The organism is Rhodococcus jostii NBRC 16295 (assembly GCF_001894825.1).
In the GTDB taxonomy this organism is placed as follows: Bacteria; Actinomycetota; Actinomycetes; order Mycobacteriales; family Mycobacteriaceae; genus Rhodococcus_F; species Rhodococcus_F jostii.
The window spans coordinates 1-55,300 of sequence record NZ_BCWY01000039.1 but is presented as its reverse complement, the minus strand read 5'-3'; the positions used below and the strand labels follow the sequence as shown (position 1 = coordinate 55,300).

Here is a 55,300-nt window from a genome sequence, read left to right as displayed (position 1 = left end):
CTTCTCGATCGCGTCGACGAGCTCGTCCTTGGTCATGGTGGACCGGCCGTGAATGTCGAGTCGCTGCGCGATGTGCATCAGATGTTCCTTGCTCGCGTTGGCATCGACGCCCTCGGCCGTCTCACCGGACGGGTTCGGGCCGCCGCTCTTCGCCCGGTCGTCCGAGGGGCCCTTCTCCTCCTTGGCCTCCCAGTGGTCGCCGACTTTTTCGTAGCTGTGTTTCAGTGCGTCGAACGCGACCCGGTGCGCCCGTTCCTCGTCCCCGTACTGGTCCATGGCGGAGTCGTAGACCTTCGCAAACGTGCGCTGCGCCTTCTCGGACGACTTCTTCAGAGTCCCGGGGAGTTCGCTCTTCTTCGGCTTGCCGCCTTCGGTGGTCTTCGGCACGGAAATCCTCCTCGGGTGTAGAGGTGCCCTCTCGGACGTTTACCCGGCTCGCGGATCTTTACGCGACGGCAAGGAGTTCAGCCGGGGACGGAGGCCAGCGCCTGCTCCAGGAGCACCAGAGCGTGTTCGGTGGTGGCGGTCACGACGTCCTGCGGATCGCCGTCGAATCGGCGCATCTCGGTGTCGATCCGGCCGCGGGCGAAGAGCCCGAACCAGACGGTGCCCGGCGGTTGCCCGTCCTGAGGGTCGGGGCCGCCCGCACCGGTCACGGCGACGGCGATGTCGGCGCCGAGCAGTTCGGCGACCGCGCCGGCCATCGCGCGAGCGCTGGTCTCGCTGACGACGGGACCGTCCGGCACCTGCAGAACCCGGTGTTTCACCTCGCTGGAATAGGCGACCACGCTGCCCCGATACCAGTCGGAGGAGGCGGGCGCGGCGCCGAGGAGGCACGAAATCTGCCCGCCGGTGAGTGATTCCGCGGTCGCGAGGAAGACGTGTGCGCGGCGTGCCGCGGTCGAGATCCGTTCTGCCACTCTGTCCTGCGGACTCATGGTTCACACGGTATCGGACGTGCCACGCCCGGGAGGCGGCGTTCGGCACACCCGGCGGGGTGGAACAGGTTTCAGTTTTGTCGGTTTCCGGTTAGGGTGTCGGTGACCCAGGACACAGGAAATCCAGGCCGCCGGACCATGCGCCTCGGCGTCGCGGGAGTAGAAGGATTACAGATGACCGACGAGTTCGCAGATCTGCATCGACCCGCCTTCGCTGCAGACCTCCTCATCACTGCACTGGAACGCAACACCGACAAGCCGGCGCTCTACCTCGGCGACGTTGTCCTCACGGGCGGTGAGATGCGCGACCAGATCAGTTGCTTTGCGCAGGCACTGGCTTCGCTCGGGATCGGCAAGGGCACGAGCACCGCCATGCTGTCGAAGAACAGGCCCGAGGTGCTCATCAGCATGGGCGCCACCATGATCTCCGGGTGCCGTGCCAGCGCGCTGAACCCGATGGGTTCGCTCGACGACCACCTGTACATCGTCGGCGACGCCGAGATCCAGACCCTGATCTTCGACCCCACCGCCTTCGAGGAGCGCGCCGCCGAGCTGGTGGCGCAGTCGCCGTCGATCGAGAACGTGTTGTCGTTGGGGCCGTCCGAGGTGGGTACCGACATCCTCGCTCTCGCCGAGACGTTTACCCCGCAACGTCTGCGGGCAGCGGACGTGGCCGCCGACGACAACAGCAGCATGGTCTACACCGGCGGCACCACCGGCAAGCCGAAAGGCGTCGTCGGCTCCTACCAGTCCGGCGCGACGCTCAATCAGATCCAGATGGCCGAATGGCAGTGGCCGGACCAGCCGCGATTCCTCATTTGCACACCGCTCTCGCACGCCGGCGCGGCGTTCTTCATTCCGACGCTGCTGCGCGGCGGCGCGCTGATCGTGCTGCCCGCGTTCGAACCCGGCGCCGTCCTCGAGGCGATCGAGAAGCACAAGATCTCGGCCACCATGCTCGTCCCCACCATGATCTACCTGCTGATGGATCACCCCGACCTGCCGAAGCGGGACGTGTCCAGCCTGCAGACCCTGTTCTACGGGGCCTCGGCGATGTCGCCGGCCCGGCTGAAGGAGGGAATCGAGAAGTTCGGCCAGATTTTCTTCCAGTTCTACGGCCAGACCGAATGCGGAATGACCATCGCGGTGCTGCGGAAAGAGGAGCACGTGGCGGACGATCCCAGCCGGCTCGCGACGTGCGGGCGTCCGGTGCCCTGGCTGAACGTCGCACTGCTCGACGACGACTTGAACGAGGTCCCCCAGGGTGAGCTGGGCGAGATCTGCGTCCGAGGCCCGCTGGTCATGAAGGGGTACTGGAAGAAGCCCGCTGAGACCGCCGAGGCGTTCCGGGGCGGATGGCTGCACACGGGCGACGTCGCGCGCAAGGACAAAGACGGATTCATGACGATCGTCGACCGCAAGAAGGACATGATCGTCACCGGCGGATTCAACGTGTTCCCCCGGGAGATCGAGGACGTCATCTCGGCGCACCCGGCGGTCGCCTCGGTGGCGGTGGTCGGGGTTCCGGACGAGAAGTGGGGCGAGGCCGTCAAGGCGTGCGTGGTGTTGCGGGCCGGGCAGTCGGTGGACGCCGCAGAACTCGTCGAACGGGTGCGCGCGGCGAAAGGCTCCGTTCACGCCCCCAAGTCGATCGACTTCGTCGACACCTTGCCGCTGACCCCGCTCGGCAAACTGGACAAGAAGGCGCTGCGCTCCCGCTACTGGGAGAGTGCAGACCGAGCGGTCGGATAGCACGACCAGGGCGGAAAACAAGGGACCTGGTCTGCGGCGTGGCGCCCCCGCCTATAGTCTGCCCAAGTACTTCGCGGCGGGGCCGCGTTCAGTCGGTGACGAGGATGCGCGGTGGATTCACAGGCAATATCGCTGGTCCGGTCGAGTTTCAAGGCCATCGCGGCAGTGCCGGACGGGCCGCAGGCGCTCTCGCGGTCCTTCTATGCCCTGCTGTTCGCGCGGTATCCCGAAGCTCGCGACTTCTTCCCCGCCGCCATGGACGAGCAACGCGACCGGCTGATCGCTGCCGTCCAGTACGTGATCGAGCGACTCGAGGAGGACTCCGGGCAGATCCTCGCCTACCTCGCCCAGCTCGGCCGGGACCACCGCAAGTACGGGATCGAGGACAAGCACTACGTCGCCGTCGGCAACTCCCTGATCGCCGCGGTCGAACAGTTCCCCTCGACCGAGCCGTGGACCGACGAACTCGAGCAGGCCTGGCGCGACGTCCTCGCGGTCGTCGCCGCCACCATGATGGATGCGGCCAACGCCGAGAGTGGCCCGCCGGCGTGGGGCGCGACCGTGCTCGAACACCTCCCGGTCCGGAAGGACGTCTCGATCGTCCGCCTCCAACTCGACGAACCGATGACGTACACCGCCGGTCAGTACGTGAGCGTTCAGGTCCCGTCGCGTCCCCGGATGTGGCGGTACCTGTCGCCCGCCAACCCGGCCAACGACCAGGGCATCATCGAATTCCATGTCCGCCGCGTGTCGGGTGGCTGGGTCAGCCCCGCCATCGTCGGTCAGACCCTCGTCGGCGAGCGGTGGGTCGTCGGATCCCCGCTCGGCGACCTCGGGGTCCGTTACGACAACGGTCGCGACATCCTGATGATCGGGTCGGGCACGGGGATCGCCCCGCTGCGCGCGCAGATCCTCCAGATGTCGCACCGCGGCCAGGACCGCCGGGTCCATCTGTTCTTCGCCGGCCGGTACCCCTGCGACCTCTACGACCTGGGCACCCTGTGGGCGCTCGCGGAGCAGAATCCGTGGCTGACCGTCGTCCCGGTCACCGAGGAGGACGAGGACCCGTGGTGGTACACCGGGCCGAGCAGCGCCACACTGCCCGGCATGCACCGCAGACTGACCGGCAAGGTCGGGCAGGTCGTCGCCGACTTCGGCACGTGGGCCGAGCGCGACATCCAACTCGTGGGCTCCGAGGCGATGATCAACACCACCAAGTTCCGGCTGCACGCGGCGGGGACTCCGCCGGAGAACATCCGGCACGACCCGTCCTACTGATCGGCCAGGCTCAGTACGGGTCGAACTGAATGTTCTCCGTGGGTGTTCCGGTGTCCCGGAGACGGTCGAGGGTGGCGCGGACCATCGCTGCCGACCCGCACACCAGCACCTGGTGCTCGGTGAACGCGCCGTAGGACGTCACGACGTCGGGCAGCGTGCCCTCGATGAGGTCGTCCTCGGTGAACCCCACATCCACTCTGGTGCGCTCGTACCATTCGTCGGTCCAGTCGGGATTCACGACGTTCTCCACGACGGGAATGACGGTGAGCCACGGCAGGTTCTGCAGCAGCAGGTAGAGCATGTCGGACGCGTAGAGATCCCGCGGCGTCCGGTCGCCCGTGAACAGAAACACTCGCGGCGGATTCGGCCGACGCGACAGATCCAGCAGGATCGACCGGAACGGGGCCAGGCCGGTGCCGCCGGCGATCATGATGACGTCCGGTCCGTCCTCGTCGACGGACATGGTGCCGCGAGGTTCGAGGATCTGCCACTGATCGCCGGGCGAGGTGTCGGTGACGATGTCGCCGCTGACCCAGCCACCCGGGACCGTGCGAACGTGGAATTCGAGCTTGCCGTCCAGCGACGGGGGAAGCGCGGGGGAGAGCCTTCGGAGTAGCCGCGGGTTCTGGGGCACGCTCACGTCCACGTACTGGCCCGGCTGGAAGGGAACGTAGTCGCCGACGAGACGGACCACGGCGAGGTCGTGCCGCAAACGATGATGTTCGACGACGGTGCTGGTCCAGGTGGTCTGCGTGGCTTGCATGGCGTGATGCTCTCCCGACTGTCGAACCGGATTGCGGAGTGGGCGGCGACTGGCCGCGCGGCTAGATCAAGGGGTCGTGCCGGATCAGTTCGGGTGGGGTACCGCCGCCCTGCAAGGCATACATGGTGGTCTTGATCATCGCCGGCGAACCGGAGATCTGGATCTGCCGATCCGCCCACGACCCGAACCGGGCGACGACGCGTCCGAGTTGTCCCTGGAGTCGCTGATGCAACCCCGGCGGCGCCTCGGGGGCCGGGGCCGTGTGCCACCAGGGGTCCTCGTCCTCCTCGGACACGGGAACGACGGTCAGCCACGGATTGCTCAACGACAGGTGCCACAGGGTCTCGATGTCGTACAGGTCGCACGGGTACTTGCCCCCCACGAACATGTGGACCCGCGGATTGTTCGACCGCATCGCCATTTCCATCACCTGTGCGCGCAGCGGGGCGATGCCCGTTCCCGAACCGATCATCAGGACGTCCTGCCCGCTGTCCCGGTCGACCTCGAGACCACCCAGGGGGGAGCTGAGCAACCACCGGTCGCCGACCTGCGTCTCGTTGACGATGGCGGGGCTCACCCACCCGCCCGACACGCGGCGCACATGGAATTCGAGCTGCCCGTACGGGTTGGCGGGGATGGCCGCCGACAGATAGCGCCACATGCGGGGCCGTTGCGGGATCTGGACGCTGAGGTACTGGCCGGCGCCGTAGGGGATGGGGGAGTCGGTCTCGAGGCGGACGATCGCGAGGTCGTCGAGGCGGCGTTCGTGATCGACGACGGTGGCGCCCCACGCGGCGGGCAGGTCGTCGTTCTCGGCGGCGTCGGCCATCGTGTGCAGGAGGAGGTCGAGCAGTTCCGTCCAGGCCGCAGTCAGCGAGGGCGTCCAGATGGCCTTGGTGAAGGAACTCCGCACCGCCACGAGCAGCGCGTTGCGCGACGCGAAGTAGTGCCTGCCGTCGACGCCGTACTTGCGGTGGTCACGGCCGAGCTGGCTGAGGAAACCGAGAACGCGATCCGCGTCCTCGAGGTTGTCGATGACGAACTGCAGCGCCTGGAACAGTCGATGACCCTGCTGATCCAGCGCGGCCGGGAAGAGTGCGCGGAAGTCGGGGTGCTCGGCGAACAGGGTGGAATAGAACGTGGTGGTGAGCCGGCCGTGTCCCTGGTCGGCGGACACGATCGACGAAAAGCTGGCGCGCAGACGCGAAATCACGAGCGGATCGAGGCAATCTCGTGTCAAGCCGTCCCCTGTTTGCGTGCGTGGTGATGCGAACACCCGCATTCTAGCCGTCTCTCGCGCGGACCTCGGGTTACGGCAACGGCCGCTTCGGCGTGCACGCCCGGTAATTCGGTGGGTCGCCAGTGAGCCGTGACCACCGGCAAGGCACGATGCATCCAGTAATGAGGCAGCGTTACCGAGGGGGGCCCATGAGAGTTGGCTGTGCGCGGGATCGTGGTCGGTTTCGTCCGGGGATGTCCAGTTCGGTCCGCGTTGGCCGGACTGCCGCTGTCGTGGCGGCCGTGACGCTGACGATGATCAGCGGCGGCAGCGTCGTCTCCGCGGAGCCACGGGCGACGATCGAGTCGATCTCGGCCGACGAGGCGCCCGACGGTTCGCGGTTGGTCGAGGTCATCCCCGTGGGCGAATCGCAGCTGAACTTCACCGTCCATTCGACCGCCATGGACAAGGACGTCACCGTCCGTGTCATCCGGGCCACGTCGGAGAAGCGCCCCACCGTCTACATGCTCGGCGGCGTGGAGGGGAACTCCGAACGGTACGGCTGGGAGCAGAAGGCGGACGTCGAGAAATTCTTCTCCGACAAGAATGTCAACGTGGTCATCCCGTTCGGCGGGCAGTCCAGTTATTACGCGGACTGGCAGCGTGACGACCCGAAGCTGGGGCGGAACAAATGGCAGACGTTCCTGACGAAGGAACTGCCGCCCATCGTGGACTCGGCGCTCGAGACGAGCGGGAAGAACGCCATCGCCGGGCTGTCCATGTCGGCCACCAGCGTCCTCAACCTCGCGATCTCCAGGCCCGGGCTCTACGAGAGCGTCGGTGCGTACAGCGGGTGCGCGATGACGAGCGACCCGGTGGCTCGCCGGTTCGTCGAGATCACGGTCTCGGATTTCGGCGGCAACCCCGAGAACATGTGGGGTTCGGCAAACGATCCGCTGTGGGCCGCGAACGATCCGTACGTCAACGCCGAGAAACTTCGGGGCACCACCCTCTACATCTCCAACGGCAGCGGGCTACCGGGACCGTACGACACCCTCGACGCCCAGACCGTCGGCGGCGACCGGCGCACTCTCGCGACGCAGGTCGTCGTGGGCGGTGTCCTCGAGGCCGTCACCAACGACTGCACGACGCGGCTGGCCGAGAAACTCCACGCCCTGGACATCCCGGCGACGGTGGACCTCCGGCCGGTCGGCACTCACTCGTGGGGGTACTGGCGGGACGACCTCGCCTCGTCATGGCCGATGATGGCGGCCGCGATCGAGGCCTGACATCTCGCCCCGCGAGGCGTCGCAAGGCGACATGATGGGGGTAGCGGAAAAATTCCAAAGTTGAGCGGAACAGACTCAACCCTTCGCGCGTTAAGAATGATGACAGCGTCGCCACGCGCCCCACGGCCGCGGGCGGCGAACCGCTCTACAACGCCAAAGAGGTGACCAGTGGACTCGTTCAATCCGACCACCAAGACCCAGGCCGCGATGACCGCTGCGCTCCAGTCGGCGTCGTCGGCCGGTAATCCCGACATCAGGCCCGCGCATCTGCTCGTGGCCCTGCTCGATCAGACCGACGGCATCGCCGCCCCGCTGCTCAAGGCGGTCGGCGTCGATCCCACCGTGGTCCATCGTGAAGCGCAGGATCTCGTCGACCGGCTCCCCAAGACGACGGGCGCCACGACCACACCGCAGCTCGGCCGCGAGGCCCTCGCCGCACTCACCGCAGCACAGCACCTCGCCACCGAACTCGACGACGAGTACGTGTCGACGGAACACCTGATGGTTGGACTCGCCTCGGGTGAGTCGGACGTGGCGGGACTGCTGAAGCGGCACGGCGCCACCCCCGAGGCGCTGCGTGACGCGTTCACCACCGTCCGCGGCAGTGCCCGCGTCACCAGCCCGGATCCCGAGGGGACCTACCAGGCGCTCGAGAAGTACTCCACCGACCTCACCGCCCTGGCCCGCAACGGCAAGCTGGACCCGGTGATCGGCCGGGACACCGAGATCCGCCGCGTCGTGCAGGTCCTCAGCCGCCGGACCAAGAACAACCCGGTGCTGATCGGCGAGCCCGGCGTCGGCAAGACGGCCATTGTCGAGGGGCTCGCCCAGCGCATCGTCGCAGGCGACGTTCCGGAATCGCTGCGCGGCAAGTCGGTGATCTCCCTCGACCTCGGATCGATGGTCGCGGGCGCCAAGTACCGCGGCGAGTTCGAGGAGCGGCTCAAGGCCGTCCTGGACGACATCAAGAACTCGGCCGGTCAGGTCATCACGTTCATCGACGAGCTCCACACCATCGTCGGTGCAGGTGCCACCGGTGAGTCGGCGATGGACGCGGGCAACATGATCAAGCCGATGCTCGCCCGCGGCGAGCTGCGGCTCGTCGGCGCGACCACGCTCGACGAGTACCGCAAGTACATCGAGAAGGACGCCGCCCTCGAGCGTCGCTTCCAGCAGGTGCTGGTGGGTGAACCGTCCGTGGAGGACACCGTCGGCATCCTGCGCGGGCTCAAGGAGCGGTACGAGGTGCACCACGGTGTGCGCATCACCGACTCCGCGCTCGTCGCCGCCGCCACACTCAGCGACCGCTACATCACGTCCCGGTTCCTCCCGGACAAGGCGATCGACCTCGTGGACGAGGCCGCGTCCCGGCTGCGGATGGAGATCGACTCGCGACCCGAGGAAATCGACTCCGTCGAACGCATCGTCCGCCGCCTCGAGATCGAGGAGATGGCGCTGCAGAAGGAATCCGACGCGGCGTCGAAGGACCGGCTCGAGAAGCTGCGTCAGGAGCTGGCCGACGAACGGGAGAAGCTGAATCAGCTGACCACCCGCTGGCAGAACGAGAAGCAGGCCATCGACTCCGTCCGCGGGGTCAAGGAGCAGCTCGAAACCCTGCGCGGCGAGGAGGAACGCGCCGAACGCGACGGCGACCTCGGGCGCGCTGCGGAGCTGCGGTACGGCCGCATCCCGCAGCTCGAGAAGGAACTCGAGCAGGCGGCCCGCGAGTCCGGAGCCGCCGCCGACGGTGACGTCATGCTCAAGGAGGAAGTGGGTCCCGACGACGTCGCCGACGTGGTCGCGGCATGGACCGGCATTCCCGCCGGCCGCATGATGGAAGGCGAGACGGCCAAACTGCTGCGCATGGAGTCCGAACTGGGCAAGCGGGTCGTCGGTCAGGAAGAGGCCGTCGTCGCCGTGTCGGATGCGGTCCGCCGCGCCCGCGCCGGAGTCGCCGACCCCAACCGGCCCACCGGTTCGTTCCTGTTCCTCGGACCCACCGGCGTCGGCAAGACGGAGCTCGCGAAGTCCCTCGCCGACTTCCTGTTCGACGACGAACGCGCCATGGTCCGCATCGACATGTCCGAGTACAGCGAGAAGCACTCGGTGGCCCGGCTCGTCGGCGCCCCGCCCGGATACGTCGGGTACGAGGCGGGCGGCCAGCTCACCGAGGCCGTGCGGCGGCGTCCGTACACGGTGGTGCTGTTCGACGAGGTGGAGAAGGCGCACCCCGACGTCTTCGACATTCTGCTCGCCGTCCTCGACGAAGGCCGGCTGACGGACGGGCAGGGACGCACCGTCGACTTCCGCAACACCATCCTGATCCTCACGTCCAACCTCGGTGCGGGTGGATCACGCGAGCAGGTGATGGATGCGGTGCGGCGCGCGTTCAAGCCGGAGTTCATCAACCGGCTCGACGATGTCGTGATCTTCGAACCGCTCACCGAAGAGCAGCTCGAATCCATCGTCGACATCCAGCTCGACCAGCTGTCCCGCCGGCTCGCGGCGCGGCGACTGACGCTGGATGTGTCCGATTCGGCCCGCTTCTGGCTGGCCGTGCGCGGCTACGACCCCATGTACGGGGCCCGGCCGCTGCGCCGGCTGATCCAGCAGGCCATCGGCGACCAGCTCGCGAAGCTGCTGCTCGCCGGTGACGTCAAGGACGGTGACACCGTCCCCGTCAAGGTGTCCGAGACCGGGGACGCGCTCGTCCTCGGCTGACCACCCCAGGTGAGTGGCACGGTGTGCTCCCGCACACCGTGCCACTCACCTGTGTATTCACAGCGATGTCTTAAGTTTCGCCGTTACCCTGGACCCTCCGTAACTGCAGGACACCGGCCACACGAACCCGAGGGAGGGGCCGATCATGACGAACCCCGACGATCCGCGTACCCCGCAGGAACGCGCGTACGACGGCACGGAGTCGTGGAGACCGGACGGCACGGAGTCGTGGACGCCGGACGGAACGGAGTCCGACCCCACCCAAGCCTGGTCGCGGCAGGACCAGCCGACCGAGAACATCGGCTCGCCCGAGCAGCGCACGGAGCACATGGGTCCGGCCGGCCGGCCGACCGAGCAGTTCTACACGTCCGACCCGACCACGGCGTACGGGCAGAATCAGCCCCACCCGACGCAGGCCTACCCGGCCTACGACCCGCGGTACGACCAGCAGGCTCCGCCGCCGAACGCCACCCAGGCGTACCCGCCCTACGATGCCCAGCAGTACCAGGGCGGCTATCCGACGGGTCAGTACCCGAACGCCCAGTACCCGAACGCCCAGTACCCGGGCTCGCAGTACCAGGCGCCGGCCGCCGAGGGCGCCGGGGAGAAGAAGCCCCGCCGGATCGGCACGTGGATCGCGGCCGCGGCGGCGGCGCTGCTGCTGATCGCCGTCATCGGCTTCGGTGTCGCCCTCTTCACGACCGCGCCGAACAACTCCTCGAGCACCACGGCGGCGGGCCCGACTACGTCCCGACCACCCGCCACCACCGCGCCGCCGAAGACGACACCACCGCCGTCGACCACGTCGGAGTCGCCGCTCGACCAACTCCCCGGCGGCATCGGTGAGGCCATCGGCGCGGCGGGCGCCGCGTTCGGAACGATCAGCGCCAACGACGGCTCCACTCTCACCCTCGACGTCATCGGCGGTTCCCAGGTGACGGTCCAGACGAACGCGCAGACGAATGTGATCGCACTCGACGGCGCGACGGTCGCCGACCTGAAGCCCGGATTCACCGTCATGGTTCAGGGAACGAAGGTCGAGAACGGCACGATGACGGCCGAGACGATCATCAGCACCGAACTGCCGAAGCTCGGCGGCAACTGAGTTGACGAGTCCGGGCAAAACCGACACGGGGTGTCCCGGTACCGCCTACCCTCGTTACGCCGTCGACTCGCTAGGCTGATCATCGATGACCGGAATGTGGTTCGTACTGGCGTTGATCGCACTCGCAGGCGCGTGCGCGCTGCTCTATTTCGATCGCTCGCGTCGTGATCAGACGGGTCGGGTGCGGCAGATCTGGGCCAAGGCCCAGGGCTACACCTACGACAACGTCGAAGACCGGCTGCCGGCCCAGTTCCACCGCGCCGCACTGGCCAAGCAGGAGTACCTCAGCGCCATCGACGTCGTGAAGGGCGAACGCCGGGGTGAGTCGTTCATCCTGTTCGACCTCGAGGAGACCGCGACCATCGTCGCGGTGCGTCGCCGGGTGGGTTCGGACGTCGACATCGACCTGCGGCTCAAGTCGACCCCGCCGCCGAAGGATTCGGATCTCGAACTCCTCGGGGCCATCGGACCGCGGGTGGTGTTCGCCACCGACCTCGAGATCGCCCGCAGGGTCTGCGATCAGCGCATGGTCGCGTTCACCGAGTCGGTGCCGCCGCACGTGAACATGCTGTGGAGCGAAGGCGAATGGACCCTCGGTTCGCTGCCCATCGGCAGCAGCGGACGGGAGTGGGATTCGGCCATCGAGGCCGTCGCCCGGCTGTCCGGCATCCTGCACGTCCTGCCCCCGGTCACCGAGCCGCGTGGACTCGACCGCGGGCATCACGACCCGAGCAGGCCGCGACTGCGGGAAGGCGCCCCGGCTGACGCGCGGCCCGCGCCACCACGCAAGCCGGCCCCAGGCGCTCCGCGCCCGTGAGTGCCTGAGGAGTCCCAGGACTCGTCAACCGCGCACAGGCGGGCAGTGCCTTGCTACCGTCACCGGTATGTCGACGCCCCCCAGTTCCGCCCGACCTGTTGCCCTCGTCACCGGCCCGACTTCGGGGCTCGGTGCCGGCTTCGCGAGGAAGTTCGCTTCTCTCGGTTACGACCTCGTGCTCGTCGCCCGTGACGAGACCCGCCTCCGCGCCCTCGCCGACGAGATGAAGGCGTTGTTCGACACCGAATCCGAGATCCTGCAAGCCGATCTGGCGACGGCGTCCGGGCGCGAGGAAGTGGCGCAGCGACTCGGCAAGGGCGTCGAGGTGCTCGTCAACAACGCTGGATTCGGCACCTCGGGTGAATTCTGGACCGCGACGCCGGAGCTGTTGCAGTCCCAGCTGGACGTCAACGTCACCGCCGTGATGCAGCTGACCCGCGCGGCGTTGCCCGGCATGATCGCGGCGGCCAACGGCACCGTCGTCAACGTGGCGAGCGTTGCCGGCCTGCTGTCCGGGCGGGGATCGACCTATTCGGCGAGCAAGGCGTACGTCATCTCGTTCTCCGAGGGTTTGGCGAACGGGCTGGGCGGCACGGGGGTGCGGATCCAGGCGCTGTGCCCCGGGTTCATCCGCACCGAGTTCCACGAGCGCGCGGGCATCGAGATGAGCTCGATTCCGAAGCCCATGTGGCTGAGCGTCGATCAGGTGGTCGCGGCGTCGCTGTCCGATCTGGAGAACGGCAAGGTCGTCAGCATCCCCGGCGTGCAGTACAAGGTCCTCACGACCGTCGGTCGTCTCGTCCCGAAGAGTCTGGTCCGGCGGTTGACCAACGTGTTCGGCCGGGGGCGTGCCCGCACGTAGGACTGGGTAGGGTTTCGGGCATGAGTGATCGCGAGGATCTGGCCGCGTTGGTGCGTGAGCTGGCTGTTGTGCACGGCAAGGTGACGTTGTCTTCGGGCAAGGAAGCCGACTACTACGTGGATCTGCGCCGCGCCACATTGCATCACGAGGCCGGCCCGCTGATCGGGAAGCTGCTGCGTGAACTGGTGGCGGACTGGGATTTCGACGCCGTCGGCGGGCTGACGATGGGCGCCGACCCGGTGGCGATGGCCGTGATGCACGCTCCGGGCAGGCCGATCGATTCGTTCGTGGTGCGCAAGGCGGCGAAGGCGCACGGGATGCAGCGGCAGATCGAGGGTCCGGACGTCGTCGGCAAGCGCGTCCTGGTGGTCGAGGACACGACCACCACGGGTAACTCCCCACTCACCGCGGTGAAGGCGCTGCGGGACGTCGGGGCGATCGTCGTCGGTGTCGCGACTGTCGTCGACCGGGCGACCGGGGCCGACGAGATCATCGCGGCCGAGGGGCTCGAGTACCGCTCGCTGCTCGGTCTTCCCGACCTGAACCTCTGACCACACAGGTGAGTGGCGAAGCGTGCCGGGGCACACTTCGCCACTCACCTGGGGTTGTCAGTCGGCGTCGGCGGCCGTGACGGCCAGTGCTTCCTCGACGCTGTGCGGTTCCGGGTCGTGGTCGTCGACGTGGGCGAGGACCTTGCGTCCGGTCGCCAGCACGAGGATCGCGGCGGCGGTGCAGGCGGCGCCGACCCAGAACGGCATGTGCATGTTGCTCTCACCGAGCTTGCCCGCGACCCACGGTGCTGCGGCGCCACCGACGAAGCGGACGAAGCTGTACGCCGCGGACGCCGTCGACCGCTCGACGGGAGCGGAGATCATCACGGTCTCGGTGATGAGGGTGTTGTTGACACCGAGGAAGAGCCCGGCGAGCACGACACCGACGATCAGCACGGTCTTGCTGTCGGTGAATGCGGCCATCATGGCGAGGTCGAGGGCGAACAGCGCCAGGGCCAGCATCATCATCGGCAGGGTGCCGAAGCGTCGCTGCAGCCGCGGGGCGAGGAACACCGATGCGATCGCCAGTGCGAGTCCCCACCCGAAGAAGATGAATCCGATCGAGTACGTGCCCATGTCGAGCGGGAACGGCGTGTACGCGAGCAGTGTGAAGAAGCCGTAGTTGTAGAGCAGTGCGGTGATCGCGACGGTGAACAGGCCGCGGTGGCGCAAGGCGAGGAACGGCGCGGCGATCGACGTGCGGTGCTCCGGTTTCGGGGCGGATGGCAGCATCACGACGATGAGGATGAACGCGACGGCCATCAGGGCGGCGACGCCGAAGAACGGTGCGCGCCAGCTGATGTTGCCGAGGACTCCGCCGACCAGCGGGCCGACGGCGATGCCGATGCCCAGTGCGGCCTCGTACAGGATGATGGCCCGTGCGACGCCGCCGCTGGCCGCGCCGACGATGGCTGCGAGCGCGGTGGCGATGAAGAGGGCGTTACCCAGGCCCCAGCCGGCGCGGAAACCGACGATCTGGTCGATGGTGCCGGAGCTTCCGGCAAGCGCCGCGAACACGACGATGACGGCGAGACCGGTGAGGAGCGTCTTCTTGGCGCCGATCCGGCTCGACACCACTCCGGTGATGAGCATTGCGACGCCGGTGACCAGCATGTAGCTGGTGAACAGCAGTGACACCTGGGACGGCGTCGCGTCCAGTTGTTCGCCGATGGGCTTGAGGATGGGGTCCACGAGGCCGATTCCCATGAAGGCGATGACGCTGGCGAAGGCGACTGCCCAGACCGATTTCGGCTGGTGGAGGAGGCTTGGCGGTGCCTCGCTGGATGTGCTGTTCGTGACGGTCGTGGTGCTCACGGCCACCTCCTTCGGGGTACGTCGGGGTGTTGTGACGGTGGGTTGTCAGGAACGGGCTGACGACTGGACGATCGACCGCAGTTCCGACAGGCCCTGCGTCAGTCGTTCGAGTTGCTCGGCTTCGAGGTCCGCGAAGTGCGGGGCGAGTGCGCCCGCGATCTCGTGGCGGGCGACGGTCAGCCATTCGCGTCCCGGGTTCGTGATGGACACTCGGACCGCCCGGGCATCGTCCGGGTCGGGCCGGCGGGCTACGTAGCCGCGGTCGGCCAGCTTCTGGAGCAGGGCGGTGGCGGACGGTTGCGAGCATCGGTCGATGCGGGCGAACTCGCTGATGCGGAGCTCGCCGTGGTCGTCGAGCAGGGCGAGCGCACGTGTCCACGGCCGGGGGTGATCCTCGGATCCGAAGGAGCTCGCGAGCCTGGTGAATCGGTGAGAATTCGTGACCAGGTCGACGAGCAGGCTCTGCAGCCGTGTGTCGTCGTCCATGGAAAAGATGTTACATAGGCTAACTATCTATGTATACAGGTGCCGGCTGTTCCACTCGTCACACGAGGGGAACAGCGGCACGGAGGCCGTGACGCGGGTCAGGCCGACCGGCCCGCGCCTTCCTCCATCTGACGCCGCAGCGTGGCCTCGGTGTGGCGGATCGCCTGCGCGACGAACGGTTCGATGATCCTGCCGAGCGCCTTGCCTGCGAGTCCGCCGGGAAGGTCGTAGCGGAAGTCGACGGTCAGGCGGGTCTCGGTCGCGCCGACGGCCTCGAACTGCCACCGCGAGTGCGTGTAGAGACCGTCGACGGCCTCGAGTTCGATCAGCGCATTCTGCTCCCACCCGGTGACCTTCACGACCGAGCCGAGGGTCTTGGGTCCGATCTTCATGGCGGCGTCGTACACCGCGCCGAGCCCGCGATCCCGTTCGCCGATCGGATCGAATCGGGTGATCCCGAACAGCCAGGACGGAACGTGGTGGTAGTCGTCGACGTAATCGAACGCGACTGCGACCGGTGCGCCGGCGACGGCGGTGTGATGGATCTCGATCATCGTGTCTTTCCTGAGGTGGCGAAGGGGGTGCTGGGTCTGGTATCCGGCGGCGGGTATAGTTAACTGAGACGAGGTGTCACAGTAAAAGGAAGAATGCGCAATGGCAAGTGCGCGCGGGCGGCGCGAGAAACGACTGTCCGGTGAGGACGGAAGCGACACGACACGAGAGAGCGATCGATGATCCCGGTGACGGGTGATCTGCGCCTGCATGGCCGCTACCGGCTCGAGGGCAACGCCGGTGGCGAGGTACTCACCTGTGATCGCGGCAGGCGACCGGACGACCGCGTTCTACACGGGAGCCGATCCCGAAGCGGGCTGAACCCGGCGCTGGAAGAATGGCGTTCGTGACCGAGCGCAAACCTCCCGGGGTGAGCTTCGAGAGCTGGATCGACAAGCAGATCCGGCTGGCTCAGGAGCGCGGCGACTTCGACGATCTCCCCGGCGCCGGTAAACCGATTCCCGCCGGCGACGTCGACGACGAACTGTGGTGGGTGAAGAACTACCTCCGCCGCGAGAATCTGCCCACCGACTCGTTGCTCCCCACGCCGCTGCAGTTGCGCAAGGAGATCGAACGGTTGCCCGACACGATCCGGGGTCTGCCGTCCGAACAGGCGGTGCGGGACGTGGTCGCCCAGCTCAACCTGCAGATCGTCGCCTGGTTGCGGGCGCCCTCCGGTCCACGGATCCCGGTGAGCCCCGTCGACGCGGACGAGGTCGTCGTCACCTGGCGGGAGCAGGGCAGGCCGGTACGGAAGCCGCCGGTGACGGCGCGCCCGGAACCGGAACCGGACCGACCCCCGGCCGTCACCCGGTGGTGGCGGCGGAAGCGGTGACAATCACGCGGTCCGGAAATCGCCCGATTCCATCACCCGGGACACCAGTAGTCCGGCGAGGAGCCCCCAGAATGCGGCCCCGATGTTCAGGAACTGCACGTTCGACACGGTCACCAGGAATGTCACGAGCGCACCGAGCGTGTATCGGGAGCTGAACGCGGCGACGAACGCACCCTGGAGCGCCCTGAGCATCGCCAGCCCGCCGAGCGTCGCGACGAATGCGACCGGGGTGGCCAGCATCAGCTGAACGAACAACGGGGCGAACACGCCGACGACCATCGCGAGCACACCGCAGACGACGGCGGCCGTGTAGTGCCTCACGCGCTGCCCCGATGCCACCAGCAGGGCGTTGGTCGGCCCCGTCAGACAGGTGGAGACGGCGCCGACCGCGGCCGAGGCGAGCGACCAGATCCCGCACGCGACGGTGGCGACGTTCATGGGTGCCGCGTGACCGGCCGACTTCAACACGGCCGCACCCTGGCCGTTCTGCACGACGATCACCGTGATCGTCAGCGGGACCACCAGTTCGGCGATCGCCTGCCAGGTGAACTGCGGGGCCTGCAGCATCGGTGCCGCGATCCAGTGCGTATCCGCACCGTCGAGGTGGAATCGACCGGTCATCGCCACCGCGGCAGCGCCGACGAGCAGGGCCCCGAGGATGGGCGGCATCCACCGGCCGAACGCGGCCCGGGACCCGAGGACGACGAACGCGACGACCATCGGAACGGCAACGGCCGCATCGGTTCCCACGGCACGGACCAGGTCGGTACCGAACTTCAGGAAGACTCCGGCCACCATGGCCATGACGATCGGCATCGGCAGCATGGCCATCACCTGCCGCACCCGCCCGGTCAGGCCGAGGGCGAGGATGAGGACTCCGCTGACGACGAACGCGCCGAGCACCTCGGGCCACGACAAGTGTGTGAGCGAGCCACCGACGATGATCGTGCCGGGGATCGTCCAGAAGAACGCGAGCGGCTGACGGTACAGCCAGCTGGCGAGCGCGGTCAGGATGCCGTTGAGGAAGAAGACGCCGAAGATCCACGATGCCATCTGCTGGGGCGACAGTCCGCCCGCGGAACCGGCGGCCAGGATCACGGCGACGGGCCCCGTCGCGGAGAAGATCAACCCGATCAGCCCGTTGGCGACGTAGGTCCCGCCGAGGTCGCCGATCAGGCGGCGCGGGCCGGCGGGCGGCCACGGTGGTCGTTCGAAGCGAGGGGTGCGGGTCGGCACGTCCTCGCTGCGAGTCGGTTCCTCGGTGGTCGTCATTCGAGGCCTTCCTGCTCCGGCAATACTCGCGCGATGTACGCAAAGCGGGCAATGATCCCGCATTGCGTACAACATCAGTGTGGTCCGGATCATAACCACCGCTCGCTCGTCGCTTCCACCGCGGGCCGCCGAACCCCTGGGTGTCACTGATTCCATCCCTTGGGGGTACGGACACCCGCGCGGCATCACGACACACTCGAAGCGTCGACCCGACACCCCCGCACCGACGAATCAGGCGAAGAAGAGCCACATGGTTGAACTCACTCGAATGCCCCGCGAAACCCGGACCGTCTACCTGCGGCGTACCGCCGCGGTGTCGGAGGGTGAATCCAAATCGGCTGTCGAACGGACGTCGACGTACCTGGCCTACGGGTTACTGGCGTTGTTCGGCGGACTCGGCGTCTTCGGAACGATCTGCTCGGTGGATGCACCTCCGGCCGGTCCGCGCATTGCCGTCGTCCAGACGGCGCCGACGCAGTCGCAGCCGCTCGACCTTCCGCAGGCCGCCCCCGCATCCCCGGATCCGAGGCCGCCGGGAGTCTGAGTTCGCGTCAGGAAGCGACGTCGTCGCGGAACGCGGCGAGTTCGAGCAGGCGGGGCAGCATGTCGGGCGACGCGATCGAGGGCAGCAGCAGCGCCCACATGTCGGCCAGGCGCTCGTACAGGTCGGCGCGTCCGGTCAGCGCCTCGGACACCAATTGCATTCCGGTGAACGAACTGACCAGGAACCGGGCGAGCGCCGCGGGATCGACGGACTCGCGCAGTTCGCCCGCCTGCCTCGCCTTGCCGGCGAGAGCGACGAGGGTATCGGTCCAGTCGATGTACGGGTCGGTGGCCGGACCACGGGACGTGCCGAGCTCCAGGGTGAGTCGCACGCCGGCGCGCACGATGGGCTCGGTCAGCAGCTGGCGCGCCATCTCCTTGGCGCACAACAGGATCGCCTCCATCGGCGACTGCGCCGTCGCGAGCACGCGCTGCGCCGCCAGCATCGCCATGGCGTGCTGTTCCTTGATCACCGCCCAGGCGAGAGCCTCCTTGGACTCGAAATGAAAGTACAAGGCGCCCTTCGTGACATCGGCGTAGGAGAGGATGCCGCTCAGGCTCGCGCCGCCGTACCCGAGCTTCTCGAAGCTGAGTGCCGCACCTTCGAGCACCTGATGGCGGGTGGCCGCCGCGCGCGCCTGTTTTGCCATCACCTGTGCCTCACAATTGCGGATTGTCCGTCGCGTCCGCTCTCCAGTCAACCACTGTTCGGGCCGGTAACCTCGGCACGTCGGCAAGTGTGGGAGGAAGACGTGAAGTCGAAGTACAACTGGGGTGTCGAGCACGCGGTGTTCGCCGGGGCGACGCTGGCCACCGTCGTCGGAGCGGTCACCGGGCGAGAACGGGTGCAGCGGGTCGCGAAACCACTGATCGCACCCGCGCTCGCCGTACGAGTCCTGCGGCGACGAGCGGACACCGGCCCCGCCGACGCCGCCCTCCTCCTCGCCGGTCTGGCGGCCGCGACCGTGGGCGACGTCTTCATGATCGACCCGGACGACGACGCCCGCCTGGTGCGCGGCGCCTCCTCGTTCGCCGTCATGCAGGCCGCGTACGCGGCGCTGTTGCTGCGCCGAGGCGCCCGGCCCACCGCACCCGCGGCGATTCCCCGGCTGGCCGGCTGGGCGGGCGCGGCGTCCCTGCTCCGCAGCCGGGCGAAGGAGGTCGCGGCACCGTTGACCGTGTACGGGGCGCTGCTCGGCACCACGTCGACGCTGTCGGCCGATCCGTCCCTCGCGCCCGGCGCGAACGTCGTCGCGAACGTGGCGGTGCCGGGACCCGACCGGCGCAGTTGGCTCGGCGTCGGCGGAATGCTGTTCACCACCTCGGACGGCCTGATCGTGGTGCGGCGCTTGTTCATCCGCGGAGACCGGGGGAGGGCCGCGGCCGAAGGGGGGATCCTCGCCAGCTACGCGGCGGCCCAGTTGTTGCTCGTCGAGGGGATGCTCGCCCTCGGGCGCCGGGTCACGGGCAGAGCATGATGTGGTCCCGGTCCTTCGGATCCACCAGGATGGTGATCGTTTCGCCGGGCACGAAGCGCGTGGCGTTCTCGCGTCGCACCTCGTAGACCACCCGGCCGGCGTAGCTCTCCGAACCGGGCACGGTCAGTCGGAGGTCCAGTTCGGTGAGCTCCCCGTTGCCGGGAGTGGGGCGAATCGGGGTGACGTGCTCGATGCGGGCCCAGCCCTCGAGTCCGTGCCGTTCGAGTTTGCGGTCGGCTCGGGAGGGCCGCTCGGCCGCCATCATGCCGAATCCCAGCGCCGAACCGAAGGCGGCGACCAATCCCATGATCTGGTACGGGATGGTGGCCGGCGGGGTGTGCTCGATCAACCATCCCAGCCAGACGGCGAGGACGATGACGTAGCCGACCGTGATGAAGCAGACCGTCCGCACGATGCGCTGATGATTCATCGATAGCCTCCACCTCCAGGTTAACCCGTCCCGACCTCACCGAGGCGGCCCCGTCGGCGGACTGCCGTTAGAGTGCAGTGTCGGCAGCAGGTAAGCGTGTGTGGAGGTGGCCGTATGGCGTGGCGTCGGGTGTCGTTGGTGTGTCTGAGCATTGGCTCGGCCGTGATGCTCGCAGGGTGTGGTGGGTCCTCGGACGCGGTGGCTCCGCCGACGACCACGACCACCGCTGCGGCCCCTGTGACCACCACCACGACCACGGTTCCGCCGACGACCACGACCACGACGATCGCGCCCCCGACCACGACGACGGAAGCGCCGACCACGACGCTCGTCGACGTGCCGTACGAGCACAACGAGTCGTATTTCTTCACGTCCCCGGACGGCGGGTTCCAGTGCGGCATCATCAAGCTGCCGAACCGCACCGAGGCCGGGTGCCAGGGCTCGACGAGCCCGGTGCCGCCGCGTCCGGCGGACTGCATGGTCGACTGGGGTCACGGCATCCGCGTCGAGAACGACGGCGAGGCCTCGTTCATGTGCGCCGGCGGCCTCGTCTACACCTCGGGCGGAGACGAACCGGACGCGGCGTTGCCCGCCGGGGCGAAACTGACGAAACTCGGCTACACGTGCAGCACCACCGCCGCAGCCGTCACCTGCACCAACGACGAGACCTCGCACGGGTTCACCGTCGCCCCCGATTCGAACAAGACGTTCTGACGCCGTGAGCGGAGTCGAGGCAGGGCAGGTGGAGTCGGTGCAGGTGGAGGACGCCGAGTCGGGTCCCACCGAATGGGGTGAGAACCCGAACGGGGTCGGCCCGTGGTCCGACGAACACGACACCCCCGCCCCCACCGACCCGCGGTACGACCCCGAACTGCTGACCGGAGGCGATCGCCGCAACGTGGTCGACGCGTACCGGTACTGGACACGTGAGGCGATCGTCGCGGACATCGACCGCCGCCGCCACCCGCTGCACGTGGCCATCGAGAACTTCGGACACGACGCCAACATCGGGACGGTGGTCCGCACCGCCAACGCATTCGCCGCCGCCGCGGTCCACATCGTGGGACGCCGGCGCTGGAACCGGCGCGGCGCCATGGTCACCGATCGGTACCAGCACGTCCTGCACCACCCCGACGTCGAGGGTCTCGTGGAATTCGCGCGGGAGCGGGGTCTCACCATCGTGGCTGTCGACAACACGCCCGGGTCGGTGCCGCTGGAGACGGCGAGTCTGCCGCGCGACTGCGTCCTCCTGTTCGGGCAGGAGGGGCCGGGAGTGACGGATCAGGCGAAAGAGGTTGCGGCGATGACGGTGTCGATCGCCCAGTTCGGTTCCACCCGCAGCATCAATGCGGGTGTCGCCGCGGGAATCGCCATGCATGCGTGGGTTCGTCAGCACGCCGACCTCGACCGCGCCTGGTAGCGGAACCCCCGGCGAATAGGAAAGATCAACTCTTATGCAGGACACGTGGTCGGCGCGCGCGGACGCCGCTGAAGAAGCGGTGGTGAGCAGGCATCTTCGCCGGCTGTGGGCGCTCCCGGGCACCACGCTGGGCGTCGTCGCCTGGCCGGCGGTGCGGCGCGAGCGGTTGTTCCTCAGCTGGCACTACTGGTGGCAGGCCCACCTGCTCGACTGCGCCGTCGACGCGCTCGAACGGGACCCGACTCCGCGGCGGCGGCGTCGCATCGTGAAACTTGCGCGCAGCCACCGCCTGCGGAACCTGTCGGGCTGGACCAACAACTACTACGACGACATGGCCTGGCTGGGGATCGCGCTGGAGCGCGCCCAGCGAATGCACTTCATAGACAACAGGAATGCGGTGCAGGCACTCGAATCGCAGTTGTTCGACGCCTGGGCTCCCGAGGCCGGGGGCGGCATCCCGTGGCGCAAGGGGTCGAACTTCTACAACGCCCCGGCCAACGGTCCCGCCGGGATCATGCTGGCGCGCACCGGGAAGCTGTGGCGCGCCCAGGCCACGGCGGACTGGATCGACGACACACTGCGGGACGTGCACACCGATCTGATCGTCGACGGCATCCACCCCGGCGGCGAAATCGAAAGGAACGTCTACTCGTACTGCCAGGGGGTCGTGCTCGGACTCGAAACCGAACTCGCCGTCCGCCTCGGATCGCCGCGGCACCGGAATCGGACCCACCGGCTGGTCGACGCCATCGACGAGCACCTCGCACCCCAGGGCGTCATCGGCGGCGGCGGTGGGGGAGACGGTGGGCTGTTCAACGGGATCCTCGCGCGGTATCTGGCGCTGACCGCGGTGATGCTGCCGTGGGAGTCGCCGGCCGACATCCGGGCGCGGGAGATCGCCGCCCAGCTCGTGCTGACGTCCGCGGAAGCGGCGTGGGAGAACCGGCTGCAGATCGAGGGACAGCCGTTGTTCGGCCACGACTGGACCAGGCAGGCGCAGCTACCCGGGTTCGGTGGGGGAATCGCCACGTTCACCGGCGGCACCGTCCGGTCGTCGGGCATTCCGGAACGCGACCTGTCCGTCCAGCTCGGTGGCTGGATGCTGATGGAGGCCGCGCACATGGTGTCGGCCGCGGGGTACCCGCGACGCTAGGCGACGGTTCGAATCACGCGAAACTTAACCGTGTCGCCGCGGTTTCGCCGCTGTTAGACAGGTCGTTATGTCAGATCAACAGCGGCAGCTGAGTCTCAACGCGTTCATCTACCCGGCCGGACACCACGAGTCGGCGTGGCGTCACCCGCTCACCACGCCCGAACGGCTGTACGACGTCTCCTACTTCCAGGACATCGCGCGCACCGCGGAGGCCGCGAAGCTGGACGCGATCTTCTTCGCCGACGGCCCGGCCCTGCGCAGCGACGTCGAACACGGTGCCGCCGGAGCGCTCGAGCCCATCACGCTGCTGACGGCCATCGCGACCGCCACCGAACGGATCGGGCTGATCGCGACCGCGTCCACGACGTACTTCGAGCCCTACAACCTCGCGCGGCTCTTCGCCTCCCTCGACCACATCTCCCGCGGCCGGGCCGGCTGGAACATCGTGACCACCGGAACCGATCTGGCGGCCGCCAACTTCGGTCTGCCGCGGCACCCCGACCACGCCGACCGCTACGCGCGGGCGCGGGAGTTCGTCGACGCGACCGTCAAGCTGTGGGACAGCTGGGAAGACGACGCCATCCTGATCGACAAGGACAGCGGGATCTACGCGGACCCGTCGAAGATCCACGAGATCAACTACGTCGGCCGACACCTGCGGGTGCGCGGACCGTTCAACGCGCCCCGCTCCCCGCAGGGCCATCCGGTGCTGGTGCAGGCGGGTGCGTCCAACGAGGGTCGCGCGTTCGCGGGCCAGTACGCGGAGGCCATCTTCACCGCGCACCAGCGACTGTCGGACGGGCAGGCCTTCTACGCGGACGTCAAGCAGCGCGTGACGCAGTACGGCCGTAACCCGGACCACGTGAAGATCCTTCCCGGCATCAGCCCGTTCCTCGGCGACACCGAGGCCGAGGCCCGGGAACTGGAACGCGAGTTCAACGAACTCACGTCGCCCGAGTACGGGCTCGCCCAGCTCGAGAGCCTCACGGGCTCGAGCGTGCGACACCTCGAACTGGACGCTCCCGTGCCCGCCGGACTGTTCGGGGACGCCGGCGACGTCACCGACAACCAGCAGAGCCGCCTGCAGGTGATCGCCGGGATCGTCGAGCGGGAGAACCCGACGCTGCGGGGACTGCTGCACCGCCTCGCCGGTGCGCGCGGACACCGCGTGGTCGTCGGAACGCCCGTGCAGGTGGCCGACACCATCGAGGAATGGTTCACCCAGGGCGCAGCGGACGGTTTCAACGTCATGCCGCCGTACTACCCGGGTGGGCTGGAGGTGTTCGCGGAGAAGGTGGTCCCGATCCTGCAGGAGCGTGGACTGTTCCGCACCGAGTACGCGGGCACCACGCTGCGCGATCACTTCGGACTGCCGCGCCCCGAGAGCCAGTACGCGGCGGCGTCCGGCACCGTCGCGCAATAGTCCCCGTCCAGGCTCGCCCGGCCCGGTCCGGCGCGCGCCCCGGTTCCGCTCGCGCCCGATGTGACATTCGTTCCGTTCGAGTAGACGAATGTGACATCGGGCGCCGGCGGACGCTGCCCGTGTGCCGGCGGCGTGGGTCCGGTTCGACGACCCGCTGCCCGCGTGAGACGCGGCGCATCAGCGCTAGTCGAGGAGCACGGTATTAGTCGAGGAGCGCAGTACTAGTCGAGAACTTCCTCGACGGCCACATCTTCGGGTGGCCGCGCCATCTCCTGCCGGTAGTGCCACACCCCGAGGGCCGTGCCGATCACCAGCAGTGTGACCATCCCGGCGAGCACCGCCGGCATCAGCCACGACACCCGGTCGAGGAACGAGCCGAAGTAGAAGCCGATGAGTAGCAGTACAGGCGCCCAGAAGACGGCGCCGATGCTGCTGGCGATCGTGTACTTGGTGTGGTTCATCTTGGCCGCACCGGCGACCAGCGGGCACAGGGTGCGGATCCACGGAATCCAGCGGGCGACGAGAACTGCCCAGAAGCCGTGCTTCTCCAGCAGGACATTCACCTTGTGGAGGTTGGCGTAGTTGAGATACTTCCCGCCCTTGCGGGCGTGGATGCGGTTGCCGGTGCGGTGACCGATGACGTACCCCACCTGGTTTCCGCAGATGGCGGCGATCATCGCCCCGACCGACAGCGCCCATACGTGGCCCGCGCCGGACGCGTGGTTGGCCAGCACGATTCCGGCGGTGATCAGCATCGAGTCGCCGGGCAGGAAAAGGCCCAGGATCACGGCGCACTCGATGAACACGAACGCGAGGACGACGACCCAGACCAGCGCTGGACCGGCCGAGACGAGAGGCCCGAAGCTGCCTGATGCCGTGATGACCATCGTCAGTGCGTTACCCCGATCGATTTCAGGAGGTCGGATCGGTGGGGGTGGTGACAGGCTGCGCGTCCTCGGCCGTGGCGTCCACGCTCTGGCGGGACTTCAGGATGCGCTTGCCCACCTCGATGATGATCGGCAGGACGGACACGAAGACGATCAGCAGGAAGATGACGTCGACGTTGTCGCGGATGAACTCGATCTGACCGAGCAGGTAGCCGAGCAGCGTGACGCCGGCGCCCCACAGGACGCCACCCACGATGTTGTACGTGAGGAACAGCGAGTACTTCATCCGCGACGCACCCGCGACGACCGGCGCGAACGTGCGCACGATCGGAACGAACCGGGCCAGGATGATCGTGATCGGGCCATGCTTCTCGAAGAAGGCGTGCGACTCGTCGATGTACTTCTTCTTGAAGAATCGTGCGTCGTCGGACTTGAACAGGGCGGTTCCGCCCTTGCTGCCGATGAAGAAGCCCACCTGGTCGCCGAGGATGGCGGCGATCGGGATCAGAATCAGCAGCACCCCGATGGGGGCGAACGGTTCGATCTCCGTCGACTTCGACGCCGCAATGAGACCCGCGGTGAAGAGGAGCGAGTCTCCGGGGAGCAGGGGGAACAGCAATCCCGACTCGATGAAGACGACCGCGAGGAGTCCGACGAGCACCCAGGTGCCGAAGGAGTTGAGGAGGTTCACCGGGTCTAGGAATCCCGGCAACAACGCGAGGTTGGTCACGGAATCCGATGCTGCCTGCACAATCACGGCCCTCAGCGTACCGGCGTAATCCCCGACTGTCGGAATACTGCAGGTCATGGAGTTTCCGCCGTGTCGCGGACGGGCCGAATCAGGGTGCCGCGACAGCCACCGGGAGACGTACGCTACCGGTATTGCCATACTGCTAGGACCACATCGGGCGCCGCGCTGATCGCGCGCGCCGAAATCGACTCTTTATGGAGGACTGCCGCCGTGCCAATCGCGACTCCCGAGGTCTACGCCGAGATGCTTGGTCGGGCCAAGGAGCACTCCTTTGCCTTCCCCGCCATCAACTGCACTTCTTCCGAAACCATCAACGCCGCCATCAAGGGCTTCGCGGATGCCGGCAGTGACGGCATCATCCAGTTCTCGACGGGTGGCGCCGAGTTCGGTTCGGGCCTGGGTGTCAAGGACATGGTGACCGGCGCGGTCGCACTCGCCGAGTTCGCTCACGTGATCGCCGCGAAGTACGACGTCACGATCGCCCTGCACACCGATCACTGCCCCAAGGACAAGCTCGACACCTTCGTCCGTCCGCTGCTCGAGATCTCGCGCCAGCGCGTCGAGGCGGGCCGCAACCCCCTCTTCCAGTCCCACATGTGGGACGGTTCGGCCGTGCCGATCGACGAGAACCTGGAGATCGCCCAGGAACTCCTCGCGAAGGCGAAGGCCGCCAACATCATCCTCGAGGTCGAGATCGGCGTCGTCGGTGGTGAAGAGGACGGTGTGGAAGCCGAGATCAACGACAAGCTGTACACCTCGCCCGAGGACTTCGAGAAGACCGTCGACGCGCTCGGCACCGGCGAGAACGGCAAGTACCTGCTGGCCGCCACGTTCGGCAACGTGCACGGCGTCTACAAGCCCGGCAACGTGAAGCTGCGCCCCGAGGTGCTCGAGACCGGCCAGAAGGTCGCCGCCGCCAAGCTGGGGCTGTCCGACAGCTCGCAGCCGTTCGACTTCGTCTTCCACGGCGGATCGGGCTCGCTGAAGTCGGAGATCGAGGCCGCGCTGAACTACGGCGTCGTCAAGATGAACGTCGACACCGACACCCAGTACGCGTTCACCCGTCCCATCGTGGGCCACATGTTCGCGAACTACGACGGCGTCCTGAAGATCGACGGCGAGGTCGGCAACAAGAAGTACTACGACCCGCGCAGCTACCTCAAGAAGGCGGAGGCCGGCATGACTGCTCGCGTCATCGAGGCCTGCAACGACCTCAAGTCCGCGGGACGTTCCGTCTCCGGATAGGCGCTTCGCGCTCGTGCGCCTTTCCGGTGGTCACCGCTACCGGAAAGGCGCACAGTCGTTTATCGGGGGTCGCAGATCTTCCAGGTGCCGTCGACCTTCTCGAGGTTGAATGTGCGCCACGACTGCTCGCTGGGGTTGGCGGCGGTGTGCGCCTTCACCTGGGCGATGGCGGTGTCACCGGTGATCTGCACGGCGTCGACGCCGCCGACCACCGGGATGTTCTGCTGCGTGACGGCGACCTGGTGGACCTCAGCGAAGTCCTGATCGGAGATGCCCTGGTAGTACTCGGCGAGGCTGCCGCAGGTGCTGGTGCGCAACGTCGCCAGATCGCCCTGGGTGAGTGCCGCGACGAACGTGTCGATCGTTCCCTGCACCTGGGCCTCAGGGGAGTTCTCGGCCTGGTTGTTGTTGTAGACGATCACACCGGTGACCGCGATGGCGGCGACGACGATGACGCCGGCGGCGATCGCGGCGAACAGCCACGCCTTGCCGTGCTTCTTCGGGGGCTGCTGCGCTGCGGCGACACGCTGCGGCGCGCTCTGCTGGGGCGGCAGCACCCGCTGCGGTGCGGCCTTCGGCGGGGCGGGCGCCGGCCGCGGGGGAGCGGGCGGCGGAGGCACCGGCCGCGAGTTCTGGCGTTGCTGAGCCGGGTTCGGCCGAGACTGGTTCGCCGAGGCGGCGGGGCGGGGCGGCGGAGGTGTCGCCGGGACCGCGGGTTTCGTCAGGGGAATCGCGACCGTCTCCGCGTCGGGTGACGCGGGCGCGCCCTTCTGCATGGGGATCGCCGTCGTGGCCGCCTCGGACGCCTTCTCCTCCGGTTTCGCGGCCTTCGGGCGCGGTGCCGGTGGCTTGGGCAGTGGGGCCTGCGGTTCCTCGGGTTTCTGCCGGTCCGCCTTCTCCGGGACCTTCTTCTGCGGGGGCTTCGGCTCGGGCGACTTCGCCGTGGGTGCGGCGGGTTCCGATGCCGCCGACTTCGCGGCCGCGTCGCCGCCGGTGGCCGGCTTCTCGGTGGAGTTCGCCGCGCCCGCGTCGGACGGTGTGTCCGCCGCCGGTTTCGGAGTCGATTCGTCTTTCTTCGGGTCCTGCACGCGTTGCCCCTCGGTCTGCAGAGAAATGAACGTTGGGGGCAGCCTAACGACATCGTGCGTCCTGGGAGACCACGACAGGGCGCGTCCCGGACGCGGGCCGACGCAGTGACGGCGCTGCGGCGGGGGCACAATAGGCGCATGACGTCTTTCGGTGACCTTCTCGGACCACAGCCCACGCTGCTTCCCGGGGACGACGAGGCCGAGTCGGCCCTGTTGAACCACGAGGATCCGGCTTCCGTGGCAGCCGCCCACCCCACCGCATCGATCGCATGGGCCTACCTGGCCGAGGCGGCCTTCGACGCGGAGGAGACCATCGCGGCGTACGCCTACGCACGCACCGGCTACCACCGTGGCCTCGATCAGTTGCGCCGCAACGGCTGGAAGGGCTTCGGCCCGGTGCCCTACGGCCACGAACCCAACCGTGGGTTCCTCCGGTGCGTCGCCGTCCTGGCGAAGGCCGCGAAGGCGATCGGCGAGACGGACGAGTACGCGCGCTGCCTCGACCTGCTCGAGGACTGCGATCCCCGCGCCGCCGAAGCGCTTGGCGTCGGTTAACGCCCTCAGCTCGGCGAAAATCCGCAGCCGCACCGGACTGAGAACCTCGGTCCAGCGGCTGCGGGTGTCCGCGCTGCCCATCGTGCAGTGTGCGGTGGCGGCCGGAGTGGCGTGGTGGGTGGCCACGGTGGTGATCGGTCACCCGACGCCGTTCTTCGCGCCGATCGCGGCGGTGGTGTCGCTGGGGTTGTCTCTCGGTGCCCGCTTGCGGCGTTCCGTCGAGCTGGTGGCCGGGGTCACGATCGGGATCGGGGTCGGCGACCTCATCGTTTCCGTCATCGGAAGCGGTGCCTGGCAGATCGCGCTCGTCGTGGCGCTGGCGATGTCGACGGCGGTGTTGCTGAACAGCGGCCCTATCTTCTCGATGCAGGCGGGCAACTCCGCGGTGCTCGTGGCGACGCTGCTTCCGCCGGGGGGTGCCGCGGGTATCAACCGCATGGTGGACGCCCTGACCGGTGGTCTGGTGGGCATCGCCGTCGTCGCACTGATACCCACGCATCCCGTGGGCCGGGCGCGGAAGTACGCCGCCAACGTTCTCGGGACCGCGTCCGAGGTGATGCAGTTGGTGGCCGACGGGTTGATCGCCAACGACGACAAGCCCATCGAGGAGGCGCTGCGGAAGGCGCGGGCCACCCAGGCGTCCATCGACACCCTCCGGACCCACCTTGCCGGCGGCCGGGAGATCAGCCGCATCTCGCCGCTGTACTGGAATACCCGCAGCCGACTCGAACGGCTGACCGCCGCCGCGGACCCCCTCGACAATGCCCTGCGCAACATCCGGGTACTGGCGCGACGTTCACTCTCGCTGGTGCGGGACGACGAGATCCTGAACCCGAGGCTCGTCGACCAGGTGGAGAAGCTCGCCCACGCCCTGGAAACCCTCCGGCAGATGGCCCTCGCCGACCCGGGGCAGCAACCCGACCAGGCCGAGGCGGCGCGGGTGCTGCGCTCGGTCGCGTCCGGATTGAAACCGGAACTGGTCGAGAACGCGGGTCTGTCGGCCACGGTCGTCTTCGCGCAGATCCGGTCCTTGACCGTCGACCTCCTGCAGGTGGCGGGTCTGAAACGCATCTCGGCGATCGCCACGCTGCCGCCGACGGTGGAGAAGCCCGCGTACCGTCCCGAACTCTGACCGCCCGAGCACGCTGTTGATCATATGCGCATGTACGCATATGATCGGCACAACTCGGGAGGAGGCTCAGCCATGGGAGTCGGACACGGCCATTCACACGGCCACACGCAAGGCGGCGGTGAGGTAGGGCCGTCTCGCGCGCGGATCCGCCGAATGGCAGTGGCCCTCGTCATTCTCGTCGCGTTCCTGTTCCTCGAGGCCGGTGTCGGCCTGGCCGTCAACTCGCTGTCGCTGCTCGCCGACGCCGGGCACATGCTCACCGACGTCGTCGGAATGTCGATGGGGCTCGTCGCACTCCTCCTGGCCCGCAAGGGCAGTGCCACCGCGGCCCGGACGTTCGGCTGGCACCGCGCCGAAGTGCTCACCGCGATGGCCAATGCCGCGATGCTGCTCGCCGTCGCGATCTGGGTGTTCTACGAGGCCATCTCACGCATCGGCGACGCACCCGATCTCCCCGGAATGGCTCTCATTCTCACCGCCGCCGCCGGTCTCGCCGCGAACCTCGTGGTGATGCTGATGCTGCGCGCCGACTCCAAGGACAGCCTCGCCGTCCGCGGCGCGTACCTCGAAGTGCTCGCAGACGCCGTCGGCAGCGTCGGCGTGCTCATCGCCGGCGGCCTCGTGCTGGCCTTCAACTGGACCTACGCCGACATCATCGTCGGTGTCCTGATCTCGCTGTGGGTGGTGCCGCGCGCGATGAAACTGGCCGCCGCATCACTGCGCATCCTCACTCAGACCTCCCCGGCCGACGTCGACGTCGAGGGCGTGCAGGCCGACCTCGAGGCGCTACCCGGCGTCACCGGGGTGCACGACCTGCACGTGTGGACGCTCACGACGGGAATGGACGTGGCCACCGTCCACCTCACCACCGACGCCGACTCCTCCGCGGTCCTCGAATCCGCGCGGACGATCCTCGAGAGCCACCAACTCTCCCACGCGACGGTGCAGGTCGAATCCACCGCCAACGGACGTCACTGCGCCGAGAACGTCACCTGGTAGGTCCTGTCTGTTTCGTCCGGTATCGCATCGGGAAACCGAGATACGACGACTCACGGAAGGGAACACCATGTCCACTCTCGCAGCGTTCGCACGACCCGCCGCCGTCGCCGCACTCGGTGCGGCAGCCCTCTTCACCGCACCGGCCGTCGCCTCGGCCGCCCCGTTCATGCCCGATCCGCTGGCGAGTTGCACGCCCGCCGCGACACTGGGCGTCGAGAAGGAAGGCGACCAGGTCGAGTGGGAGTTCGAGGGGCCGGAGAAGGCCACGACCGACGCTCAGGTGACGTACCTGAACATCGGTCAGGCGCCGACCCTCGGCACGTCCGGACCGCTGACGAACGGCGAGGGCGTCGAAAAGGAACTCCCCGGGTTCACGGGACACCTGATCCCCGGCGGCACCTACGACCCCGACGGGCCCGGGCCGCTCGCGGCCTGCACCCTCGGCTTCGGATTCGCCGTCACGCAGTGACCGTCATTTGGTGAACCGGGTGACGCCCGCGCCCGGCCGCCACAGGTCGACGTACAGGTGGTCGCCGTCAACGGTGGTGAGAACCACCTCGTCGAGACCGAGTTCGAAGACGTCCGCCTCGGGGATTTCGTCGGGATAGTGGTCGACGATCTGCTGTTTCCGTTCCCCGAGAACCTCGTCTGCGCGGCCGCTGATCTTGGCGTCGCCACCCTCCATCGTGTGGTGGCCGGGGTTGCTGTGCAGGGAGAACCGCGGATCGCGTTGCAGGTCACGCACTTTGCGGGCGCCCACCATCGAACCGAGCAGCAACGCGCCTTCGTAGAACTCGACCTCGGTGCCGCTCACCCGCGGTGAGCCGTCCTTGCGGAGCGTCGCCAGCACGTGATGCTTGTGGGCGTCGAAGCGTGCGGCGACGGCCTTGGCGAGGTCGGGTGCTTCGGTCTCGAACTGTGTCCACTTGGTCATGCCGACCAGTGTGCTCTCCTATCCCTGACATCTACTGTCAGGGATTTTCTCTAGACTCGGAGGATGCGTTCGAGTCGGCTCGTCGAGGTGATGCTCCGTCTGGAAGGCAGCCGCGGCGCCACCGCCCAGCAATTGGCGGACGAGCTCGGGGTCTCGGTCCGCACGGTGTACCGCGACGTCACGGCGTTGTCGGCGGCCGGCGTCCCGTTGTGGACGGAGAGCGGCCCCGGCCGCGGAATCCGGTTGCTCGACGGCTGGCAGTCGAAACTCGGCGGGATGACGGGGGAGGAGACGTCCGCGCTGATGTTGCTGGGTGTCCCGTCGATCGCCGACGATCTCGGCCTGCGCGACGTCACCGCCGCGGCGCAGTCGAAGCTGTTGGGGGCGTTGCCGGTCCCGCTGCGCGTCGGGGCTCAGCTGTGGCGGGATCGGCTGTACGTCGACGCGCCCGGCTGGTTCGGCGGGCCACGCGACAACGGTCACCTTCCGGTGGTCGCGTCCGCGGTGCTCGAAGGCCGGCGCCTCGCGATCCGCTACCGCAGGGGAAGCCGTTCGGCGGCACGGACACTCGATCCGCTGGGTTTGGTGGCGAAGGCGGGTGTCTGGTACCTCGTCGCGCAGCATCGCGGGCGGACACTGTCGTATCGCGTGTCGAAGATCGGTGCCGCGGCAGTGCTGGACCAACCGGCGGTGCGGCCGCAGAACTTCGACCTCGGTGCATGGTGGACGGCCTCGGTGGCCGAATTCGATCGTGCCCTCCTGAGATTCCGGTGCCGGGTGCGGCTGTCGCCCGTGTCGTGGCGTCGACTGCCGCGGGTCGTGGGTGTGGAGGCCGCGCGCGTCGATGCCGGTCCGCCGGACGACGACGGCTGGGTGACCGTCGATCTGGTGCTCGAGGCCGAGGACGTGGCGCTCGACCAGTTGACCGTCCTCGGCGGGGGAGTCGAAGTGCTCGGGCCGCACTCGTTGCGCGAATCGCTGCGTGCGGTGGGAGAGTCGATCGCCCGCCGGAACGGCTGAGTGGGACTACTTCTGCCGCCTCACACGAGTCGCTCGAGCACCGTGGCGTTGGCGAGTCCGCCGGCCTCGCACATGGTCTGCAGACCGAACCGTGCCCCGCGCTGTTCCATCGCGTTCACCAGCGTGGTCATCAGCCGGGCGCCGCTGGCCCCGAGTGGATGTCCGAGCGCGATGGCGCCGCCGTGCACGTTGACGCGGTCCAGGTCGGCGCCGGTGTCTGCGGCCCAGGCCAGGACCACCGGCGCGAACGCCTCGTTGACCTCGAACAGGTCGATGTCGGAGATGTCGAGGCCGCTGCGCTGCAGCACCTTGCGTGTCGCCGGAATGACTGCGGTGAGCATCATCAGCGGGTCGTCGCCGACGACGGAGAAGCTGTGGAGCCGGGCCAGGGGCTGCAGTCCCAGCCGGTCGGCGATCTCGCTGGTCGTGATCATGAGCGCGGCACTTCCGTCCGACAGGGGACTGCTGTTGCCGGCCGTGATCGACCAGTCGATCTGCGGGAACCGCTCCGCGTAGACGTCGCTGCGGAATGCGGGTCGCAGGGCGGCGAGCGCGTCCAGGGTCGTGTCCGGGCGGATGGCCTCGTCGACGCTCAACTCGGGAAGGACGGCGAGTTCCTTCGCGAAGTGCCCGGCACTCGTTGCCGCCGCGGCCTTCTGGTGACTACGGAGGGCGAACTCGTCCAGCTGGGTGCGCGAGAGGCCCCAGCGGGCGGCGATGAGTTCGGCGCTGATGCCCTGCGGGACGAGCCCGTCGGGGTAGCGGCGTTCGAAGCCGACGCCCATCGATTCACGGCCGATGCCGCTGGACCCCATGGGAACCCGTCCCATCGATTCGACGCCGGCGGCGACGACGATGTCGTACGCGCCCGACATCACGCCCTGGGCGGCGAAGTGGACGGCCTGCTGGCTGCTGCCGCACTGCCGGTCGACGGTGGTGCCGGGCACGGATTCGGGAAATCCGGCGGCGAGAAGTGCACTGCGGGTGATGTTCTGGCTCTGATCGCCGACCTGCGTGACGGTGCCGCCGATGACATCGTCGATCAGTGCCGGATCGATCCCCGTGCGCTCGACGAGGGTCGAGAGGCTGTGGGCGAGGAGGTCGACCGGGTGCACTCCGTGCAGGGCGCCCGTGGGCTTGCCCTTGCCGATGGGGGTGCGGACGGCCTCGACGATGACGGCGTCTCTCATGATCTTTCCTTTCGGTGCTGTGAGTACTTGTCAACCGCGGGCGGTTGACAAGTACTCACGGGGTGGGTTCATACCTGGCGCGGTGAATGCGGCGACGACGGCCGCCGCGGCCACCGCGGTCCAGGCGAGTTGGAACGCGGAATGGGTGTCGTCGTACCCGACGGTGGTGCCCAGGAGGGCGACGAGCATGCTGACGCCCAGCACGGTGCCGATCTGACGGCTCATGGTGACGACGGCGCTACCGGTCGCCGACCGCGACTGCGGAAGTCCCGCGGTGGCGGACGACAGGATCGTCGGCAGAGCCAGGCCGACCCCGACACCGGCGATCAACCAGCCGGGCAACAGTTCCGACGCGTACTGCGGCTCCATCCCGACGGATGCGAGAACGAGCAGGGCGCCGGCCGCCCAGAGGGCGCTGCCTGCCGCGGTGAGAGCGCCCGCGGAAAATCTGCGGGCAAGAAGTTGGCCGACGACGGCGAACACCGGCACCATCAACGGGCCCGGCGCGATCGCGAGACCGGTGCGCAGGGCGGAGTAACCCCACACCTGCTGGAGCCACAGGATGTTCGCGAGCAACCCGGCCGCGAAGGCGGCGCTGAACGCGAGCGCGGTCACGTTCGACCAGGCGAAGGTCCGCACCTTCAGCATGGCCGGATCGATGAGCGGCTCGGGCTGCCGGTTGTTGCTCCACCAGAACAGTGCGACGGACGCGGCGGCGACGGTGAATGCGATCGCGATCCGCGGGTCGCCCCAACCCCAGGCGGGTCCCTGGACCAGTCCGAGAGCGAGGGCGCCGATGCCGACGGTCAGCAGGGTCGCGCCGAACAGGTCGAGGTCGGCGTCGCGGGCGGTGGGTCGGAAGTCGGGGACCAACCGGACGGTGGCGATCAGGAATGCGATGCCGATGGGGACGTTGACGAGGAAGGCCCAGCGCCAGGACGCCTCGACGAGAAGACCGCCCACCACGGGTCCCAAGGCGGCGGCCGCGGCACCCGACGCCGCCCAGATCCGGACCGCACCGGCGCGTTTCGCTTCGGGGACCGTGCTGATCAGCAGTCCCAGGCTCGCGGGGGTCAGTGCGGCCGCACCGACGGCCTGGAGCAGCCGGAACGCGACGAGCAGCCACAGCGAGGGACTCAGGGCGCAGGCGGCGCTGGCGGCGGTGAACAGGGCCAGGCCGAGGAGGAATCCGCGCCGGCGGCCGACGCGGTCTGCCCAGCGTCCGAGCGGAACCAGCAGCGCGGCGAACACGATCGCGTAGCCACCGAGCACCCAGCTGAGGTCGCCGAGGCTGTAGCCGGGGTAACTCGCCCCGATGTCGCCGAACGCGACGTTGACGACGAACAGGTCGAGGCTCGCGACGAACGGCGCGCCGGAGAGGACGGTGAGGAGCGGGCCGAGCCGCGCTTGCTCACGCACCTGACTATTGAGTGCCATAGTCAGCAATGTACGACCTGACTATGGTTCTGGCAAGTCAGGTGTGGTGGATGCCTCGAAACGACCGGTTGCGCTGCAAAGATGCCGTCGTAGTCCTAGCGTGAGGCATGGCTGTTCTGACTCCCGGCTTCCGTGGTCGGCCGCGCAGCGAGCACGCTCTCCCGCCCGGGCAGTACGAGGTGGAGGATTTTCCCGTGCTCTCCGCGGGACCCACGCCCCGTGTCCCGACCGATACGTGGACGTTGACCGTGACCGACGAGACCGGGCGGCGCGACGAATGGTCGTGGGCGGAATTCATGAAACTCCCGCAGGAGCGGCCGACGGTCGACCTCCACTGCGTCACCCGATGGTCGAAGTTCGGTACCTCGTGGAAGGGCGTCTCCCTCGACACCCTGTTCGCGGACGTCGAGACATCCGCGGGATTCGCCCTGGTCGGATGCGACGGCGGCTACACCACGAACCTTCCCATCGGCGACATCCTGGGTGGCAAGGCCTGGATCGTGCACAGCTACGACGGAGCGCCACTCGCACCGGTGCACGGCGGCCCGGCCCGGCTACTGGTGCCGCATCTGTATCTCTGGAAGTCCGCGAAATGGGTCCGGTCGATCCAGCTCGTCACCCAGGACGTCCCGGGTTTCTGGGAACAGCTCGGGTACCACGACCGCGGAGATCCCTGGCGGGAGCAGAGGTATCAGGGTGACCAGTGAGCTCGCGGGCCGCGCCGTACTCACCTGGCGGGTGGCCGAACTCGTCGATGCGTGGCCCGAGACGGCGAGTGCGCGGGCCCTCGTCCTCGAGGTTCCCGACTGGCCCGGTCATCGCGCCGGACAGCACGTCGACCTTCGTCTGACCGGCCCCGACGGTTACACCACCGAACGGAGTTACTCGCTGGCGTCGCCCGCCGAACGCTCCCAGGCCGGCCGGCGACTGCAGCTGGTCGTCCAGCGGGTGGGGGACGGCGAGGTCTCGCCGTACCTGACCGATGTGTTCGACGCCGGTAATCTGATCGAGGTGCGGGGGCCGATCGGTGGCTGGTTCGTATGGTCGCCGCGTGAGGGCGGCGGCGCGCCGGTCCTTCTCGTTGCGGGCGGTTCGGGAATCGTGCCGCTGATGTCGATGATTCGCGAGCGCCGTTTCCGCCACGACCGCACACCGTTCCGGCTCGTGTACTCCCTCCGGGCGCAGGCCGACGAGTTGTTCGCGGACGAGCTGAACAGGCCCCGCACCGGAGACGGGGGCGTCGAGACCGTCGTCCTGCGCACCCGCGAGGACTCGCCGCGGCGTCCGGCGGGTCGGATCACTGCCGCCGATCTCGCCGCGTGGGGGTGGCCGGCGGACTTCGCGCCGCGCTGCTTCGTCTGCGGCCCCACCGGATTCGTCGAGGAGGTGGCTCGGCTGCTTCTCGCGCTCGGGCACTCGCCGGACAACATCAAGACCGAGAGGTTCGGCCCCTCGGGGTCGTGACCGGAGGAGGAGCTGTCGATGGGTACGGTGCAGGACAACGACTTCGAGGACGGCAACGTGCTCGGCGGGCCCTTCGCGGAGATCTTCGTTCACGACCTCACCGCGGCGACCGGGCAATGCCGATTCTGCGGTCTCGACGGGCCGATGGCTGCCGTCCACGTCTACACCCGCGCGCCCGGCGTCGTCGTGCGATGTCCGGGTTGTCAGGAGGTGCTGCTCCGGCTGGTGTCGACTCCGCGCGGGCTCGCACTCGACGCCAGCGGACTCTCGCACCTGTCCTGGCGGCTGTGACTGCTGACTATGTAATTCTCAAGTCAGCTACGATGGGTGAATGGACGCGGCACGGTTGGACGGCTTTCTCGCGGATCGCGACAGCTGGCGGGCGACGCACTGCTCCATCGGCAAGGCGATGGACGTGATCGGCACGCGTTCGGCCGTCCTGATCCTGCGCGAGGCCTACTACGGCACCACACGATTCGACGACTTCGCGCAGCGGGTCGGCATCACGGAGGCAGTGGCGGCGTCCCGGCTGCGTGAACTGACGGCGGAGGGCCTGTTCGAGCGGCAACCGTACAAGGAGCCCGGGCAGCGCACCCGTTACGAATACGTGCTCACCGAGAAGGGGCGCGACCTCCTGCCCGCTGTCCTCGCACTGATGCAGTGGGGCGACAAATATCTCCAGGACAAGTACGGACCTCCCCTCGAACTGCGCGACGACGCGACCGGTGAACCCGTGCGCGTCGAGGTCCGCAGCCGGGGCCGGGAGGTGCCGCTGCAGGAACTGCGGGTGACCCCCAACTTCACCGAAGAGGATGCGTCCCGCCCGTGAGTACTTATTAACCGCCCGCGGTTAATAAGTACTCACAGCTCAGAGCCAGAAGCGCATCAGATAGTTGCCGTACTGCGCGTAGATCTCCGGCACCCCGGACAGTCCGAAGAGTCCGTAGATGGCGTCGAAGAACACCACGTTGATGGACGGCACGAACAGCAGCGCCACGAGGATCAGCAGTCCGTACGGCTTGTACTGGTCGACGGATCTACGCGTGCGGGGCGGCAGGAACGGCTCGAGTGCGGCGTAGCCGTCGAGTCCGGGGACCGGCAGGAGATTGAGAACCGTGGCCATCACCTGCAGGAAGGCGAGAAAGCTCAGTCCCGCCCAGAACACCTCGTGGTCGCCGCCCAGGCCGAACCAGCGGATCACCACGAGCAGGACGATCGCCGACACCAGGTTCACGGCAGGCCCGGCAAGCGATACCCGGGCCTGGACCTTCGGTGGGAACAACCCGGTGCGCAGGTACACGGCACCACCGGGCAACCCGATCCCGCCGAGTGCGATGAACAGCACCGGCAGACCGATCGACAGCAGCGGGTGGCTGTACTTCAACGGGTTGAGAGTGAGGTAGCCGCGCACCTCGACGTCGGTGTCGCCGTGCCGCCATGCCGTGTACGCGTGCGCGAACTCGTGCAGGCAGAGTGTCACCACCCAGCCGGCGACCACCAGCAGGAACACCCCGACGTGTCCGAGCACCGACTGGCGCCCGGCCGGCCATGCCAGGACGCCGCCGGCAACCGCCACGGCGACGACCACCAAGAAGACCGGGCTGGGACGGACCGCGGTGGTCCGTGCCCTGGGCAGGTTCATCGCACCAGCAACCACTCTTGGTCGTGGCGGTAGAACGTCGAACGCTTGACGTCGCGGGGGTTGGGGACGCCGTCGCGGGTGAGCGCGGCGGCAGGTGATCCGAGTTGCACGGCGCGGCCCTCTACCCAGCGGCGCGGCAGCCAGCGCCGGCGCGGTTCGACCGACGCCCGCAGGCCGGGCATCCGTGGCGTCGGGGTGACGGTCATGTTCGTCGTCGTACCGGAGAACAACCGGGTGTCGTCGACGTAGGCCTCGCCGACGAGCGGACCCCCGTCCGGACCGGTGACGGCGGCGCACCCGACGAGCGCGATCCCCGCGTCGTCGCGGATGAGGGGGACCGGTTTGGCCGTCCCCTTCAAGGCGGTGCGGGCCCCGCGGGCGCCGGAAGACAGATGGTAGGCGTCCGTCGCGTCCGAACGATGCTCCGCGACGTACGCGAGTTCGATGTGCAGGCGTTCGGTGCGCATCAACCGTGTCAGGGTGGCCGCGAAAGCGGCGTCGCTGCCCACCACGATCAGTCGCGGATCCACGACCACCTGCAGTTTGGAGAAGACCTCGTCGAAGTCGTCCTTGTCCGGGACGGCAGGTGCGCTCGAGGTCGAAATGGAGCCCAGAGGTAGGGGAAGCGGCGCATCGCCGCAAATGAGCACTACGGGGGTCAACGCCACTCCTCGCCCGGATGTCCCGCCGCGATTTCCGCAGCTTCCCTTTCGGATCATCCTAGTGGCACGCCCGAGATGGCCTCCCCAGCCGTACTGTGGGGTCTGTTCTCCGGGCCCTCGGCTAGACTGTTCCCCCGGCCACTGCCTACGAACGGCAGGACCACGCAGTCGGATACGACTGTACGTCGACCGTAGGAGACAACGTCATGCCGGCAATCGTCCTGATCGGCGCCCAGTGGGGCGACGAGGGCAAGGGCAAAGCTACCGATCTACTGGGCGGACGCCTGCAGTGGGTGGTGCGCTACCAGGGCGGTAACAACGCCGGACACACAGTGGTTCTCCCCAACGGCGACAAGTTCGCTCTGCATCTGATTCCGTCCGGAATCCTCACGCCGGGCGTCACCAATGTCATCGGCAACGGTGTCGTGGTGGACCCGGGAGTGCTGCTCACCGAACTCGCCGGACTCGACGAGCGGGGCGTGGACACCAGCCGCCTGCTGCTCTCGGCCGACGCGCACCTGATCATGCCGTACCACGTGGCCATCGACAAGGTCACCGAACGGTTCCTCGGGGCCAAGAAGATCGGCACCACCGGCCGCGGTATCGGCCCCTGCTACCAGGACAAACTCGCCCGTGTCGGCGTCCGCGTGCAGGACGTGCTGGACGAGAAGATCCTCACCCAGAAGGTCGAGGCGGCACTCGAGTTCAAGAACCAGGTGCTAGTCAAGATCTACAACCGCAAGGCCCTCGACCCGCAGCAGGTCGTCGACGAGGTGCTCGAGCAGGCAGACGGATTCAAGCACCGCATCGCGGACACGCGACTGCAGCTCAACGAGGCACTCGAGCGCGGCGAGACCGTGCTGCTGGAGGGCTCGCAGGGCACGCTCCTCGACGTCGACCACGGCACCTACCCCTACGTGACGTCGTCCAACCCGACGTCCGGTGGCGCAGCGGTCGGTTCGGGCATCGGCCCCACCAAGATCACCACGGTGCTGGGCATCCTGAAGGCGTACACCACCCGCGTCGGGTCGGGCCCGTTCCCCACCGAACTGTTCGACCAGAACGGCGAATACCTCGCCAAGACCGGCGGCGAGGTGGGCGTCACCACCGGCCGCGCCCGTCGCACCGGCTGGTTCGACGCCGTGATCGCCCGCTACGCAACGCGTGTCAACGGCATCACCGACTACTTCCTCACCAAGCTCGACGTGCTCAGCAGCCTCGACACCATCCCGATCTGCGTCGGCTACGACGTCGACGGCGTCCGGCACGACGAAATGCCCATGTCGCAGACCGACGTTCACCACGCGAAGCCGATCTACGAGGAAATGCCCGGCTGGTGGGAAGACATCTCCCACGCCCGGACGTTCGAGGAACTGCCGAAGAACGCGCAGAACTACGTCCTGCGCCTCGAGGAACTGTCCGGCGCATACATCTCCTGCATCGGTGTCGGCCCCGGACGCGACGAGACCATCGTCCGCCGCGACGTGGTGCGGTAGTCCGTTTCTCCTTCGCCGAATGTCACATCGGTCCAGTTGGATTGAACTGATGCGGCATTCGGCGAGTCGAGATACATTCGAGCCGATGATCAGGACTGTCGAAGCGAGTACTCGGACGCCGGCCGGCCGGTGGTTCGACAGCTTCCACGCCGCGGCTGCCGTTCTGGAGACCTTCGGTTCCCGTCGTGACCCGTCGGATGCCGGCACGTGTGTGGCGGTGGTGTCGACGGATCTCGGCGTGTGGGTGTTCGAAGGTGACCCGAGGTCGACGGTGGACGCGTTCGTCCACGCCGTGGAGCGGGCGATCGTCGCCGGTGGGCAGTCATTCGTGCTCGGCTGTGCCCGCGTCACCGGGGTGGATCAGCGGGTCGTCCGGACGCTCCGGGTTCCCGGCGGCGACAGAATGGCGGCTGCGAGCGCGCTGGTGCGAGAACTCGTCGACGACCCGCAGGCGCTGATCAGAACAGCACCGGGTCGTCGAAACCCGGAGTGTGTTCGAGGGCCAGCAGTTCGCGCTTGGTGAGGGTGCCGCCGCCGGCGGAGAAGCCGCCCACCTGCCCGCCTGCGGCGAGGACGCGATGGCACGGGATCACGATCGGCAGCGGGTTGCGGCCGAGGGCCTGACCGACGGCCTGCGCGGCACCCGGCTTGCCGAGTTCCGCCGCGATGTCGCCGTAGGTGAGCGTGGTGCCCGGGTCGATTGCGCGGGTGATGTCGTATACGTTGCAGTCGAATTCGGGGACTCCCTCGAAGTCGAGGTCGATCCACCGCAGATCGTCGAGTGCGCCGCCCAGGTGTTCGCGTATTCCGTCGACGGCCCGCTGGACCGGCGCCGGCGGCTGGTGCTCCACCGCATCCGGGAAGCAGTGTTCGAGACGCTGCCGGGTGGATTCGGGTGAACCTTCGGGCAATTGCACGCCCACGATCCCCGCGGCCCGCCACGCGATGGCGCAGGTGCCGAGGGCCGTGTCGAACAGGGCGATTCCTGTGGTCACCAATCCAGTATGCCTCCCACATCTGACGTTCACCTTCCGTTGACCGCGGTTGGACATCCTCGAAGCTCGCCGACCGAGGAGATGTTCCGGGTATCTGTCCCGCCGTGCCCTGCTCCGCTCCACCGCACTCGGATTGCTCGCCGTTCCTGCGGCGGCGTGCTCCGACTCCGGCGGTTCGGGTCCGGCGCTGGTCCGCGACCGGCCGACCCTGACGCACGGTGTCGCGGCCGGGGACGTGCGAGCCGACGGTGCACTCGTCTGGGCGCGATCAGACCGTCCCGCGAAGATGATCGTGGAGACCTCGGCCACCGAGTCGTTCACCGACCCGGTGCGTCACGAGGACGGTTTGCTCACCCCGGACACGGACGGCACCGGCAGGTTGCGGTTGACCGGACTACCCGCCGGGCAGCAGGTGCACCACCGCGTGACTCTCGAAGGCGACGACGGCTCCACCTCGGAGGCGGTGACGGGTGTCATCCGCACGGCTCCGAGCGCCGCAGGCGACATCCGGTTGCAATGGTCCGGGGACACGGCTGGTCAGGGATACGGAATCAATCCGGACATCGGCGGAATGCGAATCTTCGACACGATGGCCGCGCGCGACCCGCACCTGTTCCTGCACTCGGGCGACGTCGTGTACGCCGACGGTCCGCTGAAGGAGTCCGTCACGCTGCCGGACGGACGCGTGTGGCGGAACACAGTCAGTGAGGCGAAGAGCGCGGTCGCGCAGACGTTGGACCAGTACCGCGGCCAGTACGCGTACAACCTCACCGACGACAACTACCGCAGGTTCAATTCTTCTGTGGCGCAGATCGTTCAGTGGGACGATCACGAGACCGTCAACAACTGGTACCCCGGCGAGGTCCTCGATCTCGACGCATTCACGGAGAAGAACGTGGACGTGCTGGCGCAGAGGGCATTCCAGGCGTACCACGAGTGGCTGCCGGTGGAGCCGGCAGAGGCGGTCGACGGTCGGGTGTACCGCAAGATCGGGTACTGCTCGACGTCTTCGTCCTCGACATGCGCACCTACAAGGACGCGAACGGGGCCAACACGCGAGCCGCCGGCCAGATTCTCGGTGCAGCGCAGAAGGACTGGCTGATCCGCGAACTCGGTGCGTCGACGGCGACATGGAAGATCATCGCCAACGATCTCCCGCTCGGCGTGGTGGTCCCGGACGGTGACACCGCGTTCGAGGGTGTCGCGAACCGGGATCCGGGTCGGCCCTCCGGCCGGGAGTCCGAGATCGCGCAGGTGCTGTCGGCGATCAAGGCGGGCAGGATCACCGGCACCGTCTGGCTCACGGCGGACGTGCACTACACCGCCGCGCACCGGTACTCGCCCGAGCGGGCGGCGTACCAGGATTTCGACGAGTTCTGGGAGTTCGTGTCCGGTCCGCTCAACGCGGGCGGATTCGGTCCCAACGAACTCGATGCCACGTTCGGCCCCGAGGCGGTGTTCGTGCACGCACCGCCTGCGCCCAACTCCTCGCCGCTCGACGGTTTCCAGCACTTCGGCGAGGTGTTCGTCGACGGGAAGACGTCGAAGTTGCGGGTGGCTCTCCTCGACGCGGCCGGGACGGTGCTGTTCACTCAGGTCCTGCAGCCTCCGGCGCGCTGACGCCGACTTGAGTGCGAATGTGTGCCCGGGCACACATTCGCACTCACGTCTGGGAGGTCCAGTCGGCGGAATCTGGACTGCTCGGCCTTTTATGGAGGTCCGGTGGCTCCTCGTGGAAGATCCCGCCGAGCGGGGCGCCGATCCGGAACTGTTCCAGACGAAATAGCCCCTTACCTCCTTCTTTGGGGCCGTAGTGTGCGACCGCGGCGGCCAGGAGAACCATGCAGGCGAGGGTGATCAGTGTCGTCATGGATCCGAGCTTCGCGGGAACTGGCTTGGAGATGAATAGCCAAGAGGGTGATACTGGACCGCATGATGACTCGTGTGCTCGGAGCCCGCTCGCTGGCCAGGGACCTCGGCAACTGGCAGGACGACAGTGGCCGCCGCTCGGCGGCGCGACCGGCCTACCGGGCGCTCGCCGACGGGATCCGCCTGCTCGTGCACGACGGACGCATCCCCCTGGGTGTCGCGTTGCCGAGCGAACGCGAGCTGGCGTCGGTGCTGGAATTGAGCCGGACCACGATCACGTCGTCGTATTCGGTGCTCCGCGACGAGGGGTATCTCATCAGCCGTCAGGGGTCGCGCAGCACGGTGGCGCTGCCGCTCGGGGCACGGCAGAACGGATTGATGTTCCGGGCGCACCAGCCGGGCTCCGACAGCTCGGTGGTCGACCTCAGCTACGCCGCGATGGCCGCGCCAGCCGAGGCCGTCGAACAGGCCTACGCCTATGCGTTGCAATCACTTCCGCAGTTCCTCCCGACGCACGGCATGGAGCCGGTGGGGATCGGCGCGCTGCGGGACGTCATCGCGGCCCGGTATCGGGCGCGGGGTCTCGAGACGTCCCCGGAGCAGATCATGGTCACCTCGGGTGCGCAGCATGCTCTGCGGCTGCTCCTCAACGTGCTGACGGCGCCGGGGGAGCGGGTGCTGGTCGATCACCCCACGTATCCCAACGCGCTGGAGGCGATCCGCCGGGTAGGTGCGCGTCCGGTTCCGGTGCCCGTCCGTCCGGAGGGCGGGGCGTCCGGGGCGTGGGATCTGGACGGCATCCGGAGCGCGGCCCGGCAGACCGCCGCCCGGATGGCGTACCTGATCCCGGACTTCCACAACCCCACCGGACTGTGTCTCGACGCGTCCGGGCGGGCCGAACTGGCGCGGATCGCGCGCGACACTCGCATGACGCTGGTGGTGGACGAGACGATGGTCGACCTGTGGCTCGACGAGCCGTCACCGGGGCCGGTCGCGGCGCACGGCCGGGGAGCGGCGAAGTCGGAGGTGGTGACGATCGGGTCGGCGGCCAAATCGTTCTGGGGTGGTCTGCGCGTCGGGTGGATCCGAGCGGATCCGGCGCTGATCACCCGGCTCGCCGGGGCCCGGGCGGCGGTCGACCTCGGCACGCCGGTGATGGATCAGCTGGCGGCAGCCCATCTGCTCTCCGACGACGAACTCGTCCTCGCACGTCGCCGGGCGGAACTGCGGGAACAGCGGAGCGCGATGCTCGATGCACTCGCCGACCGCCTGCCCGACTGGATCCCGACCATCGGTTCGGGCGGGATGTCCCTGTGGCTACGTATGCCCGCACCGGTGTCGACGGCGCTGGCCGCGACGGCCCCCAACTTCGGGGTGCTGCTGGCGGCGGGGCCGCGGTTCGGTGTGGAGGGCGCTTTCGAGCGGTTCGTCCGCCTGCCCTACGCGCGGACGTCCGACGAACTGCGCCGGGGTGTGGACGGTATCGCGGCAGCGTACGCGACCCTCGCGGTCGACCGTGAACTCGCGGAGCCGTCTCTCGTCGTCTGAGCACGTGAGTGGCGAAGCGTGCCGGAACACACTTCGCCACTCACCTGTCAGGTCCAGACGGTGTCGATGTCGACGCCCTCGCGGGCCGGCGGGGTGGGGGCGCCGGCCGGGGTGCGGGAGAACCGCGGTGCAGGGGCGTGCTGGGTGACGCCGTCGAGTTCGACCAGCGACCCGCGCGCGGCGATGTGCTCGTTGGACGGTGCCTCCGCGAACGTCAGCACGGGCGACACGCAGGCGTCGGTACCGAGGAAGATCGCCGCCCACTCGTCGCGGGTCTTCGACAGGAACTTCTCGGCGAACACCTTCTTCATCTGCGGCCACGTCGAGATGTCCATCTGCTGCGGCAGTTCGGCGGGGTCGAGTTCGAGGCCCTGCAGCAGCAGGGCGTAGAACTGCGGCTCGATCGAGCCGACGGCCATGTACTTGCCGTCGGACGTCTCGTAGGTGTCGTAGAACGGCGCACCGGTGTCGAGGAGGTTGACGCCGCGCTCGTCGGACCACACGCCGCGTCCACGGAACGCCCACATCATGTGCGACAGGGCCAGCGCGCCGTCGACCATCGCCGCGTCCACGACCTGCCCCTTCCCGGACGTCTGGCGTTCCACCAGCGCCGACAGGATCCCGAAGATCAGGAACATCGAGCCGCCGCCGAAGTCACCGACCATGTTCAGGGGCGGGACGGGACGCTCACCCTTGCGGCCGATGGCGTGGAGAACACCGGTCAGCGAGATGTAGTTGATGTCGTGGCCGGCGGCGCTGGCCAGCGGGCCCTCCTGGCCCCAGCCCGTCATCCGTCCGTACACCAGGCGCTCGTTGCGCTCCAGGCACACGTCGGGGCCGAGACCCATGCGCTCGGTGACGCCGGGCCGGAAGCCTTCGATCACGACGTCGGCCCGCTCGATCAGTCCGAGCACCTTCTCGACCTGTTCGGGATCTTTCAGGTTGGCCTCGACGACGCGGCGGCCGCGCTGGATCTGGTCGTACGGACCGGCCGGCGGAATCACGCCGGGACGCTGGACGCACACGACGTCGGCGCCGAGATCGGCCAGGAGCGCGGCGGCGTGCGGGCCCGGGCCCAGGCCTGCGAATTCGACGACGCGAATGCCCGCGAGGGGGCCCTTCTTCTCTGTAACTGGAGCAGACACGCGAGTTCCTCATTCCGGTGCGAGACGACCTGTCGAATCGACGTTAACTTGCGGGCGCCGGGCCGTGTGCCCCGGGTCACGGGACAGCGCCGGGGGTGATCCCGCGCTCTTGCCTGCGCGCAGGTGCGCGGGGCACAGTTGAAGCATGAGTCTTCAGGGTGAGCTCGTGAGCTTCGTGGCCAGCACCGACCTGGACGTCTCGGAGATGTTCTACGTGGAGACCCTGGGGCTGAGGCTCGTCTCGCGGGACGAATTCGCGTTGGCCCTCGATTGCAACGGTGCCCTGCTCAGGGTCACGCTGGTGCAGGCGAAGGCCGACACCGGGTACACCGTGCTGGGGTGGAAGGTCGCCGACCTGAACAAGGTCGTCGATTCGCTGCGCGGCAAGGGCATCGAGTTCACCGAGTATCCCGGGATGGATCAAGACGAACACGCGGCCTGGCGGGCCCCGGACGGCATCCGCGTCGCGTGGTTCCGGGACCCGCACGGCAACGTGCTGTCGCTCTTCGAGGACCCGAACTAGATCAGCGGCCGGTTGCGCTGCGGTGGGCCAGCAGTGCCTCGGTCGCGTCCCACAACCGCGCGGCGAGTCCCGCGTCGCGCGCGTCCTTGCTCGGCTGAACGACCTTGCAGCCCTTGACGTATTGGCCGGTGAACTTGCCGGACTCGGTGGCAGTCGCGGTCCAGACCGCCGTTTCGGCGCCCTTCGCGACGTCGGCCATGAACGGGGTCAGGAGCGTCCCGACCACCTGGTAGCCGAACGACAGATCCCGCCCGAGGGTGGTGCCGCGGACGAAACCGGGATCGGCGCAATTGACGACCAGTCTGGCGGGATCGGACCGGTGCGCCAACGCGCGGGTGAACAGGGTCAGGGCAAGTTTGGAGTTGTTGTACGCGCGCTGACCGTGAAACGTGTCCTTGGTGCCGTCCAGGTCGTCGAAGTCGAGGCGCCCGCCGCGGTGCCCGGACGAACTGATGTCGACGATGCGCGCCGGATGCCGGTAACCGGCCGCGTCGGCGGTCGACGCCTGCGCCATCGCCGGAGCCAGCGTCGTCGCCAGCACGAACGGCGCGAGGTAGTTCACCGCAAACGTCGTTTCGATGCCGTCGACCGTCAGTTGACGATGCCCCACGTCGACGCCGGCGTTGTTGACCAGCACGTCGATCCGCGGGAACCGATGCAGCAGTTCCCCGGACAGCTTGTGGACCTGGGCCAGCGAGGACAGGTCGGCGAGCGCCGAGTTCAGCCTGTCCCGGTCGGTGCTCTCGGACAGGTCGGCGATCGCGGCGTCGATCTTGTCCCGGTCTCGGCCGACCAGGACGACGGTGGCCCCGCGGCGCGCGAATTGGCGACACGTTTCCAGGCCGAGCCCTGCGGTGGCACCGGTGACCACCATGGTGCGGCCTGCGAGGTCGTTCGGTTCGGTCATGCTCGCCTCCCGAAATGCAGGTCCTACGAGAGTAGGGCAATCGCCGGGAGTCGCAACGTGGAACGAACCGTGGGTCAGGCCGTGAGGAACCGGCCCCGGACGAACCCGGCCAGCGCGGTTCTCTCCCCCTAGCGCCGGTGCTCGTACCCCTGCCAGGCGCGTCGGCGTTCGCCGAGCGGGTCGTTCTCGACCCGGCTCGTGTCGTCGATGACGAGCGTTTCCCGGCGCTCGGGCGAGTACCGCGGCCAACCGGGCGCGGGCGTCCCGTGCCGGGCGAAGTGCAACCAATGCGACTGGACGGTGTCGGTGACGGCCCGCAATCCGCGTCGCCCACCGAGCGCCGTCAGCGCCCGCGCCCACGGTCCGGTCAACCCGAACACCGCGTACAGCTCCGTCGCGTGGGTGGCGCCCAGTCCGAGGACCCGCAGCAACCGGGGTGCGAAGTCGTACCGGTAGCTGTACGTCGGCGCGACGGTGGTGTGGCCCTGCGCGCAGAGGACGGACGGTTCCCAGAACGTCACGTCGCCGCCGAGATCCGCGGCCGCGCGCCGATTGGGATAACCGGGGTAGGCGGCGATGGCCCGTTCCTTCACGGACGGGTCCACGTGCGAGAACATCTTGTCGATCCGGGCCGGATCCGTGGGCAGGATGTTCAGGAACCGGGGAAAGATCCTGCCCTCGTGACTGTTCGTGCCGATGATCAGGGGAATCGGATGCCCGGACCCCGACGCGAAACAGTCGAGCGGATGGGTGGGAAGAAAGAATCCGTCGACGACGGGCGCGAACGCGCGGGTTCCCGGTTCCTCGTCGGCGCCCCGGCGCGCCAGCGTCGTGCCCGCCGCAACGAACTCGGCGGGATCGGCGGATTCGAGCCAGGCCGCGGCCCCGGACACCGGGACCCCGGCGATCTCGAGGAATTCGCGCGACCACCGCGCCGCCCGATCGGGGTGGTACGCGGACGCGACGGGCGGGCTCTCGGCGATGGCCCCTGCGAACAGGCCCTTCGCGGCGGGGGTGGTCATCAGGGTGGTGACGGCGTTGGCGCCGGCGGATTCGCCGAAGAGGGTGACGTTGTCGGGGTCGCCGCCGAATTCGGCGATGTTGCGTTGCACCCATTCGAGTGCGGCGACCTGGTCGCGGAGGCCGAGGTTGGAGTCGAAAGGTCTTTCGGGGGTGGAGAACTGGGTGAAGTCGAGGTATCCCAGTGCTCCGAGGCGGTAGTTGATCGACACGTACACGATGTCGCCGCGGCGGACCAGCGACTGGCCGCCGTACAGCGACGAAGACGCGGTCCCGCCGGAGTAGGCGCCGCCGTGGATGAACACCATCACCGGTCTCGGAGTCCCGGACGCCGATGCCGGTGCGAGCACGTTGAGGGTCAGACAGTCCTCGTCGGAATCCCCACCACCCTGCGGCGCGGGCGGACCGAAGTGGAACGTCCGCCGGACATCCGACCACGCCTCGACCGGTTGCGGGGCCCGCAACCGCAGAGGACCGACCGGGGGCGCGGCGTAGGGGATGCCCCGCCAGGCGATCAGGTCGTCGATCCGGCGCCCTCCGACGGCGCCGGCTTCGGTGTGGACCTCGAGGGAGCTCACAGGCCCTGCCCGTAATAGCCCTCGTACCCCTCCCAGGCCAGCCTGCGCTCCCGGCGCGGATCGTCCTGGACGGTGGTGACGGTGTCGAACACGAGTGTTGCCCTCCGGTCTGTGTCGTATCGAGGCCATGACGCCAACGGTGTTCCCTGCGAGGCGAAGTGCAGCCATTGGCGCTGCACAGTATCCGTCACGCCCTTCAGCCCGCGTCGCCCACCCGTTAAAGTGAGGCCGCGTCCGATCAGGCTGTCGGCGATGTCGAACACGGCGAACAACTCGAACCCGTGGGTGGCGCCGAGGCCGAGCCACTTCATCGCGCGGGGAGCGAAGTCGAACCGGTAGCTGTAGGTGGGAGCGTATGCGGAGTGCGCCTGGGCCAGTTCGATCGACGGCTTCCAGAACGTCAGGTCGCCGCCCAGATCGACCGCCGCGGCCGGCTCCGGGTAGCCGGGGTACGCCGCGGTGACGCGGGCCTCGGCGCCCGGGTCGGTGAGCGCGAACATCCGCCCGATCCGGTCGGGGTCGGTCGGCAGGGCGTCCAGGAGTTTCGGGAACAGGGTGCCCTCCCGGGCATTGGTGCCGATGATCAGCGGAACCCGGTGTGCCGAGCCGTCGGCGAAGGCGTCGAGCGGTGGCTTCGGCAGGAAGTCGCCGTCGATCACGGGTCCGAACGGGTGCAGGCCCGGTGTCTCCGACAGCACCTTCGCGCCGAGGCGATTGCCGGCCCGGCCGAGGGCGCCGACGGGTAAGGAGTCGAGCGCCTCTGCGGCAGTGCCGGTTTCGGCTCCGAGAAGCGATACGTAGTCGGACGCCCAGCGGGCTGCTCGCTCCGCCGTGGTGACCAGGCCGGGGGCGGAACTCTCCGAGATGGCCCGTGCGAACAGGCCCTTCGCGGCGGGGGTGGTCATCAGGGTGGTGACGGCGTTGGCGCCGGCGGATTCGCCGAAGAGGGTGACGTTGTCGGGGTCGCCGCCGAATTCGGCGATGTTGCGTTGCACCCATTCGAGTGCGGCGACCTGGTCGCGGAGGCCGAGGTTGGAGTCGAAAGGTCTTTCGGGGGTGGAGAACTGGGTGAAGTCGAGGTATCCCAGTGATCCGAGGCGGTAGTTGATCGACACGTACACGATGTCGCCACGGCGGACCAGCGACCGGCCCCCGTACAGGGCGGTGGCCGACATGCCGAGCGTGTACGCGCCACCATGGATGAACACCATCACCGGCCGCGACCCGGACGTGCCGGGAGTGGCCAGCACGTTGAGCGTCAAACAGTTCTCACTGCTCGGCTGATACTTACCCGGCCGCAGCGCGGTGAACTTCTTGTGCTGGACGGCGGCGTCGCCGAACTCGGTGGCGTCGAGCTCACCGGACCACGGCACGACCGGCTGGGGCGCGCGCAACCGGAGCGGGCCGACCGGGGGAGCCGCGTACGGAATTCCCCGCCACGCGATCAGGTCGCCGACCCGCCGGCCCCGGACCACCCCGTCGGTCGTCCTCACCAGTGTGTCGGTCGTGAGAGTGTCAGACACCATGTCGGCGACTATACGGAGGCCGAACGGGCGAACGTTCCTTCCGTGCGGTCAGCGCCGCGCCTCCAGGAGCCGCAGCCACACCTCGCTCACGGTCGGGTACGACGGAACCGCGTGCCACAGCGTGTCGAGCGGCACCTTTCCGACCAGCGCGACGGTGGCCGCGTGGATGAGTTCGCCCACATCGGTGCCCGCGAACGTCGCACCGACCAGGGTGTCGGTGGCCCGATCGACCACGAGCTTGGCGTGGCCACTGAAATCGTCGCGGGTCAGCGACGAGCCGGCGACGGCGATGTCGACCTCCAGGGTTTCGACGTCCACCCCCGCGTCCCGCGCCTCCTTCTCGGTGATCCCGACGGCCGAGACCTCCGGGTCGGCGAACACCACCTGCGGAACCTGCCCGTGGTCGGCGGTCGCGCGGAACCGGGACCCGTCGAGGGGACGGCCCTCGGCGCGGGCGGCGATCACGTCGCCGCAGACGCGGCCCTGGTACTTGCCCATGTGGGTGAGCAGCGCGCGACCGTTGGCGTCTCCGACGGCGTACAACCACTCGTCCGCCGTCGTCAGGTGGTCGTCGGTGTCGAGGTACCCGTGGGAGTTCAGCAGTCGCGCGTCGAGGCCGAGTGCGGCCGTCGCCGGTGTGCGCCCGGTCGCGACGACGATCTCGTCGGCGACGAGGGGATCCTGCCCCGCCACGTCCAGGGTCACCGGGCCGCCGTGAATGCGGCCGATGCCCGTGTCCCGCGCGTCGGGCCGCTCGACCCCGCGGAGATCCGCCCCGAACAGGATCCGCGCGCCCTTCTTCTCCAGTGACCGGGCCACCAGTTCGCCGGCGAACGGTTCGTTCTTCGGGAGCAGCGCGCGGCCGCGCACCACCATCGTCAGTTCCTCCACACCGAGGTCCAGCAGCCACGTCGCGCTCTCGCAGGCCACCACGCCGCCGCCGATCACCACGGCCCGGCGCGGGATCTCCCTCAGATTGGTGGCGTCCCGCGAGATCCACGGCAACGCCGCGCGCAGGCCGGGGGTGTCGGGCACCGCGGCGGTCGTTCCGGTCGCGACCACGACGGCGTGCCGGGCGCGCAGTTCGCGTGCTCCGCCGACCGTCACCGTGCGTTCCCCGGTGATACGTGCGGATCCGCGGATGACGTCGATCCCCTGGGAGTCTGCCCACATCACCTGCGACGAGTCGTCGTGGTTGTTGGTGAACGAGTCGCGGCGGGCCAGCACGGCGTCCACGTCGAGCGGGCCTGCCGACACCCCGGGCATGTTGCGCGCCGCGCCGAGGACCTCGCCCGGACGCAGCAGCGCCTTGCTGGGCATGCAGGCCCAGTAGGAGCATTCTCCGCCGACGAGTTCGTGTTCGATCAGCGCCACGGTGCGGTCGCTGCCGGCTATGGCGTAACCCGCCGCGTTCTCACCCGCGGGGCCGCCCCCGATCACGATGACATCGAACTCTTCCGCGCCGCTCCCAGAGTCAGTCATGCCTGTAACGGTATGCCGGTCGGTGCTGAATGTCAGAGGTTCCGCCGGGCATCTCGCGTTGTTACCCGCGGGTAGATACTGTGGCGGAATGACACGGCAGAAGATTCTGATCACCGGCGCCAGCTCGGGGCTCGGCGAGGAGATGGCGCGTCGCTTCGCCGCCCAGGGGCGCGACCTTGCGTTGTGCGCGCGGCGCCTCGGACGGCTCGAGTCGCTGAAGGACGAATTGCAGGCCGCACACCCCGGAATCGCCGTCGCCGTCCGCGAACTCGACGTCACCGACCACGACGCCGTGGTCCGGGTCTTCGGCGAACTGCGCGGCGAGTTGGGCGGGCTCGACCGCGTCGTCGTCAACGCCGGACTCGGCAAGGGCGCCAGGATCGGAACCGGCCGGGCCGACGCCAATCTCGCCACGGCGCGCACCAACTTCGTCGGTGCGTTGTCCCAGTGCGAGGCCGCCCTCGCGATCTTCCGCGAACAGAACTCCGGCCACCTTGTGCTGGTGTCGTCGATCAGCGCCGACCGGGGACTGCCCGGGCCGAAGGCGGCGTACTCCGCCAGCAAGGCGGGAGTGTCGGCCCTCGGCGAGGCGCTGACCGCGGAGTTCTCGAAGAGTCCGATCGTGGTGACGACCCTCCTGCCGGGATTCATCGCCACCGACATGTCGGGCAAGGCCGGCGACACCACGATGATGTCCACCCTCGACGCGGGCGTCGACGCGATGGTCTCGGCCATCGAGAAGGAGACGAACCGCGCCCCGCTGCCGGGAATCAGGTGGCGAGGAATCGACCTCGCGTTGAGGTTCCTTCCTCATGCATGGACATCCCGGTTCGTGTAGGACTGACCTATGACGACCGCCCAGGAATCCTCGACCCTCGGCCTGCAGCGTTCACGACCGCGCGTCGTCATCATCGGGGGAGGGTTCGGCGGCGTCTACGCTGCCCGCCGGCTTCGCGACGCCGACGTCGACGTCACCCTGCTCGATCGGGGCACCAGCCACGTCTTCCAGCCACTGCTCTATCAATGCGCGACGGGGCTGCTCTCCGAGGGTGAGATCAGCAGTCCGCTGCGTCATCTGCTGCGCGGCAACCGCAACGTGCATGTCGCGCTCGGGGAGGCGCAGGCGATCGACGCCGGCCGCCGGGTCCTGACGGCCAGCCGATTCGACGGATCCACGTTCGAGCTTCCCTACGACTACCTGATCGTCGCGGCGGGGATGCGTCAGGCGTATCACGGGCACGACGAGTACATCCGATGGGCGCCGGGGATGAAGACCCTCGACGACGCCCTCGCCATCCGCCGAAAGCTGATCTCCGCCTTCGAGATGGCCGAATCGCTGCCCACTGCGGAGGAGCGCAGACCGTGGCTGACGTTCGCCGTCGCCGGCGGCGGACCCACCGGAGTCGAATTGGCGGGCCAGATCCGGGAACTCGCGGTGCACGCCCTCGCCAACGAATTCCAGTCCATCGACCCGTGCGAGGCGCGGGTGCTGCTGTTCCACGGCGGCGACCGCGTCCTCCCGTCGTTCAACCGGAAACTGTCCGCGGCGGCGCAGCGGACACTCGACAAGGTCGGCGTCGAGACGCACCTCGGCGTGCACGTCACCGACGTCTGCGAGACCAGCATCGAGACGACGGCCAAGAACGCGGCTCACACCAAGAAGCGGTACGGGGCCCGCACGATCCTGTGGACCGCGGGCGTCGAGGCCGTGCCGTTCGCCGCCGTTCTCGCGGAGGCGTTGGGGGTGAAGCAGATTCAGGGTGGTCGCATCGCCGTCGAACCCGATCTGACCGTGCCCGGTCATCCGAACGTGTGGGTGATCGGCGACCTGATGTCCCTGAACGACCTCCCCGGTGTGGCCGAGGTCGCGATGCAGGGCGGCAGGCACGCCGGTGGGTGCATCGAGCGCACCGTTGCGGGTGGAGCGCCGGACCGCAAACCCTTCAAGTACCGCGACCTCGGGAGCGCGGCCTACATCGCCCGCAGGCATGCGCTGCTCCAGGCCGGACCGATCCGGATGTCCGGGTTCTTCGGCTGGGTGTCGTGGGGGGTCATCCACATCGCGTTCCTCGCCGGGTACCGCAACCGGTTCGGCACCCTCCTCAACTGGGGCGTCACTCTGGCGTCGCGGACGCGCCGCGAGCGGGCCATCACCTACGGGGATCCGGAGTCGGCGCGGCAGCCCTACACCGATCTCACGCCCGGGCTGTAGCCCTTACCAGCCCCGCGCGGTGAGTCCGTACCCGGCGAGGACGCTCTCCGTCCGCTCGCGGAGCGCCGCCCGGTCCGGGCTGTCCAGCGACTCCAGCGCGAGCGTGTAACTGCCGCCGAACCGGCTGAGATAGGCGGACAGCCGGGTGCGGCTGGTGACGACCCCCGGGTGCACGGCGCGGGTGGCGATTCCGGTGGTCCGGTGACCGCCGACCGACGCGAGCGCCTCGGGTAGCGGCCCGATGTTGGAACACAACACGTCGCGCTCGCCGGGGTTACCCGTCAGGGCGTGCGCCACCCGGTCGGGGACCAGTTGCAGCATTTCCTCCGGGAATCCGGCGGGGCTGGTCATCGCGGGTGCGGAGTACGCCGCCCGGCTCGCCGCCCGCACATCGGCGACCGTGTCCTGCGGGGACACGTCCACCTCGACCATGGCGACGGAATTCGTGGTGCCCGACGCGTCGTCACCGGCCCGCAGATCCATCGGCACGCTGATCGTGAGCGGGCGGGATTCGCCGTCCCGCCGCGCCGCCTCGGCCACCACCGACAGGAACAGGCTGTTGGGGGTGCCGCCTGCCTGCTCCGCGGCGGCGTCCCACTGCTCGGCGTCCACGTCCAGCACCGCCGACACAGGTGAGTGGCAAAGTGTGCCGGGGGACGCATTGCCACTCACGTGCAGGAAGCGGCGGAGTTCCGCGCGGCGGCTCCCGCTCACCGCGAGACCGGCCACCGCACGTGCCGTCCCCTCCGTCACGCGGCGCGCGAGCCGGGTCGCGTCCCACATGTCCGCGAC

General features: G+C 68.4%; 56 protein-coding genes and 2 pseudogenes (1 of these 58 cut by a window edge). 32 read left to right on the top strand and 26 right to left on the bottom strand.

Translation table 11 applies throughout. The features are described from left to right. Together RJ1_RS24270 and RJ1_RS24265 are read right to left on the bottom strand one after the other, a co-directional pair. Window positions 1–387, bottom strand: the 5' portion of a protein-coding gene (locus RJ1_RS24270) for a ChaB family protein (protein ID WP_073364644.1). Its footprint begins 21 nt before the window's first position; 387 of the gene's 408 nt are visible here — the first part of the coding sequence; it begins with the start codon at window positions 385–387; its stop codon lies off the left edge, out of view. A 77-nt stretch (window positions 388–464) separates the two neighbouring features. Next, window positions 465–938 carry a CinA family protein gene (locus tag RJ1_RS24265; protein ID WP_073364642.1) on the bottom strand — a complete coding sequence of 158 codons (474 nt, stop codon included), beginning with the start codon at window positions 936–938 and terminating at the stop codon, window positions 465–467. Window positions 939–1,112: 174 nt separating this feature from the next. Here RJ1_RS24265 and RJ1_RS24260 point away from each other — a divergent pair, with 174 nt between their 5' ends. Continuing rightward, complete coding sequence (locus RJ1_RS24260) at window positions 1,113–2,690, top strand: AMP-binding protein (protein ID WP_073364641.1); 1,578 nt, start codon at window positions 1,113–1,115, stop codon at window positions 2,688–2,690. Between the two features lie 111 nt (window positions 2,691–2,801). Next, complete coding sequence (locus RJ1_RS24255; RefSeq protein WP_073364639.1) at window positions 2,802–3,968, top strand: FAD-binding oxidoreductase; 1,167 nt, start codon at window positions 2,802–2,804, stop codon at window positions 3,966–3,968. 10 nt (window positions 3,969–3,978) lie between these two features. Here the strand turns inward: RJ1_RS24255 and RJ1_RS24250 are convergent, their stop codons facing one another. Both RJ1_RS24250 and RJ1_RS24245 read right to left on the bottom strand, forming a co-directional pair. Beyond that, on the bottom strand, window positions 3,979–4,731 hold the full coding sequence (locus RJ1_RS24250) for an FAD-binding oxidoreductase (RefSeq protein WP_073364638.1): 753 nt from the start codon (window positions 4,729–4,731) through the stop codon (window positions 3,979–3,981). Window positions 4,732–4,792: 61 nt separating this feature from the next. Beyond that, on the bottom strand, window positions 4,793–6,013 hold the full coding sequence (locus RJ1_RS24245) for a globin domain-containing protein (protein WP_073364636.1): 1,221 nt from the start codon (window positions 6,011–6,013) through the stop codon (window positions 4,793–4,795). A 191-nt stretch (window positions 6,014–6,204) separates the two neighbouring features. On the opposite strand from RJ1_RS24245, the gene RJ1_RS24240 reads away from it, so the two are divergent. The 6 genes from RJ1_RS24240 (at window position 6,205) to pyrE (ending at window position 13,295) form a co-directional block, all read left to right on the top strand. After that, a complete protein-coding gene (locus RJ1_RS24240; RefSeq protein WP_073364635.1) occupies window positions 6,205–7,239 on the top strand; it encodes an alpha/beta hydrolase in 1,035 nt (344 codons plus the stop codon). A gap of 168 nt (window positions 7,240–7,407) precedes the next feature. Then, on the top strand, window positions 7,408–9,960 hold the full coding sequence (gene clpB / locus RJ1_RS24235; RefSeq protein WP_073364633.1) for an ATP-dependent chaperone ClpB: 2,553 nt from the start codon (window positions 7,408–7,410) through the stop codon (window positions 9,958–9,960). A 145-nt stretch (window positions 9,961–10,105) separates the two neighbouring features. Continuing rightward, entirely contained in the window at window positions 10,106–11,065 is a 960-nt protein-coding gene (locus RJ1_RS24230) for a DUF5666 domain-containing protein (protein ID WP_073364632.1), read from the top strand. Window positions 11,066–11,159: 94 nt separating this feature from the next. After that, window positions 11,160–11,882 carry a TtfA family protein gene (locus tag RJ1_RS24225; RefSeq protein WP_073364694.1) on the top strand — a complete coding sequence of 241 codons (723 nt, stop codon included), beginning with the start codon at window positions 11,160–11,162 and terminating at the stop codon, window positions 11,880–11,882. Window positions 11,883–11,949: 67 nt separating this feature from the next. Then, entirely contained in the window at window positions 11,950–12,744 is a 795-nt protein-coding gene (locus RJ1_RS24220; protein ID WP_073364630.1) for an SDR family NAD(P)-dependent oxidoreductase, read from the top strand. A 20-nt stretch (window positions 12,745–12,764) separates the two neighbouring features. Then, window positions 12,765–13,295 carry an orotate phosphoribosyltransferase gene (pyrE, locus tag RJ1_RS24215; RefSeq protein ID WP_073364629.1) on the top strand — a complete coding sequence of 177 codons (531 nt, stop codon included), beginning with the start codon at window positions 12,765–12,767 and terminating at the stop codon, window positions 13,293–13,295. Window positions 13,296–13,352: 57 nt separating this feature from the next. On the opposite strand, the gene RJ1_RS24210 is transcribed toward pyrE, so the two are convergent. From RJ1_RS24210 to RJ1_RS24200, 3 genes are all read right to left on the bottom strand, one after another. Beyond that, window positions 13,353–14,615 carry an MFS transporter gene (locus RJ1_RS24210; protein ID WP_073364627.1) on the bottom strand — a complete coding sequence of 421 codons (1,263 nt, stop codon included), beginning with the start codon at window positions 14,613–14,615 and terminating at the stop codon, window positions 13,353–13,355. A 39-nt stretch (window positions 14,616–14,654) separates the two neighbouring features. Beyond that, a complete protein-coding gene (locus RJ1_RS24205) occupies window positions 14,655–15,095 on the bottom strand; it encodes a MarR family winged helix-turn-helix transcriptional regulator (RefSeq protein ID WP_073364626.1) in 441 nt (146 codons plus the stop codon). Between the two features lie 98 nt (window positions 15,096–15,193). Next, on the bottom strand, window positions 15,194–15,649 hold the full coding sequence (locus RJ1_RS24200) for an SRPBCC family protein (RefSeq protein WP_073364624.1): 456 nt from the start codon (window positions 15,647–15,649) through the stop codon (window positions 15,194–15,196). 335 nt (window positions 15,650–15,984) lie between these two features. Between RJ1_RS24200 and RJ1_RS24195 the strand changes: the two genes are divergently transcribed. Beyond that, a complete protein-coding gene (locus RJ1_RS24195; RefSeq protein WP_073364623.1) occupies window positions 15,985–16,482 on the top strand; it encodes a DnaJ family domain-containing protein in 498 nt (165 codons plus the stop codon). A gap of 3 nt (window positions 16,483–16,485) precedes the next feature. Here the strand turns inward: RJ1_RS24195 and RJ1_RS24190 are convergent, their stop codons facing one another. Beyond that, entirely contained in the window at window positions 16,486–17,754 is a 1,269-nt protein-coding gene (locus RJ1_RS24190; protein WP_073364622.1) for a benzoate/H(+) symporter BenE family transporter, read from the bottom strand. 250 nt (window positions 17,755–18,004) lie between these two features. On the opposite strand from RJ1_RS24190, the gene RJ1_RS24185 reads away from it, so the two are divergent. Further along, window positions 18,005–18,298 (top strand): hypothetical protein, encoded by a 294-nt coding sequence (locus RJ1_RS24185; protein WP_073364620.1) that lies wholly within the window; start codon window positions 18,005–18,007, stop codon window positions 18,296–18,298. Between the two features lie 7 nt (window positions 18,299–18,305). Here RJ1_RS24185 and RJ1_RS24180 read toward each other — a convergent pair whose 3' ends face one another. Continuing rightward, window positions 18,306–18,947 carry a ScbR family autoregulator-binding transcription factor gene (locus RJ1_RS24180; RefSeq protein ID WP_073364619.1) on the bottom strand — a complete coding sequence of 214 codons (642 nt, stop codon included), beginning with the start codon at window positions 18,945–18,947 and terminating at the stop codon, window positions 18,306–18,308. A gap of 102 nt (window positions 18,948–19,049) precedes the next feature. On the opposite strand from RJ1_RS24180, the gene RJ1_RS24175 reads away from it, so the two are divergent. Then, window positions 19,050–19,775 (top strand): lysoplasmalogenase family protein, encoded by a 726-nt coding sequence (locus RJ1_RS24175; RefSeq protein ID WP_073364617.1) that lies wholly within the window; start codon window positions 19,050–19,052, stop codon window positions 19,773–19,775. On the opposite strand, the gene RJ1_RS24170 is transcribed toward RJ1_RS24175, so the two are convergent. Further along, complete coding sequence (locus tag RJ1_RS24170) at window positions 19,759–20,205, bottom strand: hypothetical protein (RefSeq protein WP_073364616.1); 447 nt, start codon at window positions 20,203–20,205, stop codon at window positions 19,759–19,761. The two genes, RJ1_RS24175 and RJ1_RS24170, sit on opposite strands and share 17 nt — an antisense overlap. Before the next feature lie 114 nt (window positions 20,206–20,319). Here RJ1_RS24170 and RJ1_RS24165 point away from each other — a divergent pair, with 114 nt between their 5' ends. The 4 genes from RJ1_RS24165 to RJ1_RS24150 all read left to right on the top strand — a co-directional run bounded on the left by RJ1_RS24165 (window position 20,320) and on the right by RJ1_RS24150 (window position 24,201). Then, entirely contained in the window at window positions 20,320–20,919 is a 600-nt protein-coding gene (locus RJ1_RS24165) for a hypothetical protein (protein WP_073364614.1), read from the top strand. 4 nt (window positions 20,920–20,923) lie between these two features. Beyond that, entirely contained in the window at window positions 20,924–21,625 is a 702-nt protein-coding gene (locus RJ1_RS24160) for a TrmH family RNA methyltransferase (protein ID WP_073364612.1), read from the top strand. 34 nt (window positions 21,626–21,659) lie between these two features. Continuing rightward, window positions 21,660–22,778 (top strand): glycoside hydrolase family 76 protein, encoded by a 1,119-nt coding sequence (locus tag RJ1_RS24155; protein ID WP_073364610.1) that lies wholly within the window; start codon window positions 21,660–21,662, stop codon window positions 22,776–22,778. Window positions 22,779–22,845: 67 nt separating this feature from the next. Continuing rightward, complete coding sequence (locus RJ1_RS24150) at window positions 22,846–24,201, top strand: LLM class flavin-dependent oxidoreductase (protein ID WP_073364608.1); 1,356 nt, start codon at window positions 22,846–22,848, stop codon at window positions 24,199–24,201. 221 nt (window positions 24,202–24,422) lie between these two features. Here the strand turns inward: RJ1_RS24150 and RJ1_RS24145 are convergent, their stop codons facing one another. Together RJ1_RS24145 and RJ1_RS24140 are read right to left on the bottom strand one after the other, a co-directional pair. After that, entirely contained in the window at window positions 24,423–25,088 is a 666-nt protein-coding gene (locus RJ1_RS24145; protein WP_073364607.1) for a DedA family protein, read from the bottom strand. Between the two features lie 25 nt (window positions 25,089–25,113). Continuing rightward, a complete protein-coding gene (locus RJ1_RS24140) occupies window positions 25,114–25,845 on the bottom strand; it encodes a VTT domain-containing protein (RefSeq protein ID WP_276526510.1) in 732 nt (243 codons plus the stop codon). 204 nt (window positions 25,846–26,049) lie between these two features. On the opposite strand from RJ1_RS24140, the gene fbaA reads away from it, so the two are divergent. Beyond that, window positions 26,050–27,084 (top strand): class II fructose-bisphosphate aldolase, encoded by a 1,035-nt coding sequence (gene fbaA, locus RJ1_RS24135; RefSeq protein WP_073364604.1) that lies wholly within the window; start codon window positions 26,050–26,052, stop codon window positions 27,082–27,084. A gap of 59 nt (window positions 27,085–27,143) precedes the next feature. On the opposite strand, the gene RJ1_RS24130 is transcribed toward fbaA, so the two are convergent. Next, a complete protein-coding gene (locus tag RJ1_RS24130) occupies window positions 27,144–28,172 on the bottom strand; it encodes an Rv0361 family membrane protein (RefSeq protein WP_073364602.1) in 1,029 nt (342 codons plus the stop codon). Window positions 28,173–28,310: 138 nt separating this feature from the next. On the opposite strand from RJ1_RS24130, the gene RJ1_RS24125 reads away from it, so the two are divergent. From RJ1_RS24125 to RJ1_RS24110, 4 genes are all read left to right on the top strand, one after another. Then, window positions 28,311–28,727, top strand: coding sequence for a DUF3151 domain-containing protein (locus RJ1_RS24125; RefSeq protein WP_073364600.1), 417 nt, complete (start codon window positions 28,311–28,313; stop codon window positions 28,725–28,727). A 64-nt stretch (window positions 28,728–28,791) separates the two neighbouring features. Next, a complete protein-coding gene (locus RJ1_RS24120) occupies window positions 28,792–29,859 on the top strand; it encodes an FUSC family protein (RefSeq protein WP_083400763.1) in 1,068 nt (355 codons plus the stop codon). Window positions 29,860–29,931: 72 nt separating this feature from the next. Then, entirely contained in the window at window positions 29,932–30,858 is a 927-nt protein-coding gene (locus RJ1_RS24115; RefSeq protein ID WP_073364597.1) for a cation diffusion facilitator family transporter, read from the top strand. 67 nt (window positions 30,859–30,925) lie between these two features. Beyond that, the gene (locus RJ1_RS24110; protein ID WP_073364596.1) at window positions 30,926–31,327 is read left to right on the top strand and encodes a hypothetical protein; all 402 of its coding nucleotides are present in this window, start codon (window positions 30,926–30,928) and stop codon (window positions 31,325–31,327) included. Between the two features lie 3 nt (window positions 31,328–31,330). Here the strand turns inward: RJ1_RS24110 and RJ1_RS24105 are convergent, their stop codons facing one another. After that, complete coding sequence (locus tag RJ1_RS24105; protein WP_073364594.1) at window positions 31,331–31,792, bottom strand: pyridoxamine 5'-phosphate oxidase family protein; 462 nt, start codon at window positions 31,790–31,792, stop codon at window positions 31,331–31,333. A gap of 63 nt (window positions 31,793–31,855) precedes the next feature. Between RJ1_RS24105 and RJ1_RS24100 the strand changes: the two genes are divergently transcribed. Continuing rightward, on the top strand, window positions 31,856–32,812 hold the full coding sequence (locus tag RJ1_RS24100; protein ID WP_073364593.1) for a helix-turn-helix transcriptional regulator: 957 nt from the start codon (window positions 31,856–31,858) through the stop codon (window positions 32,810–32,812). 20 nt (window positions 32,813–32,832) lie between these two features. Here RJ1_RS24100 and RJ1_RS24095 read toward each other — a convergent pair whose 3' ends face one another. Continuing rightward, entirely contained in the window at window positions 32,833–34,002 is a 1,170-nt protein-coding gene (locus RJ1_RS24095) for a thiolase family protein (RefSeq protein WP_073364591.1), read from the bottom strand. Between the two features lie 30 nt (window positions 34,003–34,032). Next, on the bottom strand, window positions 34,033–35,439 hold the full coding sequence (locus tag RJ1_RS24090) for an MFS transporter (protein WP_073364590.1): 1,407 nt from the start codon (window positions 35,437–35,439) through the stop codon (window positions 34,033–34,035). A 107-nt stretch (window positions 35,440–35,546) separates the two neighbouring features. Here RJ1_RS24090 and RJ1_RS24085 point away from each other — a divergent pair, with 107 nt between their 5' ends. From RJ1_RS24085 to RJ1_RS24070, 4 genes are read left to right on the top strand one after another with little or no spacing between them, the layout of a single operon-like run. Next, window positions 35,547–36,146, top strand: a complete 600-nt coding sequence (locus RJ1_RS24085) for a molybdopterin-dependent oxidoreductase (protein WP_073364588.1) — start codon at window positions 35,547–35,549, stop codon at window positions 36,144–36,146. Further along, window positions 36,136–36,903: a ferredoxin reductase gene (locus tag RJ1_RS24080; protein WP_073364587.1), complete on the top strand. Its 768-nt coding sequence runs from the start codon at window positions 36,136–36,138 to the stop codon at window positions 36,901–36,903. Before RJ1_RS24085 ends, RJ1_RS24080 begins: the two co-directional genes overlap by 11 nt. 18 nt (window positions 36,904–36,921) lie before the next feature. Continuing rightward, entirely contained in the window at window positions 36,922–37,194 is a 273-nt protein-coding gene (locus tag RJ1_RS24075; RefSeq protein ID WP_073364585.1) for a DUF6510 family protein, read from the top strand. A gap of 40 nt (window positions 37,195–37,234) precedes the next feature. Beyond that, window positions 37,235–37,732 (top strand): winged helix-turn-helix transcriptional regulator, encoded by a 498-nt coding sequence (locus RJ1_RS24070; RefSeq protein WP_073364584.1) that lies wholly within the window; start codon window positions 37,235–37,237, stop codon window positions 37,730–37,732. A 39-nt stretch (window positions 37,733–37,771) separates the two neighbouring features. Here the strand turns inward: RJ1_RS24070 and RJ1_RS24065 are convergent, their stop codons facing one another. Both RJ1_RS24065 and RJ1_RS24060 read right to left on the bottom strand, forming a co-directional pair. Further along, entirely contained in the window at window positions 37,772–38,545 is a 774-nt protein-coding gene (locus RJ1_RS24065; protein WP_073364582.1) for a site-2 protease family protein, read from the bottom strand. After that, window positions 38,542–39,195, bottom strand: coding sequence for a hypothetical protein (locus RJ1_RS24060; protein ID WP_240320035.1), 654 nt, complete (start codon window positions 39,193–39,195; stop codon window positions 38,542–38,544). The genes RJ1_RS24065 and RJ1_RS24060 overlap by 4 nt, the downstream gene beginning before the upstream one ends. Before the next feature lie 218 nt (window positions 39,196–39,413). Here RJ1_RS24060 and RJ1_RS24055 point away from each other — a divergent pair, with 218 nt between their 5' ends. After that, complete coding sequence (locus RJ1_RS24055; protein ID WP_072937353.1) at window positions 39,414–40,703, top strand: adenylosuccinate synthase; 1,290 nt, start codon at window positions 39,414–39,416, stop codon at window positions 40,701–40,703. Between the two features lie 85 nt (window positions 40,704–40,788). Continuing rightward, window positions 40,789–41,226: a racemase gene (locus RJ1_RS24050; protein WP_240319944.1), complete on the top strand. Its 438-nt coding sequence runs from the start codon at window positions 40,789–40,791 to the stop codon at window positions 41,224–41,226. Here RJ1_RS24050 and RJ1_RS24045 read toward each other — a convergent pair. Next, on the bottom strand, window positions 41,162–41,755 hold the full coding sequence (locus RJ1_RS24045) for a methylated-DNA--[protein]-cysteine S-methyltransferase (RefSeq protein WP_378380589.1): 594 nt from the start codon (window positions 41,753–41,755) through the stop codon (window positions 41,162–41,164). The genes RJ1_RS24050 and RJ1_RS24045 overlap by 65 nt on opposite strands. A gap of 52 nt (window positions 41,756–41,807) precedes the next feature. Here RJ1_RS24045 and RJ1_RS24040 point away from each other — a divergent pair. Then, window positions 41,808–43,318: pseudogene (locus RJ1_RS24040) on the top strand (alkaline phosphatase D family protein). 43 nt (window positions 43,319–43,361) lie between these two features. Here RJ1_RS24040 and RJ1_RS24035 read toward each other — a convergent pair. After that, the gene (locus RJ1_RS24035; RefSeq protein WP_143048951.1) at window positions 43,362–43,568 is read right to left on the bottom strand and encodes a hypothetical protein; all 207 of its coding nucleotides are present in this window, start codon (window positions 43,566–43,568) and stop codon (window positions 43,362–43,364) included. Between the two features lie 62 nt (window positions 43,569–43,630). Between RJ1_RS24035 and yczR the strand changes: the two genes are divergently transcribed. Then, window positions 43,631–45,115, top strand: coding sequence for a MocR-like transcription factor YczR (gene yczR, locus RJ1_RS24030; RefSeq protein ID WP_073364692.1), 1,485 nt, complete (start codon window positions 43,631–43,633; stop codon window positions 45,113–45,115). A 47-nt stretch (window positions 45,116–45,162) separates the two neighbouring features. Here the strand turns inward: yczR and RJ1_RS24025 are convergent, their stop codons facing one another. Further along, window positions 45,163–46,260, bottom strand: coding sequence for a CaiB/BaiF CoA transferase family protein (locus tag RJ1_RS24025; protein ID WP_073364576.1), 1,098 nt, complete (start codon window positions 46,258–46,260; stop codon window positions 45,163–45,165). A 145-nt stretch (window positions 46,261–46,405) separates the two neighbouring features. Here RJ1_RS24025 and RJ1_RS24020 point away from each other — a divergent pair, with 145 nt between their 5' ends. After that, window positions 46,406–46,783: a VOC family protein gene (locus tag RJ1_RS24020; RefSeq protein ID WP_073364574.1), complete on the top strand. Its 378-nt coding sequence runs from the start codon at window positions 46,406–46,408 to the stop codon at window positions 46,781–46,783. 1 nt (window position 46,784) lies between these two features. Here the strand turns inward: RJ1_RS24020 and RJ1_RS24015 are convergent, their stop codons facing one another. The 4 genes from RJ1_RS24015 to RJ1_RS24000 form a co-directional block, all read right to left on the bottom strand. Then, window positions 46,785–47,690 carry an SDR family oxidoreductase gene (locus tag RJ1_RS24015; RefSeq protein ID WP_073364573.1) on the bottom strand — a complete coding sequence of 302 codons (906 nt, stop codon included), beginning with the start codon at window positions 47,688–47,690 and terminating at the stop codon, window positions 46,785–46,787. A gap of 128 nt (window positions 47,691–47,818) precedes the next feature. Then, window positions 47,819–49,288: a carboxylesterase/lipase family protein gene (locus RJ1_RS24010; protein WP_073364571.1), complete on the bottom strand. Its 1,470-nt coding sequence runs from the start codon at window positions 49,286–49,288 to the stop codon at window positions 47,819–47,821. Continuing rightward, complete coding sequence (locus RJ1_RS24005; protein ID WP_073364570.1) at window positions 49,285–50,814, bottom strand: carboxylesterase/lipase family protein; 1,530 nt, start codon at window positions 50,812–50,814, stop codon at window positions 49,285–49,287. The genes RJ1_RS24010 and RJ1_RS24005 overlap by 4 nt, the downstream gene beginning before the upstream one ends. A 48-nt stretch (window positions 50,815–50,862) precedes the next feature. Beyond that, window positions 50,863–52,296, bottom strand: coding sequence for a dihydrolipoyl dehydrogenase family protein (locus RJ1_RS24000; protein ID WP_073364568.1), 1,434 nt, complete (start codon window positions 52,294–52,296; stop codon window positions 50,863–50,865). Between the two features lie 88 nt (window positions 52,297–52,384). Here RJ1_RS24000 and RJ1_RS23995 point away from each other — a divergent pair, with 88 nt between their 5' ends. Continuing rightward, window positions 52,385–53,134, top strand: a complete 750-nt coding sequence (locus RJ1_RS23995) for an SDR family oxidoreductase (protein ID WP_073364567.1) — start codon at window positions 52,385–52,387, stop codon at window positions 53,132–53,134. Window positions 53,135–53,143: 9 nt separating this feature from the next. Next, window positions 53,144–54,508, top strand: coding sequence for an NAD(P)/FAD-dependent oxidoreductase (locus tag RJ1_RS23990; protein WP_073364565.1), 1,365 nt, complete (start codon window positions 53,144–53,146; stop codon window positions 54,506–54,508). A gap of 3 nt (window positions 54,509–54,511) precedes the next feature. Here RJ1_RS23990 and RJ1_RS23985 read toward each other — a convergent pair. Beyond that, window positions 54,512–55,300 (bottom strand): annotated as a pseudogene (locus RJ1_RS23985) (hypothetical protein); the annotation flags it as partial.

What these genes read in the sequence shown, in the direction of transcription:
- RJ1_RS24085 (WP_073364588.1), top strand. Translation starts at nt 35,547, where the DNA reads ATGGCTGTTCTGACTCCCGGCTTCCGTGGTCGGCCGCGCAGCGAGCAC.
- RJ1_RS24265 (WP_073364642.1), bottom strand. Translation starts at nt 938, where the DNA reads ATGAGTCCGCAGGACAGAGTGGCAGAACGGATCTCGACCGCGGCACGC.
- RJ1_RS24200 (WP_073364624.1), bottom strand. Translation starts at nt 15,649, where the DNA reads ATGATCGAGATCCATCACACCGCCGTCGCCGGCGCACCGGTCGCAGTC.
- RJ1_RS24000 (WP_073364568.1), bottom strand. Translation starts at nt 52,296, where the DNA reads ATGACTGACTCTGGGAGCGGCGCGGAAGAGTTCGATGTCATCGTGATC.
- RJ1_RS24170 (WP_073364616.1), bottom strand. Translation starts at nt 20,205, where the DNA reads ATGAATCATCAGCGCATCGTGCGGACGGTCTGCTTCATCACGGTCGGC.
- RJ1_RS24165 (WP_073364614.1), top strand. Translation starts at nt 20,320, where the DNA reads ATGGCGTGGCGTCGGGTGTCGTTGGTGTGTCTGAGCATTGGCTCGGCC.
- RJ1_RS24185 (WP_073364620.1), top strand. Translation starts at nt 18,005, where the DNA reads ATGGTTGAACTCACTCGAATGCCCCGCGAAACCCGGACCGTCTACCTG.
- RJ1_RS24240 (WP_073364635.1), top strand. Translation starts at nt 6,205, where the DNA reads ATGTCCAGTTCGGTCCGCGTTGGCCGGACTGCCGCTGTCGTGGCGGCC.
- RJ1_RS24050 (WP_240319944.1), top strand. Translation starts at nt 40,789, where the DNA reads ATGATCAGGACTGTCGAAGCGAGTACTCGGACGCCGGCCGGCCGGTGG.
- RJ1_RS24095 (WP_073364591.1), bottom strand. Translation starts at nt 34,002, where the DNA reads ATGAGAGACGCCGTCATCGTCGAGGCCGTCCGCACCCCCATCGGCAAG.
- RJ1_RS24190 (WP_073364622.1), bottom strand. Translation starts at nt 17,754, where the DNA reads ATGACGACCACCGAGGAACCGACTCGCAGCGAGGACGTGCCGACCCGC.
- RJ1_RS24005 (WP_073364570.1), bottom strand. Translation starts at nt 50,814, where the DNA reads ATGGTGTCTGACACTCTCACGACCGACACACTGGTGAGGACGACCGAC.
- RJ1_RS23995 (WP_073364567.1), top strand. Translation starts at nt 52,385, where the DNA reads ATGACACGGCAGAAGATTCTGATCACCGGCGCCAGCTCGGGGCTCGGC.
- RJ1_RS24110 (WP_073364596.1), top strand. Translation starts at nt 30,926, where the DNA reads ATGTCCACTCTCGCAGCGTTCGCACGACCCGCCGCCGTCGCCGCACTC.
- RJ1_RS24250 (WP_073364638.1), bottom strand. Translation starts at nt 4,731, where the DNA reads ATGCAAGCCACGCAGACCACCTGGACCAGCACCGTCGTCGAACATCAT.
- RJ1_RS24205 (WP_073364626.1), bottom strand. Translation starts at nt 15,095, where the DNA reads ATGGACGACGACACACGGCTGCAGAGCCTGCTCGTCGACCTGGTCACG.
- RJ1_RS24260 (WP_073364641.1), top strand. Translation starts at nt 1,113, where the DNA reads ATGACCGACGAGTTCGCAGATCTGCATCGACCCGCCTTCGCTGCAGAC.
- RJ1_RS24055 (WP_072937353.1), top strand. Translation starts at nt 39,414, where the DNA reads ATGCCGGCAATCGTCCTGATCGGCGCCCAGTGGGGCGACGAGGGCAAG.
- RJ1_RS24065 (WP_073364582.1), bottom strand. Translation starts at nt 38,545, where the DNA reads ATGAACCTGCCCAGGGCACGGACCACCGCGGTCCGTCCCAGCCCGGTC.
- RJ1_RS24105 (WP_073364594.1), bottom strand. Translation starts at nt 31,792, where the DNA reads ATGACCAAGTGGACACAGTTCGAGACCGAAGCACCCGACCTCGCCAAG.
- RJ1_RS24180 (WP_073364619.1), bottom strand. Translation starts at nt 18,947, where the DNA reads ATGGCAAAACAGGCGCGCGCGGCGGCCACCCGCCATCAGGTGCTCGAA.
- RJ1_RS24070 (WP_073364584.1), top strand. Translation starts at nt 37,235, where the DNA reads ATGGACGCGGCACGGTTGGACGGCTTTCTCGCGGATCGCGACAGCTGG.
- RJ1_RS24145 (WP_073364607.1), bottom strand. Translation starts at nt 25,088, where the DNA reads ATGGTCATCACGGCATCAGGCAGCTTCGGGCCTCTCGTCTCGGCCGGT.
- RJ1_RS24220 (WP_073364630.1), top strand. Translation starts at nt 11,950, where the DNA reads ATGTCGACGCCCCCCAGTTCCGCCCGACCTGTTGCCCTCGTCACCGGC.
- RJ1_RS24150 (WP_073364608.1), top strand. Translation starts at nt 22,846, where the DNA reads ATGTCAGATCAACAGCGGCAGCTGAGTCTCAACGCGTTCATCTACCCG.
- RJ1_RS24015 (WP_073364573.1), bottom strand. Translation starts at nt 47,690, where the DNA reads ATGACCGAACCGAACGACCTCGCAGGCCGCACCATGGTGGTCACCGGT.
- RJ1_RS24090 (WP_073364590.1), bottom strand. Translation starts at nt 35,439, where the DNA reads ATGGCACTCAATAGTCAGGTGCGTGAGCAAGCGCGGCTCGGCCCGCTC.
- RJ1_RS24230 (WP_073364632.1), top strand. Translation starts at nt 10,106, where the DNA reads ATGACGAACCCCGACGATCCGCGTACCCCGCAGGAACGCGCGTACGAC.
- RJ1_RS24225 (WP_073364694.1), top strand. Translation starts at nt 11,160, where the DNA reads ATGTGGTTCGTACTGGCGTTGATCGCACTCGCAGGCGCGTGCGCGCTG.
- RJ1_RS24020 (WP_073364574.1), top strand. Translation starts at nt 46,406, where the DNA reads ATGAGTCTTCAGGGTGAGCTCGTGAGCTTCGTGGCCAGCACCGACCTG.
- yczR (WP_073364692.1), top strand. Translation starts at nt 43,631, where the DNA reads ATGATGACTCGTGTGCTCGGAGCCCGCTCGCTGGCCAGGGACCTCGGC.
- RJ1_RS23990 (WP_073364565.1), top strand. Translation starts at nt 53,144, where the DNA reads ATGACGACCGCCCAGGAATCCTCGACCCTCGGCCTGCAGCGTTCACGA.
- RJ1_RS24035 (WP_143048951.1), bottom strand. Translation starts at nt 43,568, where the DNA reads ATGACGACACTGATCACCCTCGCCTGCATGGTTCTCCTGGCCGCCGCG.
- RJ1_RS24245 (WP_073364636.1), bottom strand. Translation starts at nt 6,013, where the DNA reads ATGCGGGTGTTCGCATCACCACGCACGCAAACAGGGGACGGCTTGACA.
- RJ1_RS24195 (WP_073364623.1), top strand. Translation starts at nt 15,985, where the DNA reads ATGGCGTTCGTGACCGAGCGCAAACCTCCCGGGGTGAGCTTCGAGAGC.
- RJ1_RS24045 (WP_378380589.1), bottom strand. Translation starts at nt 41,755, where the DNA reads ATGTCCAACCGCGGTCAACGGAAGGTGAACGTCAGATGTGGGAGGCAT.
- pyrE (WP_073364629.1), top strand. Translation starts at nt 12,765, where the DNA reads ATGAGTGATCGCGAGGATCTGGCCGCGTTGGTGCGTGAGCTGGCTGTT.
- RJ1_RS24115 (WP_073364597.1), top strand. Translation starts at nt 29,932, where the DNA reads ATGGGAGTCGGACACGGCCATTCACACGGCCACACGCAAGGCGGCGGT.
- RJ1_RS24100 (WP_073364593.1), top strand. Translation starts at nt 31,856, where the DNA reads ATGCGTTCGAGTCGGCTCGTCGAGGTGATGCTCCGTCTGGAAGGCAGC.
- RJ1_RS24125 (WP_073364600.1), top strand. Translation starts at nt 28,311, where the DNA reads ATGACGTCTTTCGGTGACCTTCTCGGACCACAGCCCACGCTGCTTCCC.
- RJ1_RS24075 (WP_073364585.1), top strand. Translation starts at nt 36,922, where the DNA reads ATGGGTACGGTGCAGGACAACGACTTCGAGGACGGCAACGTGCTCGGC.
- RJ1_RS24155 (WP_073364610.1), top strand. Translation starts at nt 21,660, where the DNA reads ATGCAGGACACGTGGTCGGCGCGCGCGGACGCCGCTGAAGAAGCGGTG.